This is a genomic window from Pseudooceanicola sp. NS-SX8 (genome assembly GCF_057380755.1).
On sequence record NZ_CM170819.1, the window covers coordinates 4443591 to 4499208 of the forward strand.

Genomic DNA, 55618 nt, shown 5'->3' on the forward strand with positions numbered 1-55618 from the left:
ACGCCCGGACCCGGGCCACGGCTGTTCGACATTCCCGGCGTCGGCCGCGCCCTGCCCCTGATCTGCTACGAAGCGGTGTTCCCCCGGGACATCCGATCGGCGCCTGCACGACCCGACTTCCTGCTCCAGGTGACAAACGACGCCTGGTTCGGCAATTTCTCCGGCCCATACCAGCACCTTGCCCAGACCCGCCTGCGTGCGGTGGAAAACGGCCTGCCCCTCGTCCGGGTGGCCAATACCGGTGTCTCCGCGCTGATCTCGGCGGATGGCGAGGTCCTGGACAGCCTGCCCCTGAACACCGACGGATACATCGACGTGGCGCTCCCGCCGCCGTCCTCTCCGACGCCCTACAGCCGCTTCGGTGACCTTCCGGTGCTTATTTTGGCACTTTTCTTGCTGTGCGCTGGTGCAGGGGTGGCCGTTAACAGACGTTTCAGCGATCTGCCCTAAATCCAATTGACCCTGCCGCCCCAGCGGCCTAACCAAGAGTATTCGCCGCCCCAACGGCTTCCTGACGGGGCAGGTATGACGAATTATCGGAGCAAAATCTCATGTCACGCCAGAACTATATCTTCACCTCTGAATCCGTTTCAGAGGGCCACCCCGACAAGGTCTGCGACCGCATTTCTGATGCAGTTCTGGACGCTCTCATTGCCGAGGAACCCGAGGCCCGCGTCGCCTGTGAAACCTTTGCCACCACGAACCGGGTGGTCATCGGTGGCGAAATCGGCCTCTCCGACCAGGAAAAGCTTCACGACTACCTGGTCCACATGGACGACATCGTCCGCGCCTGCATCAAGGACATCGGCTACGAGCAGGACAAGTTCCACCATGAAACCGTGGAAATCACCAACCTGCTGCACGAACAGTCCGCGCATATCGCCCAGGGCGTGAACGCGTCCAACGACAAGGAAGAAGGCGCAGGCGACCAGGGCATCATGTTCGGCTTCGCCACCAACGAAACGCCGGAGCTGATGCCGGCGCCGATCCTCTATGCGCACAAGATCCTGAAGCGCCTGGCCGAGGTACGCAAGGACGGGACCGAACCGACCCTGCGCCCGGATGCCAAGTCGCAGCTGTCGCTGAAATACGAAGGCGGCAAGCCCGTCGGCGTGACCCAGCTTGTGCTGTCGACCCAGCATGCGGACGATGCCCAGACCTCGGCCCACATCCGCGACATCGTGGAACCCTACATCCGCGAAGTCCTGCCCGAGGGCTGGCTGACCGATGAAACCGAATGGTGGGTCAACCCGACCGGCAAGTTCGTCATCGGCGGCCCCGATGGTGACGCGGGCCTCACCGGCCGCAAGATCATCGTCGACACCTACGGCGGGGCTGCCCCGCACGGTGGCGGCGCCTTCTCCGGCAAGGATCCGACCAAGGTGGACCGTTCGGCCGCCTATGCCGCCCGCTACCTGGCCAAGAACATCGTGGCCGCGGGTCTTGCCGACAAGTGCAACATCCAGCTGTCCTATGCGATCGGCATCGCCAAGCCGCTGTCCATCTACGTGGACACCTACGGCACCGGCAAGGTCGATGAGGCCGAGATCGAAAAGGCCGTGGCCAAGTCCATGGACCTGACCCCGCGCGGCATCCGCACGCACCTGGACCTGAACAAGCCGATCTACCAGCGGACCGCGGCCTACGGCCACTTCGGGCGCACCCCGGACGAGGACGGCGGCTTCTCCTGGGAGAACACCGACCTGGTCGAGGCGATCAAGGCGAACCTCTGATCCCATAGCCACCGCTTGCAATGCAGCGCCCGGTCCCGCAAATGCGGGGCCGGGCGTTTGCGTATGGGACCAGAATGCATGCAGAGGGTCATGATCATCGGCGGCCCCGGCTCCGGCAAGTCGACCCTGGCACGCAAGCTGGCCGCGCGGACCGGGCTTCCCGTCGTGCATGCCGACCACCTGTACTGGGCGCCCGGCTGGCGCGAGCGACCGGCACCGGAACAGCACCGGCTGTTCAAAGAGGCCGCCGCCCGCCCGCGCTGGATCTTCGACGGCAACCACTCGGGCAGCTGGACGGCCCGGGCGGCCCGCGCCGACCTGGTGATCTGGCTGGATCTGCCTCAGGGGCTGCTGCTTTGGCGGGTGCTCTGCCGCTCCCTCCGCGACCTTGGCGGCACACGTCCGGACATGGCGCCGGGCTGCCCGGAACGGCTGGATCCGCAGTTCCTGCGCTTCGCCTGGCAGTTCCCCTCCCGCCGACCGAAGTTCGAAGCCCTGCTCAACGCAATCCTGACCTCCGGCGAGACCAGCCCCCGCGTCCACCGGCTGCGCAGCAGGCGCGCCGTCTCCCGCTTCCTTGCCCGTTTCCCTGACCATTGATCTGGCGCGCCTGTGCGGCTAGGAGAGCGCCATGAGCGAGACCAGCGACAAACACCCCTCCGGCGCGCCCTGGCGCAACTTCTACGGCCGTTTCAAGGGCAAGGGCCTGCGCCCCAGCCAGGAAGCCTACCTGGACGAGGACCTTGCGGGCCTCTCCCCCGGAAAGGTGAGCTGGGAGGACAACCCGGACCGTCTGCCGATCGACCTGCAAGCCCTGTTCGGCGGCAAGGATGTCTGGCTGGAGATCGGCTTTGGCGGCGGCGAACACCTGGTGCACCAGGCGGCCTCCAACCCGGATGTCGGGATCATCGGCGCGGAACCCTACATCAACGGCGTCGCCATGCTGCTGGGCAAAATCCGCGAAGCGGGTGTCGGCAACCTGGCTGTCCATCCGGGCGATGCCAGGGACCTCTTCGACGTGCTGCGCCCGGAATCGATCAGCCGTGCCTTTCTGCTCTATCCCGACCCCTGGCCCAAGAAGCGCCACCACCGGCGCCGCTTCGTGACGCCCGAACACCTGGAGCCGTTGCATCGCGTGCTGAAACCGGGTGCGATCTTCCGCGTGGCCACCGATATCCCCGACTACGTGCGCCAGACCCTGCAAGAGGTGCCGAAGGCCGGCTTCGAATGGCTGGCAGAGGGACCGACCGACTGGCGCGAACCCTGGGGAGACTGGATCTCCACCCGCTACGAACAGAAGGCGCTGCGCGAAGATCGCACGCCGCACTACCTGACGTTCCGCAGGATCTGACCACCACGTCCGAGAGGGATTTCGATCCGCAAGCGGATCGAAGCCTCCGGCGGGAGTATTTCCAGCCAACGAATAGAAAAAGAAGAACCTCTCGCCCGAACCAACGAGACGAGAGGCCCATTCTTTGGCGCGGTCATCGGGTCTCCACCCTGTACCGCCCCACGACCCTTCTGTATCAGGGCTAATTTTCCATTATTCGACGGCTGGAAATACTCCCGCCGGAGGCATTGGCACGCCCGCCCAGGGCGCGCCGCCGGGGCTTCAGAGGTTTTCCGGCTGCGGCATGCCCAGCACGTGATAACCGCCGTCCACCCGGATGATCTCGCCGCTTGTGCAGGACCCTGCGTCGGAGGCCAGGTAGACAGCCGTGCCGCCAACAGCATCCAGCGTCGCATTGGCGCGCAGCGGGGCGTTGGCTTCGGTCTGACGGAAGGTCTTGCGCGCGCCGGAGATCGCGGCACCTGCCAGGGTCTTCATCGGGCCGGGCGAGATCGCGTTTACGCGAATCCCGTCGGGGCCGAGGTCATTGGCCAGGTAGCGGACTGCCGATTCCAGCGCTGCTTTCGCTACGCCCATCACGTTGTAGTAGGGCGTCACGCGATTGGACCCCTGGTAGGTCAGCGTCAGGATCGTGCCGCCTTCCTTCATCAGCGGCGCCGCCCGGCGGGCGACGTCGATCAGGGAGAAGCAGGAGATGTCCAGCGAGTGCTTGAAGTTGTCGCGGCTGGTGTTGATGAACCGGCCCGCCAACTCATCCTTGCTGGAGTAGGCGATGGCATGCACGACGAAATCCAGGGTGCCCCACTTCTCCTTCAGCTCCGCGAAGGCGGCATCCATGGAGGCGTCATCGGTCACATCGACGTCGAGCAGGTAGTCCACTCCGATCGAGGCGGCGAGAGGCGCCACCCGCTTGCCGAAAGCCTCGCCCTGGTAGGAGAAGGCCATTTCGGCCCCCGCCTCGTGCATCGCCTTGGCGATGCCCCATGCGATGGAGCGGTCATTCGCGACCCCCATTACGAGGCCACGTTTGCCCTGCATCTGTCCTGTCATCTGTCTCTCAACCCGTGAAGCGCGACAGCAGCATCGAACCGTTCGTGCCGCCGAAACCGAAGGAATTCGTCATGACCGTATCGAGCCCCGCCTTTTCGATCAGGCTGCGCGCGATCTCTCCGGGGCGAATCGCCTCGTCGAGGGTCTGGATGTTGATCGAGGGGGTGATGAAATCCTTGGCCAGCATGATGAGGCAGAAGATCGCCTCCAGCGCGCCGGCCGCCCCCTGGGCATGGCCCGTCATCGACTTGGTGGAGCTGATCAGCGGGGTCATCCCCTCACCGAAGACGCGCCGCACCGCCTCGACCTCGCCCACGTCACCGACCGGGGTCGAGGTGCCGTGCGCGTTGATGTAGCCCACCTTGCGGCCTTCCGGCAGGGTCTGCAGCGCAAGGCGCATCGCCCGCTCGCCGCCCTCACCCGAGGGCGCGACCATGTCGTGACCGTCGGAGGTCGCGGCAAAGCCCGTTACCTCTGCATAGATCTTGGCACCACGCGCCTTGGCGTGCTCCAGGTCTTCCAGCACGACGATGCCGCCACCGCCGGAGATGACGAAGCCGTCACGATCCTTGTCGAAGGCCCGCGATGCCAGTTCCGGAGTGTCGTTGAACTTGGAGCTCATCGCCCCCATGGCATCGAAGAGGCACGACAGGGTCCAGTCCAGCTCTTCGCCGCCACCGGCGAACATGACGTCCTGCTTGCCCATCATGATCTGCTCTGCCGCGTTGCCGATGCAGTGCAGGGAGGTCGAGCAGGCGGAGGTGATCGAATAGTTGATCCCCTTGATCTTGAACGCCGTCGCCAGGTTGGCGGAGATGGTCGAGCTCATGCATTTCGGCACGGCGAACGGGCCGATGCGCTTGGTCGCGCCGGATTTCAGCACCGTCTGGTGCGCCGCAAACATGGCAGAGGTCGACGGGCCGCCCGAACCGGCCACCAGGCCGGTACGTTCGTTGACCACGTCGCTGTCTTCCAGGCCGGCATCCGCGATGGCCTGCTGCGTGGCGATGTGGGCGTAGGCAGCCCCCGCCCCCATGAACCGCAGCGCACGCTTGTCGACATGCTCAGACGGGTCGATCTTCAGCGTACCAGCGATCTGGCTGCGGAAGCCATGCTCCGCCATTTCCGGGCTTGCTTCGATACCGGACTTACCAGCTTTGAGCGAGGCTTCGACCTCTTCGGCGTTGTTGCCGATCGAGGAGACGATCCCCAATCCGGTGACCACGACTCGACGCATGGTGCCCTCCCTTCCCTAGTGGAGTAGTCGTTTCGATGGATCAGCTCTCGGAGAGAGCGACCTTCATGTCCTTGACCTGGTAGATGACTTCACCGTCGGCTTCGACAATGCCATCCGCAACGCCCATCGTCAGGCGCCGGGTCTGCACGGCCTTGGTGAAATCGATCTTGTAGGTCAGCATCTTGCGTTCCGGACGAACCATGCCCGTCAGCTTCACCTCGCCCACGCCAAGCGCGTAGCCCCGCCCGGTCCAGCCGCGCCAGCCCAGGTTGAAGCCCGTCAGCTGCCACAGGCCATCCAGGCCAAGGCAACCGGGCATGATGGGGTTGCCCGGGAAGTGGCATTCGAAGAACCAAAGGTCCGGCTTGATGTCGAACTCGGCAATCACGTGGCCCTTGCCGTGGGCACCACCATCAGCGGAGATATCCGTGATGCGGTCCATCATCAGCATGGGGGGTTCCGGCAGCTGGGCGTTACCGGGTCCGAAAAGTTCGCCTCTTGCGCACTTAAGAAGGTCTTCCCGGTCGAAACTGCTGGGATAATCAGCCATCCAGGCTCGCCCCTTTCCATCTCATCTAGTTGATCCTGACCCCTCTATCACCGGGCGCGTAAACCATGCAAGGCAATCGCCACACCGGTTGGCCGCGTCCTTTTGCCGGAGCGGTTGCGTACGGGGCCCCTTTTTTCCTATATTGTCAGGTGAACTTAAGGATACAAGAACGGCATGACCACAATGGCAACCGAACGCGGCGCGGAATGGCTGGCCAAGGCCGACCTGCGACCGACCCGGCAGCGACTAGGGCTTGCGTCCCTTCTCGTGGGTGACGGGCACGACCGGCACGTGACCGCCGAAAGTCTTTTTGCCGCCGCGAAGGAAAGCGGCCAGCCCGTGTCCCTGGCCACGGTCTACAACACGCTGCGCGCCTTCTGCGATGCGGGGCTGATGCGGGAAATCACCGTCGATGGCTCCCGCAGCTACTTCGACACCAACATGCACGATCACCCGCACTTCTTCTGGGAAGAAGACGGATCTCTCAGCGATGCGCCCTCCGAAGACCTGCAGATCGCCCGGCTGCCGAACGCGCCCGCCGGGGCCGAAATCTCCAAGGTCGATGTGGTGATCCGCCTGCGCAAGAAATCCTGATCCGCGGATTTCGCCCCCCCGAAAGAAGACGCGCCCTTGGGACGCGGCTTTTTCCTTGCCTGTCGTTTCCCCGCCAGTCGATTCCGTTCCTGCCGATCCTTCGCCAGTCGGTCTCTCGCCAGCCACTTCCTCGCATGGTGCGCCTGGATCCTCCGTTCAGCCCAGGGCCCTGCGGCTGACTATTCCGACCCGTCCTTCCCGCATCGCTCGCAGGACACCCCTTCGCAGCCGAGGGCCTTCAGCCGTGCGCGCGATGCCTCCCACTCCTCGCGGAAGTTTTCGCCGTCTCCGTAAGGGGCAAAGCTGTCGTAGTGACCGTGGACACCGCGAGCCTTCAGGGCATGCTTGATCGGGCACCAGAAGGCCTCGGTCCGGCCCGCTACCTCCCTCACGTAGGCGATCAGGCCGTTGCAGTAGCCGCAGTAGACGCAGTTCAGCTTCTGGATCCAGTTGAGGTAGGCCAGCAGGTGCCTGTCGATGCGAATGTAGTCGCGCCGCCGGACCCTGGGGATGCCGTAGACCGGAAAACAGATGGCCTGGTAGACGGAAACGAACAGGTCCAGCAGGGCAAAGGGAATGATCAGGGAATAGATGACCGGCGCGGTCAGCGTGTGGCGCAGCGGGCTGGAGATCAGGAAGCTGGGAATGCCCTGGCGCAAAGCCAGGTGGGACCGTCGCACCCCTTCTTCCCAGACCACGCGACCGTTCTCGATCCGATGCCGCAAGCGCTCACGCCGGGCCTCGACCTCTTCCTCCAGCTGATCCTGAAGGGCGGCAATACGTTCCCTGAGTTCGTCGATCCTGTCGGCCATGGCCTGTCTCCGTGCGTTCGCTTGCGCATGGATCTGACCACGGGGGTCGCCGGACGGAAAGCCCCGGCGGAAAAATTCGGCCCCCTCCGCCGCCACGGGCGGAGGATCGCCGTCCGGCGCCCGGGCCTGGGGCCCGGCGCGCCGCAAGGGTCGATCAGAGGATCTCGACCATCTCCACGTCGAAGACCAGGTCCTTGCCGGCCAGCATGTGGTTCGCGTCCAGGGTGACGCTTTCCTCGGTGATCTCGACCACGGTCACCGGGATCGCCTGGCCCTGCGGCGTCTGCATCTGCAGCTGCAGGCCCATTTCCAGCGGGATGGTGTCGGGGATCGCATCACGCGGGACCTGCTGCATCGCATCGGGGTTGCGCGCGCCATAGGCCTCGTCGAAGGGGATTTCGACCTTCTGCTTGTCACCCACGGCCATGCCGGGGATCGCCTTGTCCAGGCCCGGGATGATCTGGCCGGAGCCAACGGTGAATTCCAGCGGCTCGCGGCCGGCAGAGCTGTCGAAGGTGGTGCCGTCGGTGAGGGTACCAGTGTAATGGATACGGACGGTGTCGCCCGCTTTTGCAGTGCTCATGGCATGTCCAATCTGTTCGGGGTGGGTTTGGAGGGCCGGGTCCTGCCCGGGTGCCTGCTCTCTCCCGCAGCCTAACGCAGGCAGCCGGGGATCGCAAACCGGCCTTCCAAGCCCCGATTTCGCGTGGCAGGTTGCCTGCAGGGCGCAGGAGGAGCGCCCGAGGAACGCACCCCAGCGGAGGAGCCCCGAATGCCCGTCACCACCTGTATCTTCGATGCCTACGGAACGCTTTTCGATGTCAGCGCCGCCGCCCGGCGCGCGGCCGGGGCACCGGGCCGGGCAGCGCTTGCCGCCTGCTGGGAAAGGCTCTCCGCCAACTGGCGGCAGAAGCAGCTGGAATATTCGTGGCAACGCGCAGTCCGTGGGCGCCATTGCGATTTCTGGCAGGTGACCCAGGATGGCCTGGACTGGGCGATGGAGGCGGAGGGGCTGACCGATGCGACCCTGCGCGAGGATCTCCTGGCGCTCTACTGGGAACTGTCGGCCTACCGGGAGGTGCCCCGCATGCTGTCACTGCTGAAGGCACGCGGGCTGGCAACGGGGATCCTGTCCAACGGGTCCCCCGACATGCTGGAGGGGGCCGTCGCCTCCGCCGGGCTGGAGAGCCTGCTGGACGCAGTCCTATCTGTCGAAAGCATCGGCATCTTCAAACCGGCGCGGGCAGTCTATGACCTTGTCGGGCAGCGGTTCGGCTGCAGGCCGGAGCAGGTGCTTTTCGTCTCTTCCAACGGTTGGGATGCCTCGGCCGCCGCCGACTACGGCTTCACCACCGCATGGGTCAATCGTGCGGAGCTGCCGCAGGATCGCCTGCCCGGCACCCCCGCCTTCACCCTGTCCGACCTGTCCGGGATACCCGAGCTGGAGCTTTTCTGATGCCCTATTTCACGGCCCCCGATGGCGCACATCTCTACTACGAGGAGGCGGGCAGCGGCCTGCCCCTGCTCTGCCTGTCGGGCCTGACGCGCAACGCGCGCGATTTCGACTTCGTGGCCCCCCACCTTACTGGCGTGCGGATGATCCGGATGGACTATCGCGGTCGCGCCAGATCGGACAGGACAGGCGCCGACACCTACACCATCCCGACCGAAGCAGCCGACGCGCTCGCCCTGCTGGATCACCTGGACCTGGACCGCGCCGCCATCTTGGGCACCTCGCGCGGGGGATTGATCGCCATGGTCCTGGCGGCCACGGCGCCGGACCGGCTGCTTGGGGCGGCGCTGAACGACGTCGGGCCGGAACTGTCCCCGGAAGGGATCGGGGCAATCGCGGGCTACCTGGGAAGGAACCCGCCCTTTGCCACGCTGGACGAGGCCGCCACCGCCCGCCTGGCAGACCCGGCCTTTCCCGGGGTACCGCAATCGCGCTGGCGCCAGATGATCGGCGGCAATACGCGGGAAACACCCGACGGCCTCGTCATCGACTACGATCCGGAGCTGCGCGCCGCCGTCTTCGATCAGCCACCGCCGGACCCGGCGCCTGATCTCTGGCCGCTCTTTGATGCGCTCGTCGCGAAACCGACCGCGCTAATCCACGGGATCAACTCCGATCTGCTCAGCGAAACGACAGTGGAAGCGATGCAGGCCCGGGCAAGGGCCCGGGGGACCGACCTGATCCTTGCGCAGGTGCCGGACCGGGGTCATACCCCTTTCCTTGACGAGCCACAGGCGCTCGCCGCCCTGGAAACCTGGCTGGAAGCACTGCAATGAACATCGAGATGATTGAAGCTGCCGCAGGGCGGCTCGAAGGCCACGCCCGGCGCACGCCACTGCTGTCCTCTCCCTTCCTGGACGAAATCGCCGGCCGCCGCGTGCTGGTGAAACCCGAATGCCTGCAACATACGGGCAGCTTCAAGTTTCGTGGCGCCTGGTCCGCGATCTCAGCACTGGATCCGTCCCTGCGATCCCGCGGGGTCATCGCGTTTTCGTCCGGCAACCATGCCCAGGGTGTCGCACTGGCCGCCAAGCTGCACGACATTCCCGCCGTGATCGTCATGCCCGCGGACGCCCCCGCCCTGAAACTGGCCAATACCCGCGCCTACGGGGCAGAGGTCGTCACCTATGACCGCGCGACAGAGGACCGCGACGAAATCGGCGCCCGACTGTCCGAGGAACGCGGCCTGACCCTGATCCGGCCCTTCGACGAACCCCTCGTGATCGCCGGGCAGGGCACCGCCGGGCTGGAGATCGCAGAGGACGCCGCCGCCATGGGGATCGACCGGGCAGAGGTTCTGGTGTGCTGTGGCGGTGGCGGGCTGACCTCCGGCGTGGCACTGGCCTGCGCCGACCGCGCGCCCGGCCTGCGTGTGCGCCCCGTCGAACCGGAAGGCTTCGACGATGTGAAGCGCTCCCTCGAAAGCGGAACCATTCAGCGCAACCCTGCCCTGTCGGGCAACATCTGCGACGCGATCATCACCCCGCAGCCGGGCGACCTGACCTTCCCGATCCTCAAGCGGCATTGCGGGCCCGGCCTGACCGTCTCCGAAGACGAGGCCCTGAAGGCGGTGGCGCAAGCCTTCCTGCGGCTGAAGATCGTTGCCGAACCCGGCGGTGCCGTGGCGCTTGCCGCCGCGCTCTTCCGCCCGGAATCACTGGAAGGGGACACGGTCATCGCGATGGTGTCGGGCGGCAACATCGACCCCGCGATGTTCACCCGCGCTCTCTCAACCTTGTGAGATAGGGGCACCCCGCGCCTTTCACGCCCCCTGCGCCCACGCGGTGCAGGGGGCTTTTTTGTCAGTAAAATCTGCATGTCCCGCGCAAGAAAATCTGTTCCCGCCCGTCCGGTCCCAGCCAGGCTCCCCTCCCGCAGGCCCGATACGGCGAAATTTGTTTGAACGATTTTAATTGACGCAGACAATCATATTTGCCACTCATCTTCTTGCGAACGGGAGGAAGACAATTGAAAACACAAGTTGCCATCATTGGCGGCGGCCCCTCCGGGCTGCTCTTGTCCCAACTGCTGCACACCGTTGGAATCGACTCCGTCGTGCTGGAGCGGAAGACCAAGGACTACGTTCTGGGTCGCATCCGCGCCGGCGTGCTTGAACAGGGGTTCGTGAACCTGATGCGCAAGGCCGGCGTTTCCGAACGCATGGATGCGGAGGGTTTCGTGCATGACGGAACCGTCCTGTCGATCGGCGAGGAAGTGATCGAGATCGACTTCAAGGCGCTGACCGGCACCCCGGTGGTGATCTATGGCCAGACCGAGGTGACCCGCGATCTCTACGAGGCGCGGGAGAAGGCCGGCGGAAAGATCGAATACGAGGTCGAGGACGTCGTGATCCACGATGCCAAGACCGACGCCCCCTACCTGACCTACACCGTGCACGGCGAGGAACGCCGCATCGACTGCGACTATGTTGCGGGCTGCGATGGCTTCCACGGTGTCAGCCGGCAGACCATCCCCGCAGAGATCCGCAAGGAGTACGAGAAGGTCTATCCCTTCGGCTGGCTCGGCATCCTGTCGGAAACCCCGCCGGTGCACGAGGAACTGATCTATTCCAGCTCCACCAACGGATTCGCGCTGTGCTCCATGCGCAATGCCAATCTGTCCCGCTACTACGTCCAGGTGCCACTGACCGAGAAGGTGGAGGACTGGCCGGATGACAGGTTCTGGGAGGAGCTCAAATCCCGGATCCCCGCCGATGTCGCGGCCCGGCTGGTGACCGGCCCCTCAATCGAGAAGAGCATCGCCCCGCTGCGCTCCTTCGTCACCGAACCGATGAGCTGGGGCCGGCTGTTCCTGTGCGGAGACGCCGCCCATATCGTGCCCCCCACCGGCGCCAAGGGGCTCAACACCGCTGCCTCCGACATCCATTACCTCTTCGAGGGGCTGAAGGCGCATTACCTCGACGGGACGGACGAGGGGCTGGAAAGCTACTCCGAAAAGGCCCTGCTGCGCGTCTGGAAGGCCGAACGTTTCTCCTGGTGGATGACCATGCTGCTGCACCGCTTCCCGCAACAGCCCGAATTCGACATCAAGATGCAGAAGGCAGAGCTTGCCTTCCTGCGCGACAACGCCGCGGCCCAACAGGTCATGGCACAGAATTACGTGGGACTGCCCTACTGATGAAAATCGCCGAGCTCGACCGACTGAAGATCCATTACACCGACGAGGGTGACCCGAACGGCGCGCCCATCGTCTTTGCCAACTCCCTGGGCACCGATCTGCGGCTCTGGGACAAGCTGGTGCCGCTGCTGCCCGCAGGGCTGCGCATCATCCGCTACGACAAGCGCGGCCACGGCCTGACCGAAGCCACAGAGGCACCCTATTCCATGGGCACCCTGATTTCCGACGTCGAGGCACTGCTGGATCACCTGGGCGTCAAGGATGCGCTCTTTGTCGGCCTGTCCATCGGCGGCATGATCGGCCAGGGCCTGGCGGTGAAGCGGATGGACCTGGTGCGCGCGCTGGTCATCTCCAACTCTGCCGCCAAGATGGGCACCGCCGACATGTGGAACACCCGCATCGCCAAGTGCCGCGAAGAGGGCGTCGGCGCCATCGCCGAAGTCACCATGGAACGCTGGTTCGGCAAGAAATTCCGCGCCACGCCCGAGCTGATGGCCTGGCAGAACATGCTGAGCCGACAGGACCTCGAAGGCTACACCGGTTGCTGCGCAGCCATTGCCGGCACCGATTTCTACACGCCGACCTCTGGCCTGCGCCTGCCCTGCCTGGGCATCGCGGGCACCGAAGACGGCTCCTCCCCGCCCGACCTGGTGCGCGAAACGGTCGACCTGGTCCCCGGTTCCCGGCTGGAGTTGATCCGCGGTGCCGGCCACCTGCCCTGCGTCGAGGACCCGGAAGCCTACGCCAAGATTCTCAACGATTTCATCAAGGAGACCGGACATGTCCAATGACCGTTTCGACAAGGGTATGGAAGTGCGCCGTTCGGTGCTGGGCGACGCCCACGTGGACCGCGCCGAGGCCAACAAGACCGAATTCGACCTGCCCTTCCAGAGCCTGATCACCGAAGGCGCCTGGGGCACGGTCTGGGCCAGCGACGGCATCAGCAAGCGGGAGCGGTCCATGCTGACCCTCGCCCTGCTGGCCGCCTGCGGCAACTTCGAGGAAATTCCGATGCACATCCGGGCCACCGCCCGGACCGGCGCATCGAAACAGGATGTGCTGGAAGCGTTCCAGCATGTTGCGATCTACGCGGGCGTGCCCAAGGCAAACCACGCGCTCAAGCTCGCGAAAGCCACCTACGCTGAAATGGAGGAGCAAGACAAATGACCGATCTCGGCCCGCTGATCCCGCGAAACCGCGAGATCCACCCCGAGCCCTACGACCCGGGCTACAAGACGAGCGTCGCACGTTCGCCCTACCTGCCGCTGCTGTCGCTGGAAAGCGGCCCGTCCGAAGAGACCGGCCCGACCTTTGGCCACAACAAGTTCGGCGCGCTGGACAACAACCTGATCCTGAACTGGACCAAGGGTGCCGCCCCGGCCGTCGGCGAACGCATCCTGATGCACGGCCGCGTCCTGGACGAGAACAACCGTCCCGTGCCGCACACCCTGGTCGAAATCTGGCAGGCCAACGCGGGCGGTCGCTACCGGCACAAGAAGGACACCTACTTCGCGCCGCTCGACCCTAACTTCGGCGGCTGCGGCCGGACCCTGACCGACGAGAACGGCTTTTACGAGTTCCTGACCATCCGCCCCGGCGCCTACCCCTGGCCCAACCGCGGCAATGACTGGCGCCCGATGCACATCCACATCTCGGTCTACGGCCACAGCTTCGGCCAGCGCCTGATCACCCAGATGTACTTCGAAGGCGACCCGCTGATCGATCACTGCCCGATCGCGGCCACCATCAAGAACCGCAGCCAGCTCGACCGCCTGGTCGCGCCGCTCGACTTCTCGAAATCGCGTCCGCTCGATTTCCTCGCCTACAAGTTCGACATCGTGCTGCGCGGCCGTCGCCAGACCATGTTCGAAAACAAGCTGGAAGGGATGTAATCCAATGGTCCAGAAACTCGACATTCTTCAGGAATCCCCGTCCCAGACGGCGGGCCCCTACGTGCACATCGGCCTGATGCCCACCTACGCGGGCAACGGCGGCTACTACGAAGAAGAAATCGGCACCGCCCCGATCCAGGACGGCTGCGAAGGTGAGATCATCGAGATCACCGGCGAAGTCTTCGACGGTACCGGCTGGGCGATGCGCGACGCGCTGATCGAAAGCTGGCAGCCCGACGCCAAGGGGATCTTCCCCGGCCAGGACGGTGCGGACCCCAAGGTCTCCGGCCACTGCCGTTTCGCGGCGGATGCCGAGTCCGGCGAATTCACCCTGCGCACGGTCAAGCCGGGCAAGGTGAAGGGCCGTGGCGGCGTGGAAAGCGCCCCGCACATCTCCCTCTGGGTGGTGGCGCGCGGCATCAACATCGGCCTGCAGACCCGCATCTACTTCGAGGATGAGGACAACAGCGCCGACCCGCTGCTCAACCGGATCGAACAGCGTCAGCGCGTCGAGACGCTGATCGCCAAGAAGACCGGCGAGGGCAAGTACCGCTTCGACATCCGCCTGCAGGGCCAGGGCGAAACGGTCTTCCTCGACATCTGATGACCAGCTTCGTTCTGGTACACGGCGCCTGCCATACCGGCTGGTGCTGGAACATGGTGATCCCCGGGCTGATGGCCCGGGGACATCGCGTTTATGCCCCCGACCTTCCCGGACGCAGCGGCGATCCGCGCCCGATGGCCGACCTGACGCTCGACGACTACGCACGGCACATCCTGGACGGGACCGAGGAGCCTTCGATCCTGGTGGGCCATTCCGCCGGCGGCTTCGCCATTTCCGCCGCGGCGGAGATGGACCCGGCGAAGGTCAGCCGCCTCGTCTATCTCTGTGCCTTCCTGCCGCAGCCCGGGCTTTCCCTGAACGATGTCGCGACCCGGCTGCCGGAACCGCCGCTGAAGGGCATCGCCCGGAGGCAGGGGGACGGCTACGCGCTGATCGACGGCGCAAACGACGACGCGCTTTACAGGGGCATGCCCGATGACCTGCGCCGCGAGGCGCGTACGCACCTGTGCATCGAGCCGATGCCCCCCCATTCCGAGCAGATCCGCCTGGGTCCGAACTGGCAGGACTGCCCGAAATCCTATATCCGGTGCACCGAAGATCTGGCGATTTCCCCGACCGCCCAGGCCGAAATGGCCCGGGCCTGCGACCCGAAGGACCGATACGACATGCCTGCCGGCCACTCCCCGTTCTTTACCCACCCCGAGGCGCTTACAGCCCTGCTCCACCAGATCGCGGAGGGCGTGTGATGGCCGGTTCCGTGCATGATGGGATGATCTATTCCAAGCTCTTCAACGCAGGCGATGCCGGGCGGCTGTTCACCGACAGCGCCGAGGTCCGCTCGATGCTGATCGTCGAGGGCGCCATGGCCAAGGCGCAGGGGCAACTGGGCATGATCCCGGAAATCTCCGCCGCCTTCATCCACCGCGCCTCGCTGGAAATCAGCATCGACCCGGGCGCGCTGCAGGCCGGTGCAGGCAAGAACGGCGTTGCCGTGCCGTCGCTGGTGGCCGAGTTCCGCAAGGAGATGCAGGCCCCCGAGCATGCGCAATACGTCCACTGGGGGGCCACCTCGCAGGACATCGCCGACACGGGCCAGATGCTGCGCCTGCGGCAGTTGTTGACGCTTTGCGAGGATGGGTTGAAAGACCTGCTGGCAGCCTTGGCGAAGCTGGCTTCGGACCATGCCGCCCTGCCGATGGCAGGCCGCACCTATGGCCAGTTCGCCACCCCCGTCAGCTTCGGCAGCCATGTCTCCGCCTGGGGCTGGCCGCTGCTGGACCTGCTGAAGGAACTGCCCGCGCTGCGCGACTGCTCGCTCTGGGTCTCTCTCTCCGGCGCTGCCGGCACGGGGGCGGAGTTCGGCGGCAAGGGTCTGGAACTGCGGGCGAAACTGGCCGAAGGGCTGGGGCTGGGCGATCCGGGCCGCAGCTGGCACGCCGATCGCGGGCCGGTTCTGCGCATCGCCTCCTGGCTGGCGCGGATGGCGCAGGTGCTGGGCAAGATGGGCGACGACCTGATCCTGATGGCGCAAAGCTCCGCTTCCGAGGTGAAGCTCTCGGCCTCCGGCGGGTCCTCCACCATGCCGCAGAAGCAGAACCCGGTGCAGCCCTCGGTCCTGCTGGCCTGCGCGCGTCAGGTGCTGGGCCTGAAGGCGATCCTGGACGGCGCGGGCATGCCCCGTCAGGAGCGTGACGGCGCGGCCTGGTTCACCGAATGGCTGACCCTGCCGCAGCTGTGCCTTTCGGCCGCTGCCGCGCTGGAAACCGCCCGAGCCATGGTCCCCGGCCTGACCCCCAAGGCAGAGGAGATGCACGCCGTCTTCACCGACGCCCTGGGCCTGCTGCATGCGGAGGCCCTGTCCTTCCGTCTGGCCGGGCTGATGCCCCGCCCCGAGGCACAGGCCAAGGTCAAGGAGCTGGCGCAGCAGGTGCTGGCCACCGGCCGTCCCCTGGGCGATCTGGCCCGCGAGGCCCTACCCGACCTGGACCTTTCCGGCCTCTTCTCCCCCGAGGAGCAGATGGGCGACGCCCCTGCCAACGCCCGCGCCTTCGCGGCAGCCGTAGCCGCCCTGTGATGCGACACGGCGACCAGATTGGTCGCAAACGTCATTGACCCTGCGCATGCGCCCTGACTAGCTGGGCGCATGCGCCGCCTCGGGCGCCAGCGATGGAGCCCCGATGTCACGCCCCTCCCTTGCCGGATTTGTCATCCTCGCCACCGTGGTGATAGAGGCCATGGGGATCGGCATCATCTTCCCCGTCATGCCCGGCCTGCTGAAAGAGGTCATGGGCGCCAGCCTGTCGGAGGCCGCCCTGTGGGGCGGGCTGCTGGTGGCGGGATTCGCCGCGATGCAGTTCCTGTGCGGCCCTCTCATCGGCACCCTGTCGGACAGCTACGGGCGGCGCGTGGTCGTTCTGGTCTCCCTTGGCGTCATGATGCTCGACTACGTGATCATGGCCTTGGCGCAAAGTTTCTGGTTGCTCATGATCGGCCGGCTGATTGCCGGGATCACGGCGGCGGTCATGGCGACCGCGCTGGCCTACATGGCCGATATTTCAAAGGGATCCGAGAAAGCGCGCAACTTCGGTCTTGTGCAGGCGGGCTTTGGCATGGGCTTTGTGCTGGGCCCCGCCATCGGCGGGCTGGTGGCCGAACTGGGCACCAGGGCCCCTTTCTGGACGGCAGCCGCGCTATGCCTGGCGAACTTTGCCCTGGCGCTTTTCGTCCTGCCCGAAAGCCTGCCGCCGGAACGCCGCCGCCGGTTCGCGCTGCGACGGGCCAACCCCCTGTCGGCCCTGGCCGCCGCCGCGCGCCTGCCCGGGCTGCGGCCACTGATGGCCGTCTACCTGCTCTACCTCGTGGCCATGCACTCCTACGGTGTGGTCTGGCCCTACTTCGGCGAGGCGCGCTTCGGCTGGGATGCGGCGCTGGTGGGCCTCTCTCTGTCGATCTACGGCATCGCCCTGGTGCTGGTGCAGGCGGTCTGCTTCGGCCCGATCCACCGCCGCTTCGGCGCGCGCGCGACGGTGCTGGGCGGGCTCGGCATCAACGTCTTCTTCTTCAGCTGGCTGACCGGCATCCGCAGCGGCACCCTGACCCTGATCCTGACCCCCGTCACCGCCTTCGGAGAACTGCCCCAGCCCGCCCTTGCCGCCATGGCCAGTGATGCCGCCCCGGAAGACGCCCAGGGGGAGCTGCAGGGCGTGCTGGCGTCTTTGCAGGCGGTGGCGATGATCATCACGCCACTGGTCATGACCGGCATCTTCCGCGTCTTCACCAGCGAAACCGCCCCGATCACCCTGCCCGGCGCCCCCTTTGGTGCGGCTGCCCTGCTGACCATGCTGACCATCGGCATCTTCGCCCTGGCGGTGCCGAAGCGCCAGTAATTCCGAATTGAGGAAATTTATTTCGCAAATCTCAATGAAGCCTTAACACTGTGCCCGGATCACCCGAGGAGGACGACATGCAGACGATCAAGGCGGCCCTGTGCCGGGACTTCAACGCACCGATGACCATCGAGGAGGTACAGCTGCGCGCGCCCGCCATGGGCGAGGTCGAGGTGGAGCTGGAGGCGGTGGCGATCTGCCATTCCGACATCTCCTTCTGGCAGGGCGGCTTCGGCGGGCACCTTCCGGCGGTCTTCGGGCACGAGGCGGCAGGCAAGGTCACGGCGGTCGGCACGGGCGTGCAGGGCGTGAGCCCGGGCGACAGCGTCTGCGTCACGCTGATCCGGTCCTGCGGGCATTGCGACTGTTGCGGATCGGGGCAGCCGACGATCTGCGAAACCCCCTTCGACGCCGTGGCACAGAGCCCGCTGAGCCTGGCCGACGGCAGCCCGGTGATGCAGGCCATGGCCTCCGGCGCCTTCGCGGAGAAGGTCGTGGTGGACCAGAGCCAGGTCTGCGTCATCCCCGAAGACGTGCCGATGGACGCGGCCTCGCTGATCTCCTGCGGGGTGATCACCGGCGTGGGCGCCGCCGTCTATGCCAGCGGCATCCGCGCGGGCGACGACGTGGTGGTGATCGGCGCGGGCGGGGTCGGGCTGAACGCGATCCAGGGCGCGCGGATCGCCGGGGCGCGCCGCATCGTCGCCGTCGATCTGGTAGAGGAAAAACTGAGCGCAGCGAAGGAGTTCGGGGCCACCGACACCGTCAGCGCAGAGGGCAAGCCCTGGGCCGAGGTGAAGAAGATCCTGGGCCGGGGCGCCGATGCGGTGATGGTCACCGTGGGCGTGGCCCCGGTCTACGACATGGCGCCTCGCTACCTTGCGCGAGGCGGGCGGATCGTCATGGTGGGGATGCCGCACCTCGATGCCGTTTCGACCTATTCGCCGATCATCATGGCCGACGCGGGCCAGGGCATCGTCGGGTCCAAGATGGGCAACGTGGTGATCAAGCGCGACATCCCCTGGATGGTCGACATGTACAAGCAGGGACGGCTGAAGCTGGATGAGCTGATCTCGGGCCGCTGGACCCTGGATCAGATCAACGAAGCCGTGGCCGACACGCTGAAGGGGACCGCCCGGCGCAATGTGATCATGCTGAAGTAAGGAGCTGTTTTCGTGAAGCTTTCCGACCTGGATATCATCGTCACCGCCCCGCCTGCCCCCGGCTGGGGCGGGCGCTACTGGATCCTGGTGAAGCTGACGACGGCCTGCGGGATCACCGGCTGGGGAGAGGTCTATGCCGCCTCGGTCGGGCCCGACGCGATGACGGCGGTGATCCGGGACGTCTTTGCCCGCCACATGGAGGGGGAAACCCCGGAGGCCATGGAGCTGATGTTCCGCCGGGCCTATTCGGCGGGCTTCACGCAGCGGCCGGACCTGACCGTGATGGGCGCCTTTTCCGGGTTGGAGATCGCCTGCTGGGACATCCTGGGCAAGGCGCGGGAGCGGCCGGTGCATGCGCTTCTGGGGGGGCGGCTGAACGAGCGGATCCGCTGCTATTCCTACCTCTACCCCCTGCCCCACCACGACATCCGCGCCTTCTGGACCAGCCCGGACATGGCGGCCGAAAGCGCGCGGGATCTTCTGGCGCGGGGCTACACGGCGGTGAAGTTCGATCCGGCGGGGCCCTATACGATCCGTGGCGGGCACATGCCGGCGCTGTCGGATCTGTCATTGTCTTCAGCCACTTGCGCCGCCGTGCGAGAGGCCGTGGGCGATCACACGGACCTGCTTTTCGGCACCCATGGGCAGTTCACCGGGGCCGGCGCCCTGCGGATGGCCAGGGCGATCGCCCGCTACGATCCGCTGTGGTTCGAGGAACCCGTGCCCCCCGATGACCTGCCCGGCCTGGGGCAGGTCTGCCGCGCCTCGGGCCTGCCGATGGCCGTGGGTGAGCGGTTGACCACCCTGGCCGAGTTCCGCGCCGCGCTGCAGGCGGGGGCGGCGATCCTGCAACCGGCTCTTGGCCGGTCCGGCGGGATCTGGGAGACCCGCAAGATCGCCGTGCTGGCCCAGGCCTTCGGCGCGCAACTGGCGCCGCATCTTTATGCCGGTCCCGTCGAATGGGCGGCGAACCTGCAGCTGGCCGCGACGATCCCCAACCTGCTGATGGCCGAAACCATCGAGACCCCGTTCCACGATGCGCTGATCCGCAGCACGATCCGGGTCGAGGATGGCCACGTGCAGCTGTCCGACACGCCCGGCCTCGGCATCGAGGTGGACGAGGACCTGGCGCGGGCGCATCCCTTTGAGGGGGCGGAATTGCATCTGGAGATGCAGGAAGCGCCCTGTCGGTACGATTCCGTCAATGCCTTCCAGGGCGGCGCGCCGCGCAAGTAGGATCGCGCGGCGGGGTTAAGCGAAGCCTGCCGGGGCGCGCGGGCCTGCGTGATTCGCGCGGGCTGCGCCGTCAGGGCACCTCAGGCCGTGGCGGCGGGCAGCATGCGGCGGTGGACCTGCGCCACCAGGATCGTGCCCGCGACCAGGGCCGCGCCGCCCAGGGCCTCCTGCTGGAGGCCGTGGCCGATCGTGCCGATCTCTGCCGTGAGCAGGAAGCACATGTTGCTGTCCAGCCCGAAGGGCGCCGTTTTCGGGTTCGCGCGCAGGATCGCCCCCGCCCCGATGAAGCACAGCCCCAGCAGGTAGAGGCCGAGGTCGGGCAGGCCCAGCCAGGCGCCCAGCAGGCGGTAGGCCAGCGCCGCGACCACGCCGATGGCGGCCGCCGGCGGCAGGTAGCGGATCACCGGGCGCGGGTCGGGCATGGACCCCATGATGGAGGAGAAGACCGTCAGCGCCAGCGCCCCCGCGACAACCCAGAACTGCCCGATCAGCATGAGCGCCGCCAGCCCCGCGCCGGAGATCACCCCGGCCAGGGCGCCGTGGCGCAGCCCGCGTGCAACCCCATGATCTTGCCTCAGTTTATGCGCCTCTTCCCGGGGCGGCGTGGACAGGAAGGTCACCACGGTGACCGAGATCACGCCGATCAGCGTGCACCAGACCCGGCCAAGCGCCAGGTGCCAGGGATCCATCGGCGTGGCCAGCGCGGGCAGGATCACCACGCCCAGGGTGATCGCCGCCATCAGCGCCCCGTAGGAGTAGATGGTGCCGATCCAATAGGCCAGGAAGGTGCCCGCCCCCACCCCCAGGACATAGAGCAGGACCAGCGCCACGGGGTTGTGCACATGGGCCAGGATCAGCAGGCCGATCGCCGCGCCCACCACCGTGCCCAGCACCCGCAGCACGCCCCGGATCAGCAGGTCTTCGCGCCAGGCCTGGTTCACCACCCAGACGGGCATGGCCGCCCAGAACGGGTTCGTCACCCCAAGCGCCCAGGCGGCACCAAGGGCGACGGAGGCCGCCAGGAAGAGCTGGAATGCCCGGAAGTGCCAGGTCTGAAAGGTCATGCGCGGGGTCCCTCGTGGATGATTATCAACGTCAACCATATGCCCCTTTCATGCATACATGAAAAGTGCGTTGCTGCACAGGACGCCCCCCGCTGAACGCCAGTGTACGGACCCGTGGTATTTTGCCCAAGTGCCTGAAAAGGCCCAATCAAAACGTCGGTATTACGTCGGTATCGCGGCGGTATTGCAGGGGTGCGCACGGCGGTATGCGAAATTCGCAGGAATTGCGGCGGATACTGCCCGGACCGAGAGGCGTGGCAGGCAGGAGGCAGAGATGGCGCGGAAGGTGATGACCAAGACGGAGCGGCTGGCCCGGGAACGGCTGTATCGCTACGCTTGGGAGATGAACCAGGATCTGCTGGATTTCGACATGCTGCGGGAGGAGGTGCCGGATGCCTGGCACACGCTGGAGGCAGATGTCGACGTGCGGGAGAAGAAGGAGAAGGTGACGCTCTACCTCGATGCCAGCGTGGCGCGGTTCTACCGGGCGATGGGGCTTGGCTACCACGCGCGGATCAACCGCCTGCTGGCCACCTGGGCGCAGATGAAGATCGGCGGCGTGCTGGAGATGGATCAGAAGATGCGCGAGGCGCTGCGCCCGGTCGCATCGGAGGAGTGAGCCCGGGGGCCTGCGGCGCGCAGGCCAGGCAGGCATCCGAATTGATCCGCTGGGCTGGGTCAGCTGCGGGGCGGCCGTGGGGCATCCCGGGGCGCAGGACATCCCGGGGCGCAGGGCGTCCCGTCGGAAGGGTTTGCGGATTTTCGGAAAGGGTCCGGCCCGCCCGCGCCGGTGACGGCGTGCTGGGTATCAGGGCGGAAGTTGCGGCCGAAGGGGCCGCGGGGTGGTCCGGACGGGCGGGCCGTCCGGACCGGAAAGCTCAGAGCAGCTTCAGGTCGACCGCGGCTTCACGGCCGTTGCGGCCTGCCTCGATCTCGTAGCTGACCTTGGCGCCGTCCTTGAGGCCGGTCAGGCCTGCGCGTTCGACGGCAGAGATGTGGACGAAGACGTCCTTGGAACCACCCTCGGGGGCGATGAAGCCGTAGCCCTTGGTGGTGTTGAACCATTTCACGGTGCCAGTGGCCATGTCCGTGTACTCCTGTTTCTTTCCGCCCGCGGAATTGCGGCGGCCCGGCGTCTGGTCGTCTGATCGAGACTGTCGCCGGTAAGAAACAGGGGGTCGATAGAGGTCGCGTAGCGGGAACCTGCATGACAGATTTCGCGAGTCGCGTGAAGGGGGTTTCTGGGGCGTGCAGGGCGGGCGGCGCCCTTTGCCCGTTGGCCCTGCCCGCCCCGGGCGGCAATCCGGCGCCGGGATCGGTGGCGGTGGGGCTGGGGTGGGGCCGGGGTGACGTGAGGTGAGGACGGGGTGACTCCGGGGTAACCCCGTGGAACGACCTCGGGGTGATCCTGGCGGGTGACCTGGGCAGGCCCGGCCAGCAGAGGGGCCCGTCGACAGGAAAGGACGTGGACAGGCCTGCATTCTGCGCCAGTGATCGACACGCGCGCCCAGTGTCCCAACCAGCGTCCCGCCACTTTACCGGATCGCGGGAACTGGTCGCCGGAACGGGCCAGCTGCCAGTCCCCTTCCTGCCCCCCTGTCAGTCGCCCCAGGTCAAGCGGGCCACCTGTGGCGGCCCCGCGAGCGAGGGGGTCAAAACCGCGATCTCTCCGTACTCCAGGGGCGGCAGGCCGGGCGCGCCGAGGCTGTCCCAGATGGTGCGGAGGTTGCCCTTGTTGCCGACCCAGACAACGCAGCGTCCCGCCCCACGCGCCAGAAGGCGCGCCGTGGGATCCGGGGCGGCGATGGCCCGGGGCCGGAGGCCAAGCGACCGGGCCAGGGGCGCGGCGGTCTGCCGGTTGCGTTCGACCCCGGGGTGATAGATCGCCGCGACGGGCCAGCCGGCCAGCGCGCGGGGCAATGCCTCGGCCCGGGCAAGGCCGCGGGCGTTGAGCAGGTCGCCGGAGCGATCGGCATGGCGCAGCAGGATCAGGGTGCTACCCTGCGACAGGCGGAGCGGCCCGGCGCCAGCCCCGGGGGCACAGCCAGCCAACGAGAGGGCCCCAAGCGGCAGGGCGGCGAGGGAGAGAAGGACAAAACGGCGGTGCATGGCAGAGATCCCTGGCTGATGAAACGGTGGCGGGGGTCCAAACGGTGGCGGTGTCCTGGCAGGACGCGAGCAGCCTGCCGCCCCCTGCGCCACCGGTCCAGTCAGGAATTCCGGTCTTTCGCCCGGCCGGGGGTATAGGGTGTTCCGCCCCGGCCCGGCACCCGGCCCTGCGCGAAGGCGCACAACGGCTGTCCGGGGATCCGGACTGGCTTTCACGCCGCTCTCCGCCCAGATTACCGGAAACCGCGCGACATCCCGTCCGCCGAGAGGAGAGCCCGCATGACCTTCCGCCCCGTTGCCGCCACCACCCAGGCCCAGCCCACGATGGAGGGCGCCGGCGTCCACCTGCACCGCGTCTTCGGCTTTGGCGATCCGACGCTGACCGATCCGTTCCTGATGATGGACGATTTCCGCAACGACGATCCGCGCCTCTATTCCCGCGGCTTCCCCTGGCACCCGCACCGCGGGATCGAGACGATCACCTACGTGCTGGACGGCCAGGTGGAACATGCCGACAGCCTGGGCAACCGGGGTCTGCTGGGCGCAGGCTCGGTACAGTGGATGACCGCCGGGTCGGGGATCGTCCACCAGGAGATGCCTTCGGGCAACGCGGCGGGGCAGATGCACGGGTTCCAGCTCTGGGCGAACCTGCCGTCCTCGCTGAAGATGACCGCGCCGCGCTATCAGGACGTGGGGGCGGGCGACATTCCGATCGAGGGTGATGACGACGGCACCACCGTCAAGGTGATCATCGGCAAGTTCTGGGGCAAGACCGGCCCGGTGGACGGGATCGCGGCGAACCCGATGCTGCTGGACGTGTCGGTGCCGGCCGGGCGCAAGAAGGTGCTGCCGGTGGACACGCGCTCCAACGCGCTGGCCTATGTCTTTGCCGGGTCGGGCACCTTCCGCGATGCCAGCGACCCGGTGGGGATCAAGGTGGAGAAGGAATATCGCGGAGAGGAGCTGAACATCCGCGACATGACGGGCAACCGGACGCTGGTGCGGTTCGGCGCGGGCGACGAGATCACGGTGCAGGCAGGCGAAGAGGGCATCCGCTTCCTGCTGATGACCGGCCGCCCGATCCAGGAGCCGGTGGCCTGGCACGGGCCGATCGTGATGAACACGCAAGCGGAGCTGCGGCAGGCGATGACGGAGCTGCAGAACGGGACGTTCATCAAGGGGTGAGGATGGCATTGGGGTGGGGAGCCCTTCGAGGCGGAGCTTGCCCCTTCGAGGCGGGGTGAACCCCTTCAAGGCGGGGTAAACCCCGCCCTACGTTTTCGGTTCGTTAACCCTGGGCGGCGAGCGTGGGGCATGCCGCGCTATGTCCGGCCCCGGATCAAGGGGGCCACGCTTTTCCTGACGCTCTGCCTGGCCGACCGGGGGTCGGACCTGTTGCTACGCCATGTCGATGTGCTGCGCGAGGCGGTGCGGGCGACGAAACGCGCGCGGCCATTCACCATCCACGCCTGGGTGGTCCTGCCCGATCACATGCATTGCGTCTGGACCCTGCCCGAGGGCGACGATGCCTACGCGATCCGTGTCGGTGCGATCAAGGCCCGGTTTTCCCGAGAGGTCCGTAGGGCGGGGTTCACCCCGCCGTTGGCGGGGCGTGTTGCGCCACCGATGAAGGCGGTCACCCCGCCGATGACCGGAGTTGTCGCTCCGTACGATGGGGGTATCGCGCCCAAGGGAGTTGCCGCGCCCTGCCATGGTGATGCTCCGCCGCGTGGCCCGTTGCAGCAGGAGGCGCAAATCAGGCGGCGTGGGGGTCCGGGACAGAGGGGGTATGTCGGGGTGAACCCCGACCTACGGGGCGAGGTCGGGATCTGGCAGAAACGGTTCTGGGAACACCACATCCGCGACGATGCCGATTTCGAAAATCACCTGCGGTATTGCGAGATCAACCCGGTGAAACATGGATTGGTGGAACGGGCAGAAGATTGGCCCTGGGGCGGGGTCCGTGGGTCGTAGGGCGGGGTTCACCCCGCCTTTTTGGGTTTGCGCGGTTCGAAGGTTGGTTAAGCTGGTGCGTGTGGGAGCCGAGGGGTGGGACAGTTCGAGTGTTGGACGTGAGGTGCCGGATTGGCGAGGAGCCGCTTCAAGCCAGGATAGAGCCCCGCCATTTGCAGCTGTCGCCGATGAGTTTTCTTCAAAATGAGATCATGGAGCAATGCAAACTCAGTTCAGGCCGAAATTTTCTTTCTGTATACCTCATCCCACTCCCAATATCCGATCTGCTCCCATTCCTCCGCTTCATTAAATCTCATCTTCCTTTGATTCAGCTTCGGACCCATCGCTGATATTAGTAGCGCTTCAAGATCGCCGATGGTCGTCGATGTGTCGTCGGTAATATCTCGACGTGGCTGGTTGAGCGACAGAACACCGTCCTCATCTTTGACCTTTCCAACAGGATTAAATCCGAACCAAGAGAAACGATCCCATTTTCCTGCGAGATGGTCTTGCTGGTGGTCCCGCAGACGCGCACCTAAACGCTCTCCCTTGGCGAGGCCGATATAAGCAGGTCCATATTCGTCGAATAGAATATAGATACCCTGCTGCCGCCGAAAGTCAGCGACTCTTATCCCAGGAAGATTCTTCCCTATGCGACCTAGAAGTCGAAATTCGTTCTTGACACCTTGACCAGGAAACCATTCGATCTCATCCGCGCGCCAAAAAAGCCCAAAGCTGGTGACCTGCATACCCCCTCCCAATCATCTATTTTGTCTGGGACCGTATTGAATACTAAGAGTGTTCGAAAGCATTTTCCGACCAGTCTCGACCAACAGTTAACACCTTGCAGGATCAAAGTGACTCTTCAGCGACGAACCGCACCCACCATTCTTGAGCTAGGCTAGTCAACACAACGCCCCAACGGAGCACCCTTTGCCAGTCAATTCCATACAGAAACCGGCAACCAAGCCAAATGAAAAGGGCGGCCCTCCAGCCGCCCTTCCCTCATCTCATTAAGCCCCACGCTTACCGCGTGAACTTCTTGTACTTCAGCCGCTTCGGCTCCAGCGCATCAGGCCCAAGCCTCCGCTTCTTGTCTTCCTCGTAGTCCTCGAAGTTGCCCTCGAACCACTCCACATGCGCATCGCCTTCGAACGCCAGGATGTGCGTGCAGATCCGGTCGAGGAAGAAGCGGTCGTGCGAGATCACCACGGCGCAGCCGGCGAAATCGACCAGGGCGTCTTCCAGCGCGCGGAGGGTTTCCACGTCCAGATCGTTGGTCGGTTCGTCGAGCAGCAGGACGTTGCCGCCGGAGCGCAGCAGGCGGGCCATGTGAACGCGGTTGCGCTCACCACCCGACAGCAGGGAGACCTTCTTCTGCTGGTCGCCGCCCTTGAAGTTGAAGGCCGAGCAATAGGCCCGCGCGTTCACTTCGGCATCGCCCAGCTTGATGATGTCCTGACCGTCGGCGATGGCTTCCCAGACGTTGGCGTTGGGGTCCAGGTCGTCGCGGGACTGGTCGACGTAGGACAGCTTGACGGTATCGCCGAATTCCACCGAGCCTTCGTCGGGCTGTTCCTGACCGGTCAACATCTTGAAGAGCGTCGTCTTGCCGGCGCCGTTGGGGCCGATGACGCCGACGATGCCGCCCGGCGGCAGGGCGAAGTCCAGGCCCTCGACCAGGAGCTTGTCGCCCATGGCCTTCTTCAGCCCCTCGACCTCGATCACCTTGTTGCCAAGACGCGGGCCGTTGGGGATGACGATCTGGGCGTTCGCCAGCTTCTCCCGCTCGGACTGGTTGGCCATCTCGTTATAGGCGTTGATCCGGGCCTTGGACTTGGCCTGGCGGGCCTTGGCGCCCTGGCGCATCCATTCCAGTTCGCGGGCCAGGGTCTTCTGCTTGGACTTGTCCTCGCGCGCTTCCTGCTCCAGCCGCTTGGCCTTCTGTTCCAGCCAGGAGGAGTAGTTGCCCTCGTAGGGGATGCCCTGGCCACGGTCGAGTTCGAGGATCCAGCCGGTGATGTCATCCAGGAAGTAGCGGTCGTGGGTGACGATCAGGATGGTGCCCTTGTATTCGATCAGGTGGTTCTGCAGCCAGGCGATGGTTTCCGCATCGAGGTGGTTGGTCGGTTCGTCCAGGAGCAGCATGTCGGGCGCTTCGAGCAGCAGCTTGCAGAGCGCGACGCGGCGCTTTTCACCGCCCGAGAGCGTGGTGACATCGGCATCATCGGGGGGGCAGCGCAGGGCCTCCATCGAGATGTCGATCTGGCTGTCGAGGTCCCAGAGGTTCTGGGCGTCGATCTCATCCTGCAGCTTGGCCATTTCCTCAGCGGTTTCATCGCTGTAGTTCATGGCAAGGTCGTTGTAGCGGTCGAGGATCGCCTTCTTTTCGGCGACGCCGAGCATGACGTTTTCGCGCACCGTCAGGGCGGGGTCCAGCTCGGGTTCCTGCGGCAGGTAGCCGACCTTGGCGCCCTCGGCGTGCCAGGCCTCGCCCTGGAAATCCTTGTCCCAGCCCGCCATGATCTTCAGCAGGGTGGATTTACCGGCGCCGTTGACGCCGACGACGCCGATCTTCACGCCGGGCAGGAAGTTCAGGTGGATGTTCTCGAAGCACTTCTTGCCACCCGGGTAGGTCTTGGAGACGCCGGACATGTGGTAAACGTACTGGTAGGCGGCCATGGGAAACTCCGTGACTCTGAAAATGGGGTTTTGCGCTGGATACAGAAAGCCGGGGGCGGGGGCAATCAGGATGAGCCCGGAGCGCTGCGCGCAGCCGGTGGCGGCTTGGGCAACCTGGCCCGGGGTGGGCTGCCTGGCGGGGCAGAAGACGAGACCCGGGACGCGGCCGAAGACGGGGTGCATATCGGGGCGCATATCGCGGCGCGACGCCTGCCCCGGACAATGCCCGCCCCCTGCCTGCGCCCCCCAGCCTTCGAAATCTCAGTTGCCGGTGATCCGTTTACCCGGTGCAAAGGATTGGCCGCCTATGGTCCGGGCGAAGCCCCTGGGTGCATGCGGGGCCGGATCTGGGAAGCGAGGCCGACGTGACGATCGAACAGGAAACCCGCCAGTGGAGCAATGACGAGAAGCGCCTTGGGCAGGAGCTGAACGGGCTGGTCGTGCGCCAGCTGCGCGACGTGCTGCTGAAGGCCTACTCGGTGGTCGACCCGAGCCTGCGGTCGGTGCCCGATGCGCTGTACGAAAAGGAGCTGCGGAAGTTCAACCGCATCTCCACCGGGGATTTCAGCCCGGCCTATTTCGCCGAACAGGCGGAACTGGCGGAGGATATCGCGCGCAACACCCCCTTTCCCAAGTACCTGCAGGGCTACGCGGTCTACGCGGGGGAGCTGATGGTGGCGCTGCAGTCGGCCGCCGCATCCAAGGGAGAGGGCAAGCGCGCCGCGATGACCCGGCAGCTGATGGTGGCGATCTTTGCCGACGTGGCGGTGGCGATGCACCATTTCTTCCAGGCGGAGGCGGAGGCCGACCAGAAGGGCATGGATGTGCTGGCCCAGGCGCTGACCAGCCTGGCCAAGGGCGATCTGACCTATCGCATCGGCAGCGACGCGCCCCACAAGATCGCCCGCGCCAAGCAGGATTTCAACGAGGCGACGACGACCCTGCATGCCGCCCTGTGCGATATCCACAATGCCTCCGGCGATGTCAGCCAGGGCAGCGAGCATATCGCCGCGGCGATCGAGGCGCTGGCGCGCCGGACGGAGCAGCAGGCCTCTGCGCTGGATCGCAGCGCGGGTGCGCTGAACAACATCCGGGAGACGATTTCGGCCACCAACGAGGGCGCCAGCATGGCCGCCGGCGCCGCGAGCGAGGCGCGCGGCATGGTCACCCGGTCGACCGAGGTGATGCAGCAGACCCAGAGCGCGATGCAGGAGATTTCCGGATCGTCGCGGGAAATCAGCAAGATCGTTTCGGTCATCGACACCATCGCGATGCAGACCAACCTTCTGGCGTTGAACGCAGGCGTGGAGGCCGCGCGGGCGGGCGAGGCCGGGCGCGGCTTTGCCGTGGTCGCGACCGAGGTGCGGTCGCTGGCGCAGCGGTCGGCGGAGGCGGCCAAGACGATCCGCGACCTGATCGATCAGAGCGTGGACCAGGTGCAGAAGGGCGAAAAGCTGGTGGATGAGACCAGCAATGCGCTGAGCGTCGCGCGGGAAAAGGTGATGGAAATCGACATGCTGCTGGAGGAGATCACCAAATCGGCCGAGGCGCAGTCCAAGGGGATTTCCGCCGTCGGCCAGGAGGTGTCGCACAGCAGCGACCTGACCCAGCAGAACGCCTCCATGTCGGAGGAAACCACGGCCGAGGCGGTGCGGCTGCGCGACCAGAGCCAGGCGCTGAGCGGGCTGGTGTCGCAGTTCCGGCTGGAAGGAGGCGGCAAGGCCGCCGCCCCGGGCGCACGGCGCTACGGCTGATAACGGGAAGGCGGCCCTTCCAGGGCCGCCGCACCCAGGGGGCCACGGACGCCCTGTGCCTGGCCCCCTGTACCTGGCCCCTGCGCGTGGCCCCTGTGCCGGGGCCTCTGTTCCTGCGCTGCTGTTTCTGGGCTGCTGTTCCTGAGCCACTGCACCCTGGGGACCCTTTCGCCGGGCTGCTGTGTCCCGCCCCCTGTTCCTGGGCCCCCTGTTCCTGCCCTCCCTGTTCCTGGGCCACTGCGCCCTGGGCCCCCTGTTGCCGGGCTCCTGCGTGCCGGGAACCCTCAACTGCCACCCCCGACCCGGGGCCCCCGGCCCGGCGATCTTGACCCGGCGTCCAGAACTGGTCCCCTGAATTGGTCCCCTGAACCGAGGAAGTCCGGCGGGATGGCACGGAACGCGGGACGGCACGGAACCCTGACCCCCTGCGGCACGTTGGGTGCAAGATCCGGATCGGGCCGGGTCCCTGCAGGAGCGCTACATGCCGACCGACCAGTCCCCCGACAGGGGAGAAGCCGAAAGCCGTCTGGTAATCCTACACCGCATAGAGGTCTTGCTGGCCGGGTTGCTGATCCTCTTCTCGCTCTGGTCGGTCTACGTGGCCAAGACCGTGGTGCTGCCGGTCCTTCTGGGCTTCCTGATTTCCCTGACGCTGAGCCCCGTCGTGCGCTGGCTGGCGCAGCGCGGCGTGCCGCAGGCCCTGTCGGCGGTGCTGATCATCGTCACCATCGGCGCCGGATCCGCCTATGGGTTCTACCTGATGCGCCTGCCCGCCCAGACCCTGATCGAGGAAGCGCCGCAGATCCAGCAGGAGCTGCGGCTGAAGCTGTGGAACGTGATGCACAACGTGGAACAGCTGCGCGAGGCCTCCGAACAGATGAGCCAGATGGCCACGGGCAACAATGACCCGGCTTCGGAGGAGGATCAGACGGTGGTGGTCACCCCCGCCACCAGCTTCCTTCAGACGGCGCTGAGTTCGCTGGCGACCTCCGGCACGGTGCTGGCGGTTGCCCTGCTCTTTGCCATGTTCCTGCTGTCCATGGGCGATGCCTTTCGCGCGCGGCTGGTCCAGAGCTTCCCCGATTTCAGGCGCAAGCGGCGGGCGGCCCGGATCAGCAAGGACGTGGAGCGGCAGATTTCGCGCTACCTGGCGGCGATCACGGTGATCAACGCGGGCCTCGGCGTCTGTGTCGGGCTGGCGCTGCACCTGCTGGGCATGCCCTATGCCCTGCTGTGGGGGGTGGCGGCCTTCCTGCTGAACTACCTGCCCTACCTGGGCGCGATCATCGGCGTGGTGGTGGCCACGGCGGTGGCGCTGGTGACCATCGACAGCACCGGGCAGGCCCTGCTGGTACCGGCGGTCTACCTGTTCCTGACCTCGATCGAGGGGCAGATGATCACCCCCTGGCTGGTCGGGCGCCACCTGCAGCTGAACACGGCGGCGGTCTTCATCGCGGTGGTTTTCTGGGCCTGGCTCTGGGGGGCGGCGGGGGCGGTGCTGGCTGTGCCGCTGCTGGTCTTCGTCAAGGTGCTTTGCGACAACGTGCCGGGGCTGACCACCCTGGGCCATTTCCTGGAGGCGCGCCGCCCGCGGGAGGCAGGCCGCAGCGCCCCGCCCGGCGATGGCCGCAAGCGGGCCACGGCGCGCGCCCGCGCCCAAGCCGCGCGGCGCAGCGGCACGGCCGGCGGACGGATCCCGGTGCATCCGCCCCTGAAGGGCCCGACGCAGCAGCCCCTGGCAGGCCCCGAGACGCGCTGACGACAAGCCGAAGGGCCAGGGACGGCGCTTTCAGGGCGCGCGCCCTGGCTGCCGGGCCGCAACCGGCCCGCCTTTCCTACGGTTTTACTTTGACTTTCGGGCGACTTCCGGCCACATCCAGCGCCAGGGCGGCCCGCCAGGGGCCGCGCAAACAGGCCGCCGATCCTCTTCCGATGACCCCGACGGACCCAGCAGCGCCCCCGGCCACGGGCCCTGCCGCAGGTCCCGCGCAGGAGCCCCGATGACATCCAGCCACCGCCGCCCCTTCGCGCGACCGGGAGAGCGCATCGGCCTGCTTGGCGGGTCCTTCGACCCCCCGCACGAAGGCCATGTGCACATCACCCGGGAAGGGCTGAAGCGGTTCGGCCTGGACCGCGTGTGGTGGCTGGTCAGCCCCGGCAACCCGTTGAAGGCACAGGGCCCCGCCCCGCTGGAGCGCCGGATGGACGCCGCCCGCGCCCTGATGCAGCACCCCCGGGTCGAGGTGACGGACCTGGAGGCCCGGTTCGGCACCCGCTACACCGCCCGCACCCTGCGCGCCCTGCAGGCCCATTACCCGGGCGTCGCCTTCACCTGGCTGATGGGCGCCGACAACCTGGTGCAGTTCAATCGCTGGCAGGAGTGGCGCTGGATCCTGGACAATGTGACCATCGGCATCCTGTCGCGCCCCGGCGACCGGATGGCGGCCCGCAATTCACGCACCGCGCGCATCGCCCGCGCCGCCCGGATCCGCGACGCCGAAAGCCACCGCCTGGCGGGCAGCCCGGCCCCGGCCTGGTGTTTCGTCGACATGCCGATGGTGGCACGGTCTTCCTCCGAAATTCGCGCGAGCGGCGACTGGACCCGGGGGCCGACACAGCCGGAAGGCGAGTGACGCGGCTGTGAACGCCGGTAGCGGCGCCCGCACCGCGCCAGCCCTTGCCCGCCCCCCCTGCCCCCCGCTAGAAGTTCAGCGGGAGACGCGTTCAGCGGGAGAGCAGGAGTGCCCATTTGACGACCACCGACCTTTCCCGCCGCAGCTTCGTGGCCGCGCTGCTTGCCGGCCTTGCCACCCCGCTGCAGGCGTCCGCCCCCGATACCTCGTTGCGTCCAAAGGCCCGGCCCGGCACGCCGCCGGTCCCCGCCCAGGTCCCTGCGCCGGAGACCCTGCTGGACGACGCCCGGCTGACCGGCGTGTCGAGCTTTGCCCTGGGCCGTGTCGGACAGCCCAGCCTGGTGGAAAGCATAGCCCCGAACGAGATGTTGCCCCCCGCCAGCGTCGGCAAGTGCCTGACGGCCTTCTACGCGCTGGAAACCCTTGGCCCGCAATTCCGCTTTGCCACCCGCGTGCTGGGCACCGGGACCCTGCGCGATGGCGTGCTGGAGGGGGATCTTCTGCTGGTGGGCGGCGGCGACCCGGGGCTGGATACCGATGCCCTGGCCGACCTCGCCGGGCAGTTGAAGGACGCGGGCCTGAGGGAGGTGCGCGGGCGGTTCCTCTACCACGGGTCCAGCCTGCCGGAGGCGCGCCTGATCGATGCCGACCAGCCCGACCACGTGGGCTACAACCCCGGGGTTTCGGCGCTGAACCTGAACTACAACCGGGTCAATTTCTCCTGGGAGAAGCAGGCGGGCAAATGGCAGGTCAGCATGGATGCCCGCACCGTGAAATACCGGCCCGAGGTCAGCCTGGCGCGCATGAAGATCGTCGACCGGGCCAGCCCGGTCTACACCTACGAGGATCGCGACGGGCATGACGACTGGACCGTGGCCGAAGGCGCGCTTGGCAACGGCGGCACCCGCTGGCTGCCCGTCCGCCGCCCGGCGGCCTATGCGGCAGAGGTCTTTGCCATCCTGGCCCGGTCCAACGGCATCGTGCTGAAGACGCCGGAGGCCGCAGGCGATCTGCCCGCCGGCGCCGCCGAACTGGCCCGGGTCGAAAGCCCGCCGCTGGAAGAGATCGCGCGGCTGATGCTCTACTATTCCAACAACCTGACGGCGGAGCTTCTGGGGCTGACGGCCACGGCGAAACGGCTGGGCCAGCCGCCCTCCTCCATCCCTGCCTCGGCCCGCGCGATGAGCGACTGGGCCCGCCAGACCCGGGGCCTGGCCCGGGTGGCGATGGTGGATCATTCCGGCCTGGGGGACGGCTCCCGCTTCCCGACGGGGGACCTGGTACGGCTGCTGTCGGCGCCCGATGTCCACGACCGGCTGCGCCCGCTGCTGAAACCGGTGAAGCTGCTGGATGACAAGGGGCGGATCGAATCCGCGCCGGGGTTCAGCGCCGATGCCAAGACCGGGACGCTGAACTTCGTCAGCGGGCTGGCCGGCTACATGACCGCACGCAACGGGTCCGAGATGGTCTTTGCCATCCTTTCGGGCGACGTGGCGCGGCGCGATGCGCTGACCCGGGCCGAACGCGAACGCCCCGCCGGGGGCCGCACCTGGACCGCCCGCGCGCGCCACCTGCAGCAGGCGCTGCTGAACCGCTGGGGCAATCTTTACGAATTGGGGTGAGGGCTTCGGCCCGGCCGCAGGGGCCTGCCACCCAGGCGCCGCGGGCGCCGGTGGCTCTGGGTCCCAGTGACTTCGGGCCTTAGTGACTCTGGCCCGGGCCGGGCAGAGTCGTGATTTCCGCGGGGAGCGGTCGGGCGTAGAGGTCAGACCCGTGTATCAGCGACCCCACGATCGGGGTGACGCAGAGCAGGGCGAGACCGATGATGAGGACGTAGCGTCGCATCCTGGGGTCCGTCTGGCTTGGCGTTAACATAGTTAACATGTGGGGCGCCCGGCCCGCCGATCAATGGTGGAATTCCGGACTCTGCCCGCCCCGGCAAAGCCCCGCCCGGCCTGCGCGCGCCCCCGCCGACGGGTGTTTCAGCGATGAAACCAAGGCGCATCTTCAGGCTGCTTTCCGCTAAAACCGGGGCCTTCGGTCGGCGCTACAAGGCACCCAAAAATGCCGGACCGGCCCAAAGCCCGCCCCCCAAAAGCGGTCCCAGACGTGAAAGAACCCCTCGCCCATGACGGAGCGAGAGGCCCATTTCCTTGCACGATCATCGGGATACTGCCCGTACCGCCCCGACAGGGTGCCACGGTGCCGGTCAAGCGGGTCTTCCATATATTTGCTGGCGAAAAATATCCCCGCCGGAGGCTTCGCCCGGAACGGGCGAAATCAGCCCGGCCCGGGCGGCAAATCACCCGGGACAGATCACTCCGTCAGGTGCCGCGCGCGGGCGCCGCGTTCGATGGCGGCAGCGTGGAGGCGGTCGAGGTCGAGCTCATAGCGCATTTCCTCCAGCAGGCGCAGTTCGGTTTCGCGCAGGGTGCCATCCGCCGCCGCCACGTCGCAGCACAGCGCATAGGCGGTTTCATAGAGCCGGTCGGGGAGGTTGTCGCGGATCAGGCCGAAGAGCGCATCCAGCCCGTCCTCTTCCGCGAAGAGGTCGAAGACGATGGAGGACATGAGCTTGACCCGGCTGTCGTCGTAATCGGCGAAGATCGGCAGGGTGTTCACCTGGCTCTCGATCTTGATCAGCTCGGAGGTGCGGACGGTTTCATCCGACACGGAGATCGAGATCATCAGCAGGACGAGGCAGTCCTGGGGCGAGAGGGAGTGCGGGAGTTCGTTGGGCATCGGGATCCTCGGCCATTCGTCGCGTAGGTGGCGCCTTCGGTCCCCGGGCGCCATGTTTTCAGGGGTGCGGGGGCCGTTCGGGGCTCACAATATTGACCACCGGGCCCGTGCACAATAGGAAGCGCGGTGCCCGCAAAGCCCCCGAGCGGGACGAATCCCTAAGGAGAGAATCATGTCCGACCTGCGCCAAGCCGCATTGGAGTCGAAAGCCTGGCCTTTCGAAGAGGCCCGCCGCCTTGCCAAGCGCTACGAGAAGAAGGCGCCGGAAAAGGGCTACGTCCTGTTTGAAACGGGCTATGGCCCGTCGGGTCTGCCCCATATCGGGACCTTCGGCGAGGTGCTGCGCACCACGATGATCCGCCGTGCCTTCGAGGTGATCAGCGATATCCCCACCCGGCTCATCTGCTTCAGCGATGACATGGACGGCATGCGCAAGATCCCGGGCAACGTGCCGAACCAGGACCGCCTGAAGGAAGACATCCAGAAGCCGCTGACCAGCGTCTACGATCCGTTCGAGACGCACGACAGCTTTGGCGACCACAACAACGCCATGCTGCGCCGGTTCCTGGACACCTTCGGGTTCGAGTACGAATTCTATTCCGCGACCGAGTTCTACAAGTCGGGCCAGTTCGACGAGGTGCTCAAGCGCGCGGTCGACAAGTACGATGACGTGATGAAGGTCATGCTGAAGTCCCTGCGCGAGGAGCGTGCGGCGACCTATTCGATCTTCCTGCCGATCCATCCGGAGACCGGCCGCGTCCTGTACGTGCCGATGAAGTCCGTCAACCGCGACGACTACACGATCACCTTCGATGACGAGGAGGGGAAGGAATGGACCCTGCCCGTCACCGGGGGCAACGTGAAGCTGCAGTGGAAGCCCGACTTCGGCGCCCGCTGGGCCGCGCTTGGCGTCGACTTCGAGATGTACGGCAAGGACCACAGCACCAACACGCCGATCTACGACCGCATCTGCGAGATCCTGGGCGGCAAGAAGCCGGAACATTTCACCTATGAGCTGTTCCTGGACGACAAGGGCCAGAAGATCTCCAAGTCCTCCGGCAACGGGATCTCGATCGACGAATGGCTGACCTATGCCAGCACCGAGTCGCTGTCCTACTTCATGTACCAGAAGCCGAAGACGGCGAAGCGGCTGTACTTCGACGTGATCCCGCGGGCGATGGACGAGTACCACCAGCAGCTGCGCGCCTATGCCGATCAGGATGCCAAGGGCCGCATGGCGAACCCGGTGTTCCACATCCATGGTCACAACGTGCCGGCCTCCGATCTGGTCGTGCCCTTCTCGATGCTGCTGAACCTGGCGTCGGTGTCGGGTGCCGAGGACAAGGAGACGCTCTGGGGCTTCATCCGCCGCTACGCGCCGGAAGCCAGCCCCGAGACGAACCCGCAGATGGACCAGGCGGCCGGCTTCGCCGTGGCCTATTACAACGACTTCGTGAAGCCCACGAAGGTCTTCCGCGCGGCGAGCGAGCAGGAACGCGAGGCGCTGGAAGCGCTGCGCGATGCCCTGCGGGCCTATGACGGCGAGGCCACGGACGAGGCCCTGCAATCGGTGGTCTACACCGTCGGGCGGGAACGCTTCGACCCGATGAAGGCCTGGTTCAGCTGCCTGTACGAAGTGCTGCTGGGCGCCAGCCAGGGCCCGCGCTTCGGCGGGTTCATCGCGCTTTACGGCGTGTCCGAAACGGCGGATCTGATCGACCAGGCCCTGGCGGGCGATTTCGTCGCCTGAGGACTGCGGCCGTTGGCCGGATCCAGAGCCATGATGGGGCCGGTTCCGAAAGGGACCGGCCCCTTGCCTTTCGCGCCCCTTGCCTTTTTCCGGACGGAGGCGGAGGGTGGCGGCAGGAGGTGTGCCATGGCACGGACGACGGGATATGAGCCGCTGGGGGTGCCCAAGCCCTTTGGTCAGGACCTGTGGATCGTCGACGGGCCGCATATCCGGTTCTACGGCCTGCCCTTTTCCACGCGCATGACATTGGTGCGGCTGCCCTCGGGCGGGATCTGGGTGCATTCGCCCATCCGCCCGGACGAAGACCTGCTGGCCCGGGTCGAGGCGCTTGGCCCCGTCACGCAGCTGGTGGCGCCGAATGCGATCCACTATGCCTCTCTCGGGGAATGGCAAATGCGCTACCCGCAGGCGCAGGCCTGGGTGGCGCCCGGCGTGCGTGCGCGGGCAGCGTCCCACGGGGTGGAACTGGGCCCGGCGGAGGAGCTGGTGCAGGGCGCGGCCTGGGAAGGCGTGCTGCAGGGGCACCTGGTCACTGGCAGCCGGGTCCTGCAGGAGATGGTCTTCCTTCATGCCCCGTCACGCACCCTTGTGCTGACCGATTTCATCGAGAATTTCGAACCCTCCAAACTGCCCGTCTGGATGCGGCCGCTGGTCCGGCTGGCCGGGATCGCCACGCCCGACGGGCGGATGCCTCCGGACATGCAGGCGACCTTCGACAAGGCGGCGCTGCGGGCGGATCTGGAGGTCATCCTGGGCTGGGCGCCGGAACGCGCGGTGCTGGCCCATGGCGCCTGCTACGAACAGGATGCAACGGCGCGGATCCGCCGGGTTTTTTCACGTATTCTTGACGCAGCGTGACCATGCGCTACCGTGATGGGGGTAACGAGGGAGGTCGTCATGCTGCGCCTTGCACTTTCTATCCTGTTTACCGTCGCAATCCTGTCCACCGGTCTTGTCACCGGTCCGGCCCGCGCCATGGGCCTGGGCGGAGGTCAGGAGATCCGCGATACCATTGATGCCCAGATCGACGCCCTGAGGCAGGGCGACTTTGCCGGGGCCTTCGATTTCGCCTCGCCGGGGATCCGGGGCCATTTCGGCACGGTCGAGAATTTCGAGGCCATGCTGCGCGGGGGCTACCCGATGGTCATCGCCCCGAGAGAGATGTTCTACATGCAGCAGCGCGACGAGGCGAGCCGCAGGGTGCAGCCGGTGCAGATGGAAGATGACGCCGGGCGCCTGTTCACGCTGGAGTACCTGATGATCCAGACCGCCGGCGGCTGGAAGATCGACGCCGTGCGCCTGCTGGAAGTCGCAGACCCCGCCGTCTGATACCTGTCTGATGCACTGCCAGCCCCGGCATTCACGGGCGCGGGAGGGTTGCCTGTTCAGGAACTAGGGGACAGGTCGCCGGAGGTCAGGCGGAAGGCCTTGCCGAAGCCGCCGTTCAGCAGGGCCTCTTCCGGGCGGAAGCGCACCAGCAGGAAATCCGTGAACCCGATGTAGAGCTTCGATTTCGGTCGCTGGTGCACGTAGTGATCAGCCAGGGCCTGGAAGGCGGGATCTTCGCGCAGCAGCGGGACGGGCGTGCATTGCAGCGTCAGCCGCGGGTGGGTCAGCGGATCGCCCTTCGGGCCGGGTTCGCCGATGAGCAGGGAGGCAGGCGCCCCCGTCAGCAGCGGCGCGGTATGGGCCGCGAGGCGCGACACCAGGGTCAGGGGCGTGCCGTCGGGATCCACGGCCAGGGCGATGCGGGTCACCATGGGCACCCCGTCGGTCACCGTGGCCAGGGCGCCGAACTGCGCCCCCGCGATCAGCGACTGCGCCAGGGCACGCGCCTCGTCATCGGTGGGCCGGATCGGGTCTGTCTTCTTTTCTGCCATGGCCGAGACCTAGCGCGGACGCCCGCGTATGGCCATCAGAATTCCTTCCAGATCCCCAGCTTCACCCGGTAGGGATCGGTATTGGCCAGCCCGGCAGAGCCGCCGATATCGAGGTAGAGATCATCGCGCAGGCGGATCACGGCGGAGCCTGCCAGCCGGGCAAAGACCGGATCCCCCTGCCCGCGCCCCGTCTGCAGCTGGAGATAGTATTTCATCCGTTCGCCCGCGTTCAGGCCGAAGGTGGTATCGAACTTCCAGTCGATCGCCCCGGTCTGGGCATAGACCTCCGCCACCAGTTCGCCCGAGAGCCAGCCCGAGGGACGGGAGAGGCCGCGACCGAAGGAAAACCCCGGGCGCAGCACCTGCTGGCCGGCGATCTTGCCGCCCCCGATGTCGAAGGCGAGCTTCACCCCCCAGAGATCCGGCAAGGGCACGGAGAGGGAGAGCACCAGCTTGTCCAGGCCCGAGATCGCCCCGCCGAGGTCCCCGGTCAGGGTCAGCCGGTCGGTGAGGCCGTATTCGTGGAAATAGCTGAAGGACTGCACCGCCTCGCCGGTTTCGGAAAATGCCAGGCGCAGGGTGGAGGTGGTGAAGTGATTGCCCTTCCCCCGGGGCCAGGCCCCCGCCGAGGCCCCCTGCCCGGTCGGCAGGAGCAGCAGGGCCGCCAACCACAGGCCGGGCAGAAACAGGCCCGGCAGCAACAGGCGGGGGCAGAGGCGCGCAGCGGTGGGGGCGTGGGACGGCCCGGCCTGAGAGGGGCGGAGTGGCATCGGCTTCTCCTTCGGGGTCTCAGGATCACCGGAGGATGGTTAATGTTCTGATAACGAAGATGAACAAAACCGGGCATCCCATGCGATGCGGGCGGCGATCCGAAGATCACCGCCCGCCTTTTCGGGATGCCGGTTGGGGGGCGATCAGGCCGCGTTGCGGGCAGCCGGGGTGGAGAGCACGGGAATGCGGATACCCTGGCCAAAGGCGGTGACGAGCACATCTTCGGGCGCGCCGATCGCGGCGAGCTTGGCCCGGATCCGGCAGATGTAGACATCAATGATCTTGGGATCGGGTTCATCCTGCCAGGCGTAGAGCTGCAGCATGACCTGATCGCGGGTCACCATGCCGCCGTGACGCAGGACCAGCATTTCCACCAGCTCGTATTCCAGCCGGGTCAGCTTGATCGGCATGTCGCCCCAGAAGACGGTGCGCCCTTCGACGTTGACCGCAAGTTCACCGCACTCAAGCACCGGGTGGCAGAAGCCGTTGGCCCGGCGGATGTAGGCACGCAGGCGGGCCGCGATCTCGATCGGCTTGGAGGGCCATTCGATCAGTTCGTCTGCACCGCGGGCCATGTAGATGGTGCGCATCTTGTCTTCCAGCCGGCGGCTGACCACGACGATGACCATGCGGGGATTGGCGGCGCGCAGCCGGGAAATCAGGTCGCCCGCGTCCATGTCGGGCAGATCCGGGTCGATCAGGATGGCGTCCTGCTCCGCCGAGGAGGCATATTCCAGCAATTCGGCGCCGGAGCCTGCTTCGGTGATGTAGAAGCCTTCCTTGCCCATGGCATGGGCCAGGCCCGCGATATTCCAGGTGGTGTCTGCTACCAGAAGGCGCATCCCGATCTCCTTTTCTTCCCTTCGGCCGAGCCCGACGGGTGTGGAGAGAGAGATGGCCGCCAACGGAGGGACGCGCCTGCGGCCCACACCGTCGAGTTCGGATCTCTGCGCGGGCCTTCGGCCCTTCTGCGCGGTTGCGGCGGCCCCGCCGGGGCGGCCGGTTCTGCCGGGCCGCGGGCCCCTGGGGATCGCTGCCTGACAGGGATGTAATACCGCGTTTACCCCGGCCCCGTCATCTATACGAAAGCATAAGGTTCAATTTTTCCAGATAGTTGGTTAACGCGCCTGGTCCCCACTCTTCACCCCCATCCTGCCCCGCAGTTGCGCCTGCGGCGGGGCGGCCCCATCTGGAAGGCAGGACCAGAAGGAGAGCCAGAGATGAGATGCCCGGTGGACGGAACCGAATTGCTGATGACCGACAGGCAGGGGGTCGAGATCGACTACTGCCCGACATGCCGGGGTGTCTGGCTGGATCGGGGCGAACTGGACAAGATCATCGAACGCACCGCCGCCGCGACCCCGCCCGCACAGCCACAGCGCCGCGCGGCCCCCGTACGGGAATATCGCGAACCCTACCGCGAGGATCACGGCGATCACCGCTACGACCCGCGCGCGGTCAGCCATGGCGATGCCCGCTACCACGACAGGAAATCCTACAAGAAGAAGAAGCGAAAGTCGCTGCTGGACGAGATCTTCGACTTCTGACGCCTGTCCCGTGATCCGGGGCCCCTGAATGGGGCCGCCCTGCGTCGGGATAGAGGGCGACAGAACGCCAGTGGAAAAGAGAAAGGGCGGCCCCGGGGGCCGCCCTTTGATTTGAGGTCTCTGCCAGCCGCATCAGGCCGTCTGCTTGCGGGCCTTCTTGTCGGTCAGCTTGCGCACGATGACGTAGAAGCTGGGCACCATGAAGACGCCGATGAAGGTCGCCGCCAGCATGCCGCCCAGCACACCGATACCGATGGCGTTCTGGGCCGCGGCGCCTGCCCCGCTGGCCGTGGCCAGGGGCACGACGCCCAGGATGAAGGCGAAGGAGGTCATCAGGATCGGCCGCAGGCGCAGCTTCGCCGCTTCGACCGTCGCCTTCAGCAGGGGCATGCCCTTCTTCTCCAGGTCGGTGGCGAATTCGACGATCAGGATCGCGTTCTTCGCCGCCAGGCCGATTGTCGTCAGCAGGCCCACCTTGAAATAGACGTCATTCGACTGCCCGCCGAAATGCGCCGCGAGCAGCGCGCCCAGGATGCCCACGGGTACCGCCAGCATCACCGAGAAGGGGATCGACCAGCTTTCGTAGAGGGCGGCCAGCGACAGGAAGACCACGACAACCGCAAGCGCGTAGAGGTAGGGCGCCTGGTTGCCGGACTGGCGTTCCTGGTAGCTGAGCCCGGTCCAGGCGACGCCGTAGCCACCGGGCACCTGGGCTGCCAGTTCCTCCATCGCGTCCATGGCCCCGCCGGAAGAGGTGCCATCGGCGTTCTGGCCGGAAATGCTCATCGCGGCGGTGCCACCGTAGCGGGCAAGCTGCGGCGAGGCGCTGTCCCACTGGGTTTCCATGAAGGCGTTGAAGGGCACCATTTCACCGTCGGAGTTCCGGGCATACCACTTCTCGATATCCTCGGGCTGCATCCGGTACTGGGCATCCGCCTGGACGTAGACCGGGCGCAGGTCGCCGGCCATGTTGAAGTCGTTGACGTTGGACCCGGAGAAGATGATCGAGAGCATCGAGTTCACCTCGGACAGCGTCAGGCCGAGGCTTTCGGCTTTCTGCTGGTCGATGTTGATGCGCAGGACCGCTTCGTCCTCATCCCCCGAAAGGCGAATGTTTTCCACCCGCGAGTCGGCATTTGCCAGTTGCTCCAGCTGGATCGCGGCCTGGCGCACGGCCTCTGCCCCGTTGCCGCCCTGGTCGACCAGGTACATGGAGAAGCCGGCGGTGTTGCCAAGGCCCGGAATGGCCGGCGGCATCATGAAGAAGACACGGCCCGCGCGCAGGGCGCCGAAGCGCATGTTGGCCCGCATCATCAGCGCGCCCGCGGCACGGTCCGCCTCTTCGCGGTCCTCGAAGCCCTTCAGCTTGATGAACATCATCGCCTGGTTCTGGCCGGTCCCGCCGAAGCCGAAGCCGAGGGCCGCAAAGGTGGAATCCACCGTGTCGCTTTCCTCGTTCCGCAGGTACTGGTCGATCTCGTCCACGACCGCCGCCGTCTGCGCGGAGGTCGACCCTTCGGTCAGGGAGATGATCGACATCAGCACGCCCTGGTCTTCCGACGGCAGGAAGGAGGAGGGCAGTTTCTGGTAGACGGTCGAAGCGCCCCAGATGATGCCCGCCAGGACGATGACCATGATGAAGGGCGCCTTGATCAGGCGGCTGACCGCGCTGGTGTAGCCAGTGTTCATGCGGTCGAAGTTGCGGTTGAACCAGCGTGCCGGGGCGATGCCCTTGCCGTGGGCGGGCTTCAGCAGCGTCGCGCACATGGCCGGCGACAGGATCAGCGCCACGATCACCGACAGCACCATGGCGGAGATGATGGTGACGGCGAACTGCCGGTAAATGACCCCGGTGGAGCCGCCGAAGAAGATCATCGGCAGGAACACGGCCGAGAGCACGACCGCGATCCCGACGAGCGCGCCGGAGATCTGGCTCATGGACTTGATCGTCGCTTCGAGCGGCTGAAGGCCTTCTTCCTCCATCACCCGTTCGACGTTTTCCACCACGACGATGGCGTCATCGACCAGCAGACCGATGGCCAGCACCATGGCGAACATGGTCAGCGTGTTGATGGAATAGCCGAGCGCGGCGAGGATCGCGAAGGTGCCCGCAAGCACCACCGGCACGGCGATGATCGGGATCAGCGTCGCGCGCCATTTCTGCAGGAAGACCAGGATCACGATCAGGACCAGCCCGATGGCTTCGAGCAGGGTGTGTTCCACCTTGGAGATGGATTCCTGCACGAAGGGCGAGGTGTCGTAGGCATAGCGCACTTCGACCCCGTCGGGCAGCGCGGAGCCCAGCCCGTCGAGGGTTTCGCGCACGGCCGCGGCGGTATCGACGGCGTTGGCACCGGTGGCGAGGTTCACCCCGAAGCCGGAGGCATTGGCGCCATCGAAGAGCGAGGAGGAGCCGTAGTCTTCCTGCCCGATCTCGACCCGGGCGACATCGCCCAGGTAGACGGCGGAGCCGTCTTCATCGGTTTTGAGCAGGATCTGTTCGAATTCCTCGGCCGAGGTCAGCTGGCTTTGCGCCGTGATGGTCGCGGTGAACTGCTGGCCGGTGGTGACCGGCAGGTCGCCGAGGGAGCCGACGGAGACGGTGGTGTTCTGCGCCTCGACCGCATCGGTCACGTCGGAGGGGGTCAGCTGATACTGCGCCAGCGACAGCGGATCGAGCCAGATGCGCATGGCATAGCCGGAGCCGAAGGACTGGATGGAGCCCACGCCGGTGGTCCGTTTGACCGGCCCCTCGACGATGTTTTCCAGCATGTTGCCCAGTTCGATGGTGGAATACTTGCCATCGGTGGACACCAGCGCGCCGACCATCAGGATCGAGTCGGAGCTGCGCGAGACGGTCACGCCCGATTGCGTCACCTTGTCGGGCAGCTGGCTTTCGATCTGGCTGACCTTGGATTGCACCTCGTTCTGGGCATCGACGGGATCGACGCTTTCATCGAAGATCATCTGGATCGAGGCGCGCCCCTCCCGCGAGGTGGAGGTCATGTAGAGCATGCCGTCGATGCCGGTCAGCGCATCTTCGATCGTGGAGGTCACGGAGTTCTGCACGGCGTCGGCGGTGGCCCCGGAGTAGGTGGCCGAGATGCGGATCGTCGTGGGGGCGATGTCGGGATACTGCGACACCGGCAAGGTCGTGAAGGAGAAGGCCCCGGCCAGCATCGTGACGATGGCCAGAACCCATGCGAAGACGGGTCGGTGGATGAAGAAGTTGACCATCGGGGATTACTCGTCCGCTGCCGTGTCGGCGTCCTGCACCAGACCCTCTTCGTCGATGGTCACCGGAACGGTGGAGACCTCGGCGCCGTCGGTCAGGTTCTGCAGCCCGTCCACGATCAGCAGGTCCCCGTCGGAGACGCCATCGGTGACGATCCAGGCATTCTGCCAGGTCCCGGCGGAGGTCAGGGCAACCTGCTGCGCCTTGCCGTCGACCGCGATGAAGGCGGTGAGCGAGCCGTCGGCGCTGCGCGAGGTGGCGCGTTGCGGCACCATGATCGCGGTGGTCATGCCCAGGGTCATCTTCACCCGCAGGAACTGCCCCGGCAGGATCACCCGGTCGGGATTGTCGAACTCGATCCGGAAGTCGATGGTGCCGGTGGTGGTGGAAACATCGGTGCTGGGGCTGACCAGCTGGCCTTCGCCGTCATAGGTGTCGCCGGTTTCCAGGGTGAGCGAGATGCCGAGGTTGTCGGCCGGGGTCAGCGTGCCGTCTTCCATCCGCTTGCGGACCCGCAGCATGCGGGCGGAGCTTTCCTGCACGTCCACATAGATCGGATCCATGGTGGTGACCGTGGTCAGGGCATCGGACTGGTTGGCGGTGACCAGCGCGCCGACGGAGACCTCGGACAGGTCGACGATGCCGGCGATCGGGCTGCGGATCACGGTGCGGTCCAGGTCGAGCTTGGCGGATTTCAGGCTGGCTTCGGCGGATTTGACCGAGGCCTCGGCGCTGGCGAGGTCGGCCTTGGCGCTGTCCAGATCGGACTGGGTGACGCCGACGCCGGCCAGGCGTTCATAGCGGTTGACCGTGGCCTGGGCATCATCGCGGGAGGCCTCTGCGCTGGCCAGCTCCGCCTCGGCGGCGGAGAGGTTCACGTCGTAGGTTTCGGAATCGAGCCGGAACAGGACATCGCCTGCTTCGACCCGCTCACCCGCCTTGAAGGAGATTTCCTGCACCAGGCCTTCGACCCGGGGCCGGATATCCGTCTGGTCATGGGCGACGGCACGTCCCGGCAGCGTGACCTGGTAGGGCGCGTCTTCGGTCGCGAGGGTGATCACGCCAACCTCGGTGGGGCCGCCGCCACCCATTCCGGGGAACTGTGCAAAGGCGGGCGCCGCCAGGACACTGAACAGCAGGGGAAGGGAAAGCCTGCGTAGCATTCGGCTGGGCGGCATGGTGGGGAAAGCGGTCATGAGAACTCCGGATCTTCGGCCAGGCACTGGGGGAGAAGGCATGCGCAGGCCGGGGCATTTGGTTTGCTACGGTTCAGGATCACCTTTCCGTCGCGTCTTCACCAGCAATTCTGTGTTTTTTTACGCAGGTGCGACCTTGCGTCCGCGCAGGGCAGACGGAGCACGGCACGATGACAGGGCAGGAAGCCCGGCAAGAGGGCCCTCAGATCCTGCGGGAAAAGCCCAGGCTGAGAAGGACGAGAGGGATCGAGGCGGCGAAACAGGCCCAGTAGCCGAAGCTGGCGGCGAGCCCGCCGAAGAGCACCGGCAACAGCAGGCCTGCGGCAAGGTTCATGCCCGAAAGTGCGGCAAAACTGCTGGCCGAGCCGTGATCCAGCGCTGCCCGGGCGATCAGCGGTCCGTTCAGGGCCACCCCCGAACCGGTCAGCGCCAGGCCGATACCGGCGGCCAGCCATTGCGCGCCCCCCGTCAGCGGCGCGGCGGCCACCAGCAGAAGCAGACCCGCCACCGCGACGACCGACAGGATCGCCATGAGAGGGCGCATCGCCACGCGATCACGCAGGCGATCCCCCAGCAGGCGCATGACGATCATCGCCGCCGCGAAGCTGCTGTAGATCAGCGTGGCCGAGGCCGGGGCAAAGCCCGCCTCGTCCCGCAGGAAGAAGAGCGCCCAGGCGTAGATCATGTTCTCTGTCGCCATGAAGCCCAGGGAGACACCGAAGAGCAGCCGGGTATAGGCATCGGGCCGCGGCAGACCGGGCTTGGTGGCCACCGGCGCGGGCCGTTCGCCGCGCCCCAGCACAGAGATGGCCAGCACGATCCCCGGCAGGCAGACCAGCGCCATGTGCAGCGCCACCGGCACGTGCCAGGCGATCAGCAGGCTGGCCAGGCCCGTGGCGATCAGCCCGCCGATGGACCAGCCGCCATGGGCCAGCGCCATGCGGGAGCGCCCGCCGACCCCTTCGGAGGCCCGGGCAAGCTGGTTCTGGGCCAGTTCCAGCACCTCGCGGCCGAAGCCGAAGGCAAAGAGGATCGCGGCCAGCGACCAGAGCCCTGCCCACTGGGTCAGCATGGCCACCCCCAGCACGAAGCACAGCATCACCTTGGCGATGGCCTCTGCCGGGAAGCGGGCGGCGAGGCGCGGCAGGACGACGAGCGCCAGCAGCACCCCCGCCGGCAGGGCCGCCATGGCCATGCCCAGTTGCCCCGCACCGATGCCCGCCGCCGCCGTCACGTCCGGCAGGCGGGCGAAGAGGGTCATGTAGACCATTCCGTTGGCGAAGAAGACCAGCGGCGGCGCCCAGTACCTGAGCGTCGAAGTGTTCAGTGTCATTCCAGTTCCCAGCCCGACACGGCGTCCAGCGCCTCGACCAGGGCCAGGAATGCCCCGAGGTCGTGGATCACGTGATCCGCCATGTCCTGATTGCCCTCCGGCACCCGATCGTAGCGGTCATTGCGATCCAGCCAGACCGAGGTCAGGCCGAGCGCATTGGCGCCGCGGATGTCGCGCTTGATGTTATTTCCAAGCATGACGATGCCGGGCGCATCTTCGGGCCGCAAGCCCAGTTTGCGCATCGCCTCGGTAAACATGCGCGGATGCGGTTTCGAGGCGCCCACGTTCTCCGAAATCGCCTTCGCATCGAACAGATCCCAGAAGCCCATGGCGCCGTGGACATTGGCAAAGCTTTCCTCGCGCCCGTCGGCCACAAGGGCCACCAGGTGCCCGCGCGCCTGAAGATCCGTCACCAGGGTCTCGCCGCCCGGGATCGGATCGGCGGCCAGCACGATATCGGTCCGGTCGCCGTCCCAGGTCTGGCTGGGTTCGTCGATCATCGTGTTGCCACTGTCGAGGAAGATCGCCTTCAGCCCCCGGCGGCGGCGGCGCAGCCCCTCCAGCCGGGCGCGCAGGTCGCGGGGGATTTCCGCCCGCAGTTCGGACCAGGACAGGTAGAGGAGGTCGGCGCAGTCCGTCTCGATCGTGAAGTCGAAGGTGGGGGTGAAGCGAAGGGTTTTCAGGTATTCACGGCCCAGGAACTGATCATAGGCGGACACGAAGGAGAGCGGCCCCGCCAGCATGTCGGGGATCAGCACGCCGCAGAGTTCGTCGCAGGAGAGGCAGGCCCGGGTCAGGGCATCGCGGCGGGTCAGCACCGCCTCCGCGCTGTCCGCATGGGCATGCTTGCCCGGTTCGCAGAAGAGCACAGGGCGGGGGCCGCGCCAGGTCGGAGCCAGCTGCCGCAGCCCGCCGTGGGCCGAGGCCAGGCAGGCCAGCGGGCGTTCTTCGTCATCGAGGCAGATCCAGACATGTTCCAGTTCGTACAGGTGCTGGATGTCGCCGTCCCACCAGAGGGCATATTCGATGATCAGCGCCGTGCCCTGCGGCGCGGGCGGCACATGGCGGCAGGAGCGGGAGCCTTCGCCGGGGGCCAGCAGGGTGATGGCGGCGGCATCCGGGCGGAAGGGTTCGGCGCCATCCAGCATCAGGATCGGGGCATGCCGGCGTGCCAGTGTTGCGGCGGCGGCGCCCAGGGTGGGTTCCGGGGTGGAAACCGGGGCGGATTCCGGGCGGGGCTGCTCTGCGTCTTTCATTCTTGCGTCCTCAGGTCAGGGGAAGTCGGCGGTGTCCCTGCCGCCGGTCGGGCGAGATGCCGAGGCTGTCTCGCAGTTTCAGGTCCGGCACGAGGGAGATCTGCCGGGGGCCGGGGGCGGTGCCGGTCATGCGACCGATCAGCAGTTCGGCGGCGGTTTCGCCCAGGCGTTCGATCTGCTGGTCCATGGTTCCCAGCGGCGGCAGGGTCATGCCGCCCAGGGGGATGCCGTCATAGCCCAGCACCGAGATGTCGCCGGGCACGTCGTAGCCCGCTTCGCGCAGGCAGGCCGTGGCGCCGAGGCCCATCATGTCCGTCGTGGCGAAAAGCGCCGTGGGCAGCGGCCCCCGCTTCAGCAGTGCCGCCGTGGCGGCATGGCCGAAATCGAACCTTTCGCCCGGGGCATCCGGCGCCAGGCGGACGCGGTCGGCAATGCCCAGGGCGCGTGCCTCTGCCAGGGCGCCCTGCACCCGCGTGAACCCGGGGCGGCCGGGTTTGGCCCGGCGATCCCAGTCCTTCACCAGAACCGCGATATCGCGGTGGCCAAGCGCGTGCAGGTGCCTGATGGCGGCACGCCCGCCTTCGAAGTTGTCGGTGACGACATGAGTGGCGTTACGGTTTTCGGGCGCGGTTTCGCAGAAGACCACCGGCACGCCCGCCCGTTCGAACTGTCCCGCGTGGCGGGCCGCTAGGGCAAGGGAGGAGGCCGGGCGGATGATCACACCGCCCAGATCCATGTCGAGCAGCATCTTCACGTAGGCCCGTTCGCGTTCCGGTTCCGCGTGGGTGGAACAGACGATGGCGAGGTAGCCGCGCGGCGCGAGGACGCTTTCGATCGCCCGGTGCAGGGTCGATCCGAAGGGAGAGCCCTGGCGGGCCAGCAGCACCCCCACCGTGCGGGAATTCTTGCGACGCAGGGCCGCGGCGAGGGCATGGCTGGAATAGCCCAGCGTCCGCGCCGCCTGCAGCACCGCGTCACGCTTTTCGGCGCGGATGTTCGGATGCCCGTTGAGCGCGCGACTGACGGTTGCGGGGGACACCCCCGCAAGCTCTGCCACGTCGCGGATCACCGGCTTTCCGGCCTGTCGGGGGACTTTTCGGGGCACGGGCCTTACGCCGGACATGGCTGATACGTCCCGGCCCGGTCGGTGATCCGGTCCCCCGGCCCTGCCCCTTCCGGCGCTGGCAGGGGGTGATGGCAGGCCACGGCGTGATCCGCAGGCCCGCAATCGGCGGGCAGTTGAGGCGCGGCGCGGTGGCAGAGCGCGGTGGCGCCGGGGCAGCGGGGGGCGAATTTGCACCCTGTCGGCAGGTTGGCGGGATCGGGGGCGGCAACGGCGGGTTCGGCCCGCCCCTCCCCCGGTTTGGCCGCCAGCGCATCGGTCGGATCCAGCACCGCATCCAGCAGGGTGCGGGTATAGGGGTGGCGCGGCGCGGCAAAGAGCCTTTCGACCGGCGCCATTTCCACGATTTCCCCGGCGTACATCACCGCCACCCTGTCGGAGATGTGGCGTACCACCGACAGGTCGTGAGACACGAAGAGATAGGCCAGCCCCAGTTCCGCCTGCAGATCGGCGAATAGGTTCAGCACCTGCGCCTGCACCGAGACATCGAGCGCGGAGACGGCTTCGTCGGCGATCAGGACGGAGGGGGCGGAGGACAGCGCCCGGGCAATGCCGATCCGCTGCCGCTGCCCGCCGGAGAAGGCATGGGGGTAACGGTCGAGCACCGCTTCATCGAGGCCGACAAGGCGCAACACCTCGCGGACGCGGGCATCCACCCGGGCGGAGGGGGTTTTCTGCACCCGCAGCACCTCTGCCACGATGTCGTAGACCGTCATGCGCGGATTGAAGGACCCGTTCGGATCCTGGAAGACCATGCGGACCCGGCGCCAGGCCTGTTTCAGGGCGGCTTCGGACAGGCCGGTCAGCTGCGTTTCAGCCCCGGCCTCGCGCAGGTGGACCTGGCCCGAGGTCGCCGGATGCAGCCCGATCAGGCTGCGCCCGAGGGTGGACTTGCCGCAGCCCGATTCCCCCACGAGGCCCAGTGTTTCGCCCGGGTAGAGGTCGAAGCTGACCCCGTTGAGCGCATGGATGTCGCGGGGTTTCGAGAAGAGCCCCCCACCCTGCCGGAATGTCTTGCGCAGGTCGCGGACGCGCAGCAGGGGCTGCGCGGTGTAATCCGGCGCGCGGCGGGCGGGCGTTTGCACCAGCCCGGCATCGAGCGGCGGCAGGTGGCCCGCCGGATCGAGCTGGTGGCAGGCGGCGGAATGGCCCGGCGCGATGGCGACATCGGGGGCGTCCTGCCGGTCGCAGGTGCCGATGCGCGCCCAGGCGCAGCGCGCGGCGAAGGCGCAGCCCTTGGGCCTGTTGGCCAGGTGCGGCACGGCCCCCGGGATCGCCGAAAGGCGCGCCCGGCGTGCCCCCCGGGTCGAGGGAAGCGACGCCAAGAGGCCCTGGGTGTAGGGATGGCGCGGATCGGTCAGGATCTGCTGCACCGGCCCGCGTTCGACGACGCGGCCCATGTACATCACCGCCACCTCATCCGCGATTTCGGCCACCACACCCAGGTCATGGGTGATGAAGATCATCGACATGTCCCGCTGCGCCTGCAGATCGCGCAGCAGCGACAAGATGCCCGCCTGCGTGGTCACGTCGAGCGCGGTGGTGGGTTCATCGGCGATGAGGAGTTTCGGCTGGGCGATCAGGGCCATGGCGATGACCGCGCGCTGCCGCTGGCCGCCCGAAAGTTCGAAACTGTAGGCATCGAAGCGCTGTTCGGGGGCGGGCATGCCGACCTGTCGGAGCATCTCTATCGCTTCGGCCCTTGCCGCCTTCCGGGAGGTGCCCCGGTGCCAGCGCAGCACCTCGGCGATCTGTTCGCCGATGGTGTAGAGGGGGGAGAGGGCCGTCATCGGCTCCTGATAGATCATCGCGATCTCTTCGCCGCGCAGGGTGCGGGCTTCGCGCCCCTTCGGGTCTAGGGCGGCAAGATCGCAGGTGCTGCCGTCGGCGCGTTCGAAGCGCATGGTGCCCAGGTCGATCCTCGCATTGTCGCTGAGGATGCGCAGCAGGGCCCGGGCGGTGACGGATTTGCCGCAGCCGGATTCGCCCACGAGGCAGAGCGTCTTGCCGCGCGGAACGGAGAAGCCGACCCGGTCCAGCGCGCGCAGGCTTTCGCCGCGTTCGCCGGTAAAGGAGAGCGTCAGGTCGGAGACGTCGAGGATGGTGTCGCGGTGCATGAGGTCTTTCATGGCGTCATTTCCCGTGCGGATCGGCGGCGTCGCGCAGCCCGTCGCCGAGGAAGTTGAGGGCGAGGACGGCCAGGACCACCACGCCGCCCGGCAGGAAGAGCCAGGGCGCGGCGGACATGGAGCGGATGTTCTGCACCTCCTGCAGGAGCACCCCCCAGGAGACGACGGGCGCGCGCAGCCCGATGCCGAGGTAGGAGAGCGCGGTTTCCGCAAGGATCATGCCGGGAATGGCCAGCGTCACCACGGCGATGATGTGGGAGGTGAAGGAGGGCAGCATGTGCCGCCACAGGATGCGCGGGGTGGAGCAGCCGTCGAGCCGGGCGGCGGCGATGAAATCTTCGGACCGGAGGGCGAGGAACCGGCCGCGCACCACCCGGGCCAGCCCCGTCCAGCCCAGCATCGACAGAACGACGGAGATCAGCAGGTAGGTCTGCAGCGGCGGCGTGTCGCGCGGGATGGCGGCGGCCAGCCCGATCCAGAGCGGGATCGAGGGCAGCGATTGCAGGAATTCGATGAAGCGTTGCAGCACCTGGTCCGCCGTGCCGCCGAGGTAACCCGAGAGCCCGCCGATGGCGATGCCCAGCACCAGAGAGATGGCGACGCCGACCAGACCGATGGTCATGGAAATCCGCGCGGCATAGATCGTGCGGGAGAGGTTGTCGCGCCCCAGCCGGTCTGCCCCGGCGAAGAAGACCTTGTCGCCCGGGGTCTTCGCGCCGAAGAGGTGGCGGTCACCGGGCACGAGGCCCAGCCAGCGATAGCTGTCGCCCTGCACCCAGAAGCCGACGGGGATAACCGCCTCCGGATCCGGTTCGAAGCTGCGGCTGCCGGAGTTGTAGTCGAAGACCACCTTGTAGCCGAGGACATGGGGGTTCCATCGTCCGTCCTCGAAGAGGTGGACCGCCTGCGGCGGGTAATAGGCGTGGCGGGTCGAATAGGCTTCGGCCCCCTGCGGCGCCACCGGTTCGACGAAGAGCGCGACGAGGTAGAGCAGCACGGTGATGCAGAGGCCGATGACGCCCAGCCTGTGCCGGCGGAACCGGCGCCAGGTCTTTGCGGCGCGGCTTTCGCGGGGCGGGGCGGCGGCGAGGTCGGCTGTGTCGGGAAGCGATACCATCAGGCGGCCCTCGCGCTGGTCGTGAACTGGCGGCGGATGCGGGGATCGAGCCAGGCCAGAAGGATGTCAGAAAAGAGCGTGCCGACCATGCCGAGGATGCCGAGGAACATGATCAGCGTGGCGGCCAGGAACATGTCCTGGGTGCGCAGCGCGTCGAAGAGCAGCGGCCCGGTGGTCTGCAGGCCCAGCACGATGGCCACGATGGTTTCGCCCGAGATGATGTTGACGAAGATGTCGTTGAGCCCCGAGACGAAGGGGTTCATGGCGTGGCGCACCGGGTATTTCAGGATCGCGGCGTTTTCCGGCAGGCCCTTGGCCCGCGCGGTGGCAAGGTAGGGGGCGGAGAGTTCATCCAGCAGGTTGGCCCGCACGGTGCGGATGATGGAGGCGGTGCCCGAAAGGCCCAGCACCAGCACCGGGATCCACAGATGCGCCAGCAGGTCCCCCACCCGCGCCACCGACCAGGGCGCATCGGCATAGGCCGGGGAGAAGAGGCCGCCGACGCTTTGCCCCGTGGCCAGGAAGGCCGCGTACATCAGCGCCAGGGCCAGCAGGAAGTTCGGCAGGGCCAGGCCCACGAACCCCAGCGTGGTAAAGAGATAGTCCCCAATGGAGTATTTCCGGACCGCCGCGTAGATCCCGATCGGAATGGCGATGATCCAGGTGAAGAACAGCGTGGAGAGCGACAGGACGGTCGTCAGGCCCAGGCGTTCCCAGATCAGGTCCTTCACCGGGCGCGAATGCAGGAAGGACCAGCCCAGATCTCCATGCAGGACCATGTCCGACATCCAGTTGACGTATTGCACCGTCAGCGGCTTATCCAGGCCATAGACCTGCCGCATGGCGTCCTTTTCGTCGTCGGTCATCACGTCGCCTTCGGCCGCGGCCTGCAGCGCGTAACGGTCGACGTAATCGCCCGGCGGCAGGGTGATGATGGCGAAGGCCACGATGGAGATCGCCAGAAGGGTGGGAGGCACCCAGAGAAGGCGATTGAGGATGAAACGGCCCATGGATTGGTCCTGCGGGATAATCGTGAACGGAAAGAGGCGCGGGCGGGGAGGGCCCCACCCGCGCCGGATCGGGAGGAAGGCGATCAGTTCTTGATGAACCAGGCTTCCATGTTGGTCGGTGCCGGGCCCGGGTAGAGCCAGCCTTCGGTGATGGGCTCGTAGACCCCGCCGATGCGGTTGTTGATCACCCGGTAGTTGCCCTCGGGCAGGACGGTGCCGATGTTGAGGAAGGCGTCCGCCATGAGGTCCATGAATTCGGCCATCAGCGCGGCCTTTTCCTCGCCGACCTTGGTGGGCACCAGGGCCTCGATCTCGTACAGGCGCTTGATCTCCGCCGGGGGTTCGATGGGTTCGACCCCTTCGACCGTTTCGGTCTGGTGGGAGATGTTTTCATCCAGCCAGGCGGTCCAGTTGTCCCAGTTGGACTGGTAGCGCATCATCCGGGCGAGGGAGATCGTGGGCAGCTGGCCGCAGCCGTTTTCGCCCACCCAGACCTGCAGGTCGCGGTCGCGCGCCTTGCGGCGGGTGTCGTAGACATCGCCGGTGACGGGTTCGGGGGTCATCTCGATCCCGACATCGGCCCAGTTCTGCGATATGATCTGCAGCATGTCGGACCATTCGGAGCGGAAGCCCACCTCGGCCAGCATGGAGACGGAGATACGTTCGCCGTTGGGACGCAGGCGGAAGCCCTGGGCGTCCTTTTCGGGGTAGTACTTGTCCAGGATCTCGTTCGCCTTTGCCGGATCGAATTCGGTGAACTGATGCGCCAGGCGTTCGTTGTAATAGGGCGAGTCGGGGCGCGGCGCGGACTGGTAGGGTTCACCCTGGCCGAGATAGACGGTTTCGATGATGCCGGGCCGGTCGATGGCGATCGAGAGCGCCTCGCGCACTTCCTTGTTCTGGAAGAAGGCCGCCTTGAAGGCATCGGGGGAGTTGAAGGGCAGCTCGATGTACATGTTGTTGTAATCGCAGCTTTGCGCCTGGGCGAAGCGGTAGTTGCCGCGCTCCTGGTTCTCGAAGAAGACGCCCTTGTTCTGCGGCACCGAGATGTTGGGTTCGGAATAGTCGAAATCGCCCGCCATCACCTTCAGCAGCTGGACTTCGGTGTCCTTGGCCAGGTCAAAGACGTTTTCGTCGATATAGGGCAGCTGGTTGCAGTCCTGATCGACGCGGAAGTAGTAGGGATTCCGTTCCAGCGTGAAGTGCGTCTTGTCGAGGAAGCTTTCCGTCGGCATCCAGGCCAGCATCGTCGGGCGCGCGGGATCGTTCTGTTCCGCCTGCTTGCCGTAGGTGCCGACGCGGCCCATCCACCACTTGCCGTAGTCTTCCTCCCCTGCCTCGGCCATCATGGCCGCGACGCCTTCGGGGTTCAGCTCCTTCGAGAACTGGGAGACGTAGTGCGCGGGGAACTGCACGACGCGCTGGCCATAGGGGCTGGCCAGGTCGAGCAGGAAACGACCGTTGGGCTGGGGGAAGGTGAAGCGGACGGTGAGATCGTCGATCTTTTCGACCTTCGCCGGTTCGCCTGCGACCTGGAAGATGCGGTAGACGCCCTTGGGATTGATCTCTGCGTTGCTTTCGACGTGCTGCCACCAGAACAGGATGTCATCGGCGGTGAAATCCACCCCGTCGGACCATTTCAGCCCTTCGCGCAGGTGGAAGGTATAGGTGGTGGCATCGTCGGAGATGTCCCAGCTTTCCGCGATATTCGGGATCACTTCGGAGCCGTCGGGGGTCCAGCGGACCAGCGGGTCGTAGCCGTAGTGGCGATAGTCGGCCAGGCGACCGCCGGTCCACAGGCTGTGCAGCTGGCCACCGTAGGTGCCGGCCTCGGGCACGTCGACGACCACGGGGTGCAGCGGCAGGCGGTCCGCCACGGCGGGCAGATCCCCCGAGGCCACGGCCGCGTCGAGCGCGGGGGACTGGTGGAAGGCGGCACATTGGTCCGCCGCCTGGGCGTGACCGGCCGCGACAAGGGCGGCGGTCAGAAGGAGGGTTCTCTTGAGCATGGATCGCACCTCGGGTTGCGCCCACCGGAGGCGGGCTCTGAAATTCTTTTCAAGGCATGCCCGAGAGAGACGTCACTTATATGAAGGTCCGCGCCCTGCGCCCGC

The 55618-nt window shown here is 66.6% G+C and carries 52 protein-coding genes and 1 riboswitch (1 of these 53 running past the window's edge); of the genes, 29 read left to right on the top strand and 23 right to left on the bottom strand.

Annotated features, from left to right (window positions below; genetic code table 11):
• The 4 genes from lnt to trmB form a co-directional block, all read left to right on the top strand.
• A protein-coding gene (lnt, locus tag AC2IR1_RS20425) for an apolipoprotein N-acyltransferase (RefSeq protein WP_486473816.1) crosses the window boundary here: on the top strand, positions 1-450 show its 3' portion. Its footprint begins 1068 nt before the window's first position; the window shows 450 of its 1518 coding nt (coding positions 1069-1518); its start codon lies beyond the left edge, outside the window; the stop codon is at positions 448-450.
• A 42-nt stretch (positions 451-492) separates the two neighbouring features.
• Positions 493-544, top strand: a riboswitch (SAM-SAH riboswitch).
• A 7-nt stretch (positions 545-551) separates the two neighbouring features.
• On the top strand, positions 552-1733 hold the full coding sequence (gene metK, locus AC2IR1_RS20430; protein ID WP_486473817.1) for a methionine adenosyltransferase: 1182 nt from the start codon (positions 552-554) through the stop codon (positions 1731-1733).
• A gap of 78 nt (positions 1734-1811) precedes the next feature.
• Positions 1812-2333: an AAA family ATPase gene (locus AC2IR1_RS20435; protein WP_486473818.1), complete on the top strand. Its 522-nt coding sequence runs from the start codon at positions 1812-1814 to the stop codon at positions 2331-2333.
• Between the two features lie 31 nt (positions 2334-2364).
• Complete coding sequence (gene trmB / locus AC2IR1_RS20440; RefSeq protein ID WP_486473819.1) at positions 2365-3084, top strand: tRNA (guanosine(46)-N7)-methyltransferase TrmB; 720 nt, start codon at positions 2365-2367, stop codon at positions 3082-3084.
• A gap of 261 nt (positions 3085-3345) precedes the next feature.
• On the opposite strand, the gene AC2IR1_RS20445 is transcribed toward trmB, so the two are convergent.
• The 3 genes from AC2IR1_RS20445 to fabA are packed head-to-tail and all read right to left on the bottom strand — an operon-like array spanning position 3346 to position 5921.
• On the bottom strand, positions 3346-4134 hold the full coding sequence (locus tag AC2IR1_RS20445) for an enoyl-ACP reductase FabI (RefSeq protein ID WP_486473820.1): 789 nt from the start codon (positions 4132-4134) through the stop codon (positions 3346-3348).
• A gap of 7 nt (positions 4135-4141) precedes the next feature.
• Positions 4142-5371 carry a beta-ketoacyl-ACP synthase I gene (gene fabB, locus AC2IR1_RS20450; protein WP_486473821.1) on the bottom strand — a complete coding sequence of 410 codons (1230 nt, stop codon included), beginning with the start codon at positions 5369-5371 and terminating at the stop codon, positions 4142-4144.
• Positions 5372-5411: 40 nt separating this feature from the next.
• Positions 5412-5921, bottom strand: coding sequence for a bifunctional 3-hydroxydecanoyl-ACP dehydratase/trans-2-decenoyl-ACP isomerase (gene fabA / locus AC2IR1_RS20455; RefSeq protein ID WP_486473822.1), 510 nt, complete (start codon positions 5919-5921; stop codon positions 5412-5414).
• Positions 5922-6095: 174 nt separating this feature from the next.
• Between fabA and irrA the strand changes: the two genes are divergently transcribed.
• Positions 6096-6515, top strand: a complete 420-nt coding sequence (gene irrA, locus AC2IR1_RS20460; protein ID WP_486473823.1) for an iron response transcriptional regulator IrrA — start codon at positions 6096-6098, stop codon at positions 6513-6515.
• Between the two features lie 179 nt (positions 6516-6694).
• Here the strand turns inward: irrA and AC2IR1_RS20465 are convergent, their stop codons facing one another.
• A complete protein-coding gene (locus tag AC2IR1_RS20465) occupies positions 6695-7327 on the bottom strand; it encodes a hypothetical protein (RefSeq protein WP_486473824.1) in 633 nt (210 codons plus the stop codon).
• A gap of 154 nt (positions 7328-7481) precedes the next feature.
• Complete coding sequence (locus tag AC2IR1_RS20470) at positions 7482-7910, bottom strand: FKBP-type peptidyl-prolyl cis-trans isomerase (RefSeq protein WP_486473825.1); 429 nt, start codon at positions 7908-7910, stop codon at positions 7482-7484.
• Positions 7911-8099: 189 nt separating this feature from the next.
• On the opposite strand from AC2IR1_RS20470, the gene AC2IR1_RS20475 reads away from it, so the two are divergent.
• The 13 genes from AC2IR1_RS20475 (at position 8100) to AC2IR1_RS20535 (ending at position 20220) form a co-directional block, all read left to right on the top strand.
• Positions 8100-8783 (top strand): haloacid dehalogenase type II, encoded by a 684-nt coding sequence (locus tag AC2IR1_RS20475; RefSeq protein ID WP_486473826.1) that lies wholly within the window; start codon positions 8100-8102, stop codon positions 8781-8783.
• Entirely contained in the window at positions 8783-9616 is an 834-nt protein-coding gene (locus AC2IR1_RS20480) for an alpha/beta fold hydrolase (RefSeq protein WP_486473827.1), read from the top strand. The genes AC2IR1_RS20475 and AC2IR1_RS20480 overlap by 1 nt, the downstream gene beginning before the upstream one ends.
• Positions 9613-10581: a threonine ammonia-lyase gene (locus AC2IR1_RS20485; RefSeq protein WP_486473828.1), complete on the top strand. Its 969-nt coding sequence runs from the start codon at positions 9613-9615 to the stop codon at positions 10579-10581. The genes AC2IR1_RS20480 and AC2IR1_RS20485 overlap by 4 nt, the downstream gene beginning before the upstream one ends.
• Positions 10582-10808: 227 nt before the next feature.
• Positions 10809-11978, top strand: coding sequence for a 4-hydroxybenzoate 3-monooxygenase (gene pobA / locus AC2IR1_RS20490; protein ID WP_486473829.1), 1170 nt, complete (start codon positions 10809-10811; stop codon positions 11976-11978).
• A complete protein-coding gene (gene pcaD / locus AC2IR1_RS20495) occupies positions 11978-12769 on the top strand; it encodes a 3-oxoadipate enol-lactonase (RefSeq protein ID WP_486473830.1) in 792 nt (263 codons plus the stop codon). The genes pobA and pcaD overlap by 1 nt, the downstream gene beginning before the upstream one ends.
• Positions 12759-13145, top strand: a complete 387-nt coding sequence (gene pcaC, locus AC2IR1_RS20500) for a 4-carboxymuconolactone decarboxylase (RefSeq protein WP_486473831.1) — start codon at positions 12759-12761, stop codon at positions 13143-13145. Before pcaD ends, pcaC begins: the two co-directional genes overlap by 11 nt.
• Positions 13142-13870 (top strand): protocatechuate 3,4-dioxygenase subunit beta, encoded by a 729-nt coding sequence (gene pcaH, locus AC2IR1_RS20505; protein WP_486473832.1) that lies wholly within the window; start codon positions 13142-13144, stop codon positions 13868-13870. Before pcaC ends, pcaH begins: the two co-directional genes overlap by 4 nt.
• 4 nt (positions 13871-13874) lie before the next feature.
• Positions 13875-14474: a protocatechuate 3,4-dioxygenase subunit alpha gene (pcaG, locus tag AC2IR1_RS20510; RefSeq protein ID WP_486473833.1), complete on the top strand. Its 600-nt coding sequence runs from the start codon at positions 13875-13877 to the stop codon at positions 14472-14474.
• Positions 14474-15181 (top strand): alpha/beta fold hydrolase, encoded by a 708-nt coding sequence (locus AC2IR1_RS20515; RefSeq protein WP_486473834.1) that lies wholly within the window; start codon positions 14474-14476, stop codon positions 15179-15181. The genes pcaG and AC2IR1_RS20515 overlap by 1 nt, the downstream gene beginning before the upstream one ends.
• Positions 15181-16509, top strand: a complete 1329-nt coding sequence (locus AC2IR1_RS20520) for a lyase family protein (RefSeq protein WP_486473835.1) — start codon at positions 15181-15183, stop codon at positions 16507-16509. The genes AC2IR1_RS20515 and AC2IR1_RS20520 overlap by 1 nt, the downstream gene beginning before the upstream one ends.
• Before the next feature lie 103 nt (positions 16510-16612).
• Complete coding sequence (locus tag AC2IR1_RS20525; RefSeq protein WP_486473836.1) at positions 16613-17821, top strand: MFS transporter; 1209 nt, start codon at positions 16613-16615, stop codon at positions 17819-17821.
• Between the two features lie 77 nt (positions 17822-17898).
• The gene (locus AC2IR1_RS20530) at positions 17899-18984 is read left to right on the top strand and encodes a zinc-binding dehydrogenase (RefSeq protein ID WP_486473837.1); all 1086 of its coding nucleotides are present in this window, start codon (positions 17899-17901) and stop codon (positions 18982-18984) included.
• A gap of 12 nt (positions 18985-18996) precedes the next feature.
• Positions 18997-20220: a mandelate racemase/muconate lactonizing enzyme family protein gene (locus AC2IR1_RS20535; RefSeq protein ID WP_486473838.1), complete on the top strand. Its 1224-nt coding sequence runs from the start codon at positions 18997-18999 to the stop codon at positions 20218-20220.
• A gap of 80 nt (positions 20221-20300) precedes the next feature.
• Here AC2IR1_RS20535 and AC2IR1_RS20540 read toward each other — a convergent pair whose 3' ends face one another.
• Positions 20301-21284, bottom strand: a complete 984-nt coding sequence (locus tag AC2IR1_RS20540; RefSeq protein ID WP_486473839.1) for an FUSC family protein — start codon at positions 21282-21284, stop codon at positions 20301-20303.
• A 274-nt stretch (positions 21285-21558) separates the two neighbouring features.
• Between AC2IR1_RS20540 and AC2IR1_RS20545 the strand changes: the two genes are divergently transcribed.
• On the top strand, positions 21559-21903 hold the full coding sequence (locus AC2IR1_RS20545; RefSeq protein ID WP_486473840.1) for a BrnA antitoxin family protein: 345 nt from the start codon (positions 21559-21561) through the stop codon (positions 21901-21903).
• A gap of 259 nt (positions 21904-22162) precedes the next feature.
• On the opposite strand, the gene AC2IR1_RS20550 is transcribed toward AC2IR1_RS20545, so the two are convergent.
• Together AC2IR1_RS20550 and AC2IR1_RS20555 are read right to left on the bottom strand one after the other, a co-directional pair.
• A complete protein-coding gene (locus AC2IR1_RS20550) occupies positions 22163-22369 on the bottom strand; it encodes a cold-shock protein (RefSeq protein WP_486473841.1) in 207 nt (68 codons plus the stop codon).
• A gap of 514 nt (positions 22370-22883) precedes the next feature.
• Entirely contained in the window at positions 22884-23393 is a 510-nt protein-coding gene (locus AC2IR1_RS20555; protein WP_486473842.1) for a histidine phosphatase family protein, read from the bottom strand.
• Between the two features lie 279 nt (positions 23394-23672).
• Between AC2IR1_RS20555 and AC2IR1_RS20560 the strand changes: the two genes are divergently transcribed.
• Both AC2IR1_RS20560 and AC2IR1_RS20565 read left to right on the top strand, forming a co-directional pair.
• Positions 23673-24578 (top strand): pirin family protein, encoded by a 906-nt coding sequence (locus AC2IR1_RS20560; RefSeq protein WP_486473843.1) that lies wholly within the window; start codon positions 23673-23675, stop codon positions 24576-24578.
• 129 nt (positions 24579-24707) lie between these two features.
• Positions 24708-25367 carry an REP-associated tyrosine transposase gene (locus AC2IR1_RS20565; RefSeq protein ID WP_486473844.1) on the top strand — a complete coding sequence of 220 codons (660 nt, stop codon included), beginning with the start codon at positions 24708-24710 and terminating at the stop codon, positions 25365-25367.
• Between the two features lie 212 nt (positions 25368-25579).
• Here the strand turns inward: AC2IR1_RS20565 and AC2IR1_RS20570 are convergent, their stop codons facing one another.
• Positions 25580-26095 carry a hypothetical protein gene (locus AC2IR1_RS20570; protein ID WP_486473845.1) on the bottom strand — a complete coding sequence of 172 codons (516 nt, stop codon included), beginning with the start codon at positions 26093-26095 and terminating at the stop codon, positions 25580-25582.
• Positions 26096-26372: 277 nt separating this feature from the next.
• Positions 26373-28028: an energy-dependent translational throttle protein EttA gene (gene ettA / locus AC2IR1_RS20575; RefSeq protein ID WP_486473846.1), complete on the bottom strand. Its 1656-nt coding sequence runs from the start codon at positions 28026-28028 to the stop codon at positions 26373-26375.
• A gap of 365 nt (positions 28029-28393) precedes the next feature.
• On the opposite strand from ettA, the gene AC2IR1_RS20580 reads away from it, so the two are divergent.
• The 4 genes from AC2IR1_RS20580 (at position 28394) to dacB (ending at position 34037) form a co-directional block, all read left to right on the top strand.
• Complete coding sequence (locus tag AC2IR1_RS20580) at positions 28394-29782, top strand: methyl-accepting chemotaxis protein (RefSeq protein ID WP_486473847.1); 1389 nt, start codon at positions 28394-28396, stop codon at positions 29780-29782.
• Positions 29783-30263: 481 nt separating this feature from the next.
• The gene (locus AC2IR1_RS20585) at positions 30264-31541 is read left to right on the top strand and encodes an AI-2E family transporter (RefSeq protein WP_486473848.1); all 1278 of its coding nucleotides are present in this window, start codon (positions 30264-30266) and stop codon (positions 31539-31541) included.
• A gap of 241 nt (positions 31542-31782) precedes the next feature.
• Positions 31783-32415 carry a nicotinate-nucleotide adenylyltransferase gene (locus AC2IR1_RS20590; RefSeq protein WP_486473849.1) on the top strand — a complete coding sequence of 211 codons (633 nt, stop codon included), beginning with the start codon at positions 31783-31785 and terminating at the stop codon, positions 32413-32415.
• Between the two features lie 116 nt (positions 32416-32531).
• The gene (gene dacB / locus AC2IR1_RS20595) at positions 32532-34037 is read left to right on the top strand and encodes a D-alanyl-D-alanine carboxypeptidase/D-alanyl-D-alanine endopeptidase (RefSeq protein WP_486473850.1); all 1506 of its coding nucleotides are present in this window, start codon (positions 32532-32534) and stop codon (positions 34035-34037) included.
• A gap of 694 nt (positions 34038-34731) precedes the next feature.
• On the opposite strand, the gene AC2IR1_RS20600 is transcribed toward dacB, so the two are convergent.
• On the bottom strand, positions 34732-35157 hold the full coding sequence (locus tag AC2IR1_RS20600; protein ID WP_486473851.1) for a tellurite resistance TerB family protein: 426 nt from the start codon (positions 35155-35157) through the stop codon (positions 34732-34734).
• A 172-nt stretch (positions 35158-35329) separates the two neighbouring features.
• On the opposite strand from AC2IR1_RS20600, the gene AC2IR1_RS20605 reads away from it, so the two are divergent.
• The 3 genes from AC2IR1_RS20605 (at position 35330) to AC2IR1_RS20615 (ending at position 38236) form a co-directional block, all read left to right on the top strand.
• On the top strand, positions 35330-36907 hold the full coding sequence (locus AC2IR1_RS20605; RefSeq protein ID WP_486473852.1) for a lysine--tRNA ligase: 1578 nt from the start codon (positions 35330-35332) through the stop codon (positions 36905-36907).
• Between the two features lie 126 nt (positions 36908-37033).
• On the top strand, positions 37034-37765 hold the full coding sequence (locus AC2IR1_RS20610; RefSeq protein WP_486473853.1) for a DUF4336 domain-containing protein: 732 nt from the start codon (positions 37034-37036) through the stop codon (positions 37763-37765).
• A 39-nt stretch (positions 37766-37804) separates the two neighbouring features.
• Positions 37805-38236 (top strand): DUF4864 domain-containing protein, encoded by a 432-nt coding sequence (locus AC2IR1_RS20615; RefSeq protein WP_486473854.1) that lies wholly within the window; start codon positions 37805-37807, stop codon positions 38234-38236.
• 56 nt (positions 38237-38292) lie between these two features.
• Here AC2IR1_RS20615 and AC2IR1_RS20620 read toward each other — a convergent pair whose 3' ends face one another.
• From AC2IR1_RS20620 to AC2IR1_RS20630, 3 genes are all read right to left on the bottom strand, one after another.
• Entirely contained in the window at positions 38293-38787 is a 495-nt protein-coding gene (locus AC2IR1_RS20620) for a HugZ family pyridoxamine 5'-phosphate oxidase (protein WP_486473855.1), read from the bottom strand.
• A 35-nt stretch (positions 38788-38822) separates the two neighbouring features.
• The gene (locus AC2IR1_RS20625; RefSeq protein WP_486473856.1) at positions 38823-39557 is read right to left on the bottom strand and encodes a hypothetical protein; all 735 of its coding nucleotides are present in this window, start codon (positions 39555-39557) and stop codon (positions 38823-38825) included.
• A gap of 144 nt (positions 39558-39701) precedes the next feature.
• The gene (locus AC2IR1_RS20630; protein ID WP_486473857.1) at positions 39702-40400 is read right to left on the bottom strand and encodes a response regulator transcription factor; all 699 of its coding nucleotides are present in this window, start codon (positions 40398-40400) and stop codon (positions 39702-39704) included.
• A 378-nt stretch (positions 40401-40778) separates the two neighbouring features.
• Between AC2IR1_RS20630 and AC2IR1_RS20635 the strand changes: the two genes are divergently transcribed.
• Positions 40779-41105 carry a TFIIB-type zinc ribbon-containing protein gene (locus AC2IR1_RS20635; RefSeq protein ID WP_486473858.1) on the top strand — a complete coding sequence of 109 codons (327 nt, stop codon included), beginning with the start codon at positions 40779-40781 and terminating at the stop codon, positions 41103-41105.
• 132 nt (positions 41106-41237) lie between these two features.
• Here AC2IR1_RS20635 and AC2IR1_RS20640 read toward each other — a convergent pair whose 3' ends face one another.
• The 9 genes from AC2IR1_RS20640 to AC2IR1_RS20680 all read right to left on the bottom strand — a co-directional run bounded on the left by AC2IR1_RS20640 (position 41238) and on the right by AC2IR1_RS20680 (position 55513).
• Positions 41238-44342 carry an efflux RND transporter permease subunit gene (locus tag AC2IR1_RS20640; RefSeq protein ID WP_486473859.1) on the bottom strand — a complete coding sequence of 1035 codons (3105 nt, stop codon included), beginning with the start codon at positions 44340-44342 and terminating at the stop codon, positions 41238-41240.
• A 6-nt stretch (positions 44343-44348) separates the two neighbouring features.
• Positions 44349-45536 (bottom strand): efflux RND transporter periplasmic adaptor subunit, encoded by a 1188-nt coding sequence (locus AC2IR1_RS20645; protein ID WP_486473860.1) that lies wholly within the window; start codon positions 45534-45536, stop codon positions 44349-44351.
• Between the two features lie 202 nt (positions 45537-45738).
• A complete protein-coding gene (locus tag AC2IR1_RS20650) occupies positions 45739-46869 on the bottom strand; it encodes an MFS transporter (RefSeq protein ID WP_486473861.1) in 1131 nt (376 codons plus the stop codon).
• Positions 46866-48125 (bottom strand): HAD family hydrolase, encoded by a 1260-nt coding sequence (locus AC2IR1_RS20655; RefSeq protein WP_486473862.1) that lies wholly within the window; start codon positions 48123-48125, stop codon positions 46866-46868. The genes AC2IR1_RS20650 and AC2IR1_RS20655 overlap by 4 nt, the downstream gene beginning before the upstream one ends.
• A 10-nt stretch (positions 48126-48135) precedes the next feature.
• Positions 48136-49194, bottom strand: a complete 1059-nt coding sequence (locus AC2IR1_RS20660) for a LacI family DNA-binding transcriptional regulator (protein WP_486473863.1) — start codon at positions 49192-49194, stop codon at positions 48136-48138.
• Positions 49195-49235: 41 nt separating this feature from the next.
• A complete protein-coding gene (locus AC2IR1_RS20665) occupies positions 49236-51377 on the bottom strand; it encodes an ABC transporter ATP-binding protein (RefSeq protein ID WP_486473864.1) in 2142 nt (713 codons plus the stop codon).
• Between the two features lie 4 nt (positions 51378-51381).
• Positions 51382-52494: an ABC transporter permease gene (locus AC2IR1_RS20670; RefSeq protein WP_486473865.1), complete on the bottom strand. Its 1113-nt coding sequence runs from the start codon at positions 52492-52494 to the stop codon at positions 51382-51384.
• On the bottom strand, positions 52494-53504 hold the full coding sequence (locus tag AC2IR1_RS20675; RefSeq protein WP_486473866.1) for an ABC transporter permease: 1011 nt from the start codon (positions 53502-53504) through the stop codon (positions 52494-52496). The genes AC2IR1_RS20670 and AC2IR1_RS20675 overlap by 1 nt, the downstream gene beginning before the upstream one ends.
• A gap of 83 nt (positions 53505-53587) precedes the next feature.
• Positions 53588-55513, bottom strand: coding sequence for an ABC transporter substrate-binding protein (locus AC2IR1_RS20680; protein ID WP_486473867.1), 1926 nt, complete (start codon positions 55511-55513; stop codon positions 53588-53590).
• Positions 55514-55618 lie beyond the last annotated feature (105 nt).

Coding starts and splice junctions, on each gene's coding strand:
- ettA (WP_486473846.1), bottom strand. CDS start 28,028: ATGGCCGCCTACCAGTACGTTTACCACATGTCCGGCGTCTCCAAGACC.
- irrA (WP_486473823.1), top strand. CDS start 6,096: ATGACCACAATGGCAACCGAACGCGGCGCGGAATGGCTGGCCAAGGCC.
- AC2IR1_RS20590 (WP_486473849.1), top strand. CDS start 31,783: ATGACATCCAGCCACCGCCGCCCCTTCGCGCGACCGGGAGAGCGCATC.
- AC2IR1_RS20480 (WP_486473827.1), top strand. CDS start 8,783: ATGCCCTATTTCACGGCCCCCGATGGCGCACATCTCTACTACGAGGAG.
- AC2IR1_RS20645 (WP_486473860.1), bottom strand. CDS start 45,536: ATGACCGCTTTCCCCACCATGCCGCCCAGCCGAATGCTACGCAGGCTT.
- AC2IR1_RS20630 (WP_486473857.1), bottom strand. CDS start 40,400: ATGCGCCTTCTGGTAGCAGACACCACCTGGAATATCGCGGGCCTGGCC.
- AC2IR1_RS20475 (WP_486473826.1), top strand. CDS start 8,100: ATGCCCGTCACCACCTGTATCTTCGATGCCTACGGAACGCTTTTCGAT.
- AC2IR1_RS20620 (WP_486473855.1), bottom strand. CDS start 38,787: ATGGCAGAAAAGAAGACAGACCCGATCCGGCCCACCGATGACGAGGCG.
- AC2IR1_RS20600 (WP_486473851.1), bottom strand. CDS start 35,157: ATGCCCAACGAACTCCCGCACTCCCTCTCGCCCCAGGACTGCCTCGTC.
- AC2IR1_RS20680 (WP_486473867.1), bottom strand. CDS start 55,513: ATGCTCAAGAGAACCCTCCTTCTGACCGCCGCCCTTGTCGCGGCCGGT.
- trmB (WP_486473819.1), top strand. CDS start 2,365: ATGAGCGAGACCAGCGACAAACACCCCTCCGGCGCGCCCTGGCGCAAC.
- AC2IR1_RS20445 (WP_486473820.1), bottom strand. CDS start 4,134: ATGACAGGACAGATGCAGGGCAAACGTGGCCTCGTAATGGGGGTCGCG.
- AC2IR1_RS20640 (WP_486473859.1), bottom strand. CDS start 44,342: ATGGTCAACTTCTTCATCCACCGACCCGTCTTCGCATGGGTTCTGGCC.
- AC2IR1_RS20615 (WP_486473854.1), top strand. CDS start 37,805: ATGCTGCGCCTTGCACTTTCTATCCTGTTTACCGTCGCAATCCTGTCC.
- AC2IR1_RS20485 (WP_486473828.1), top strand. CDS start 9,613: ATGAACATCGAGATGATTGAAGCTGCCGCAGGGCGGCTCGAAGGCCAC.
- AC2IR1_RS20650 (WP_486473861.1), bottom strand. CDS start 46,869: ATGACACTGAACACTTCGACGCTCAGGTACTGGGCGCCGCCGCTGGTC.
- AC2IR1_RS20635 (WP_486473858.1), top strand. CDS start 40,779: ATGAGATGCCCGGTGGACGGAACCGAATTGCTGATGACCGACAGGCAG.
- pcaD (WP_486473830.1), top strand. CDS start 11,978: ATGAAAATCGCCGAGCTCGACCGACTGAAGATCCATTACACCGACGAG.
- pcaG (WP_486473833.1), top strand. CDS start 13,875: ATGGTCCAGAAACTCGACATTCTTCAGGAATCCCCGTCCCAGACGGCG.
- AC2IR1_RS20625 (WP_486473856.1), bottom strand. CDS start 39,557: ATGCCACTCCGCCCCTCTCAGGCCGGGCCGTCCCACGCCCCCACCGCT.
- AC2IR1_RS20540 (WP_486473839.1), bottom strand. CDS start 21,284: ATGACCTTTCAGACCTGGCACTTCCGGGCATTCCAGCTCTTCCTGGCG.
- AC2IR1_RS20550 (WP_486473841.1), bottom strand. CDS start 22,369: ATGGCCACTGGCACCGTGAAATGGTTCAACACCACCAAGGGCTACGGC.
- AC2IR1_RS20670 (WP_486473865.1), bottom strand. CDS start 52,494: ATGGTATCGCTTCCCGACACAGCCGACCTCGCCGCCGCCCCGCCCCGC.
- AC2IR1_RS20605 (WP_486473852.1), top strand. CDS start 35,330: ATGTCCGACCTGCGCCAAGCCGCATTGGAGTCGAAAGCCTGGCCTTTC.
- metK (WP_486473817.1), top strand. CDS start 552: ATGTCACGCCAGAACTATATCTTCACCTCTGAATCCGTTTCAGAGGGC.
- AC2IR1_RS20530 (WP_486473837.1), top strand. CDS start 17,899: ATGCAGACGATCAAGGCGGCCCTGTGCCGGGACTTCAACGCACCGATG.
- AC2IR1_RS20525 (WP_486473836.1), top strand. CDS start 16,613: ATGTCACGCCCCTCCCTTGCCGGATTTGTCATCCTCGCCACCGTGGTG.
- AC2IR1_RS20665 (WP_486473864.1), bottom strand. CDS start 51,377: ATGAAAGACCTCATGCACCGCGACACCATCCTCGACGTCTCCGACCTG.
- pcaH (WP_486473832.1), top strand. CDS start 13,142: ATGACCGATCTCGGCCCGCTGATCCCGCGAAACCGCGAGATCCACCCC.
- AC2IR1_RS20675 (WP_486473866.1), bottom strand. CDS start 53,504: ATGGGCCGTTTCATCCTCAATCGCCTTCTCTGGGTGCCTCCCACCCTT.
- AC2IR1_RS20555 (WP_486473842.1), bottom strand. CDS start 23,393: ATGCACCGCCGTTTTGTCCTTCTCTCCCTCGCCGCCCTGCCGCTTGGG.
- AC2IR1_RS20570 (WP_486473845.1), bottom strand. CDS start 26,095: ATGCAGGTCACCAGCTTTGGGCTTTTTTGGCGCGCGGATGAGATCGAA.
- fabA (WP_486473822.1), bottom strand. CDS start 5,921: ATGGCTGATTATCCCAGCAGTTTCGACCGGGAAGACCTTCTTAAGTGC.
- AC2IR1_RS20565 (WP_486473844.1), top strand. CDS start 24,708: ATGCCGCGCTATGTCCGGCCCCGGATCAAGGGGGCCACGCTTTTCCTG.
- AC2IR1_RS20560 (WP_486473843.1), top strand. CDS start 23,673: ATGACCTTCCGCCCCGTTGCCGCCACCACCCAGGCCCAGCCCACGATG.
- AC2IR1_RS20520 (WP_486473835.1), top strand. CDS start 15,181: ATGGCCGGTTCCGTGCATGATGGGATGATCTATTCCAAGCTCTTCAAC.
- AC2IR1_RS20470 (WP_486473825.1), bottom strand. CDS start 7,910: ATGAGCACTGCAAAAGCGGGCGACACCGTCCGTATCCATTACACTGGT.
- AC2IR1_RS20515 (WP_486473834.1), top strand. CDS start 14,474: ATGACCAGCTTCGTTCTGGTACACGGCGCCTGCCATACCGGCTGGTGC.
- fabB (WP_486473821.1), bottom strand. CDS start 5,371: ATGCGTCGAGTCGTGGTCACCGGATTGGGGATCGTCTCCTCGATCGGC.
- AC2IR1_RS20585 (WP_486473848.1), top strand. CDS start 30,264: ATGCCGACCGACCAGTCCCCCGACAGGGGAGAAGCCGAAAGCCGTCTG.
- pcaC (WP_486473831.1), top strand. CDS start 12,759: ATGTCCAATGACCGTTTCGACAAGGGTATGGAAGTGCGCCGTTCGGTG.
- AC2IR1_RS20435 (WP_486473818.1), top strand. CDS start 1,812: ATGCAGAGGGTCATGATCATCGGCGGCCCCGGCTCCGGCAAGTCGACC.
- AC2IR1_RS20465 (WP_486473824.1), bottom strand. CDS start 7,327: ATGGCCGACAGGATCGACGAACTCAGGGAACGTATTGCCGCCCTTCAG.
- AC2IR1_RS20610 (WP_486473853.1), top strand. CDS start 37,034: ATGGCACGGACGACGGGATATGAGCCGCTGGGGGTGCCCAAGCCCTTT.
- AC2IR1_RS20545 (WP_486473840.1), top strand. CDS start 21,559: ATGGCGCGGAAGGTGATGACCAAGACGGAGCGGCTGGCCCGGGAACGG.
- AC2IR1_RS20655 (WP_486473862.1), bottom strand. CDS start 48,125: ATGAAAGACGCAGAGCAGCCCCGCCCGGAATCCGCCCCGGTTTCCACC.